Genomic DNA, 49,425 nt, shown 5'->3' with positions numbered 1-49,425 from the left:
CACCAGAAGATTTAATGGATAATTACTTGGCGGCACAAGCCGCATAAATGGTATGCGCTTCAAGGTTGAATCCGCGAGGTGAAAATACGCCTGATATCTATATTAGTTTTCGAAAGAAAGATGGTTCATGGGGGGAAGCAATTAACATGGGGAATACGATAAATACAGCACTCTATGAGCAGCGCCCGAAAGTGACACCCGATGGAAAATATTTATTTTTTTGGAAGGGAGATGTAAAGTTTAGAGAAGATGGAAGTAGATATGTGGTAGGAAACCCTTATTGGGTGGATGCGAAGATTATTGAAACACTCAGACCCAAACAATAAACTATATAACAAATAAGGATATGTTGCGCTTACCGCAGCATATCTGGTTGTTGAACAAGCCCGGCCAGCTCTATTAATGTAAATAAGTCGAGAGGGAATGGGTTTTGGAGGAAGGCCCTTACAGGCAAGCAAAATTCTCGTTCGGTAGGCGAAAAAATTCGTTGTTACATAGTGCACTCGCTCCTTTACGTAAGGTTCATTAATCCTCGCGGTGGTGGCGTCCGTTTTCTAACCATTTTTATCCAGGCTGGAATTTTCGAGGGTAAATGCCCGTCACCCGCATAGGACTGCGGCAGTGAGGGCAAGGCAGGCTCGCGGCTTTTTTCGTTGGTGGCGTTGACCTTCGTACCTTCAACACCCACTGCTTCAACACCCACTGTAGGAGTCGCACAGAAAGCAGTCGAGACAAAAAAGGCGCAAATCGGTGCTGGCAGCAAGGTCAATCACCCCGCCTATGTGGGCGATGCCATCGTGAGGGAGGCGGTGAATATTGGCGCCGGTGGAAGTGTGCAGAGATGCCACTGTGGGCGCATGCTCCACAATCACCAACATAGTGAGCGCGGATGAGTTGGCCGTGGTGCGGGGCAGACAACGCAATATCATCGGTTGGCAGCACCCGGCCCAAAAGCACCGGCAGTGACAGCTTTCTCCAAAAATTTTCCGGTGGCGTATTAAATTCCGGCGGGTATTCTCTCTTCGCGCGGGTTCAGTTCCCCCTTTTGTCCGTTAAACTTGCGTTTCGGGAACAAAAAGGAATAGCCCGATGCACAAGCCCAGAATGCAGCCACTTGCCAGTTTCGACATCGCCTCGCTGCAGTATCTGGATGAGCGGGGACAGACAACCCAGACACTGCCGGATTTCGCAACACCGGATGCCCTGGTTGCCCACTACCGGCAAATGACCCTGACCCGGATGGTGGATGGTCGCGCAGTGAAAATGCAGCGCACCGGGCAACTGGGCACCTATCCCTCGAGTCTCGGGCAGGAAGCGATAGGTGTGGGCGTGGGCGCCGCCATGGGAGGGGAGGATGTCTATTGTCCCAATTACCGGGAAACGGGCGCCCTTCTGGAGCGGGGTGTTGCTATTGAGGAGATATACGCCATATGGGGCGGGGATGAACGCGGCCAGAACTTTCGCCATGCCCGCGAGGACCTCCCCCTAAGCGTCCCCATTGCAACACAGATTCTGCATGGCGCGGGCGTTGCCTTTGCCCTCAAATATAAAAATGCACACCTGAACGAACCCGCGCGCGTAGCCGTTGCCAGTGGTGGTGACGGCGCCACCTCCCGGGGGGATTTCTACGAAGCGATCAACCTGGCTGGAGAGTGGAAACTGCCGCTGGTGGTTGTTATTAACAACAACCAGTGGGCCATATCCCTGCCCCGCTCCGAGCAGACCGCCTGTAAAACACTCGCACAAAAAGCCATTGCCGCGGGCATTCCCGGCTTGCAGGTGGATGGCAACGATGTGATCGCGGTGCGCCAGGCGGTGGCAGAAGCGGTCGGGTTGGCACGCAATGGTGGCGGCCCTTCGTTGATTGAGGCGGTCAGCTACCGGCTCTGCGATCACACCACTGCCGACGATGCCAGCCGCTACCAGTCCAAAGAGACTTTGCGTGACGCCTGGTCGCGGGAGCCGCTGGTACGTCTGCGAACCTATTTGGACAGTGCGGGCCTCTGGGGGGATAACCAGGAAGAGGAGCTGCAACGGGAGCTGACCCAGACACTGGAGAAGGGGGTACGCAACTATAAGGAAACCCCGAAAGATGCCGCAACGGCGATGTTCGACCATCTTTATGCGGCCCTGCCCGAGGCCTTCCTGGAGCAGTACCAGCAACTGCAGGGGGGTGGCTGATCATGGCGGAGATTACCTTGGTACAGGCGGTGACCCAGGCCCTTGCCCACGAGATGCAGGCTGATCCAAGGGTGATTGTCTACGGCGAGGATGTCGGGATTAATGGTGGCGTGTTTCGCGCTACTGAAGGCTTGCAGGAGAGGTTTGGCGGCGCCCGTGTGATAGACACACCGCTGGCGGAGACCATGATTGCCGGGATTGCTGTGGGCATGGCTGCGCAGGGGCTGCGCCCGGTGGCGGAGTTCCAGTTTATGGGGTTTATCTACCCCGCACTGGACCATATCCTCAGCCACGCGAGCCGCTTTCGCAACCGCACCCGCGGACGGCTGTCCTGCCCTATCGTTTACCGCGCGCCCTACGGTGGCGGTATTCACGCACCGGAGCACCACTCGGAAAGCACTGAAGCCCTGTTTGCCCATATTCCCGGCCTGCGCTTGGTGGTGCCCTCCTCCCCCGCCCGTGCCTATGGACTGCTGCTGGCGGCGATCCGGGATCCGGACCCGGTGATTTTTCTGGAACCCAAACGCATTTACCGGGCGGTGCGCCAGGAGGTGCCCGACTCCGGCCAGGCACTGCCGCTGGATCGCGCTTTCGTACTGCGCGAGGGGGGCGATATCACCCTGATTGCCTGGGGCGCAGCCCTCAAGGAAACCCTGGAGGCAGCGGAGCAGCTGGCAGCAGAAGGTATCCAGGCTGAGGTAATAGACCCGGCTACCCTCAAACCCCTGGATATACACACCGTTATCGACTCTCTGGAAAAGACGCACTGCTGCGTTGTGGTACACGAAGCGGCGCGTTTTTGCGGTCTGGGCGCCGAAGTGGTTGCGCAGGTCAATGAGTATGCTTTCGATTTGCTGAAGGCACCGGTACAGCGGGTCACCGGCTACGACACAGTGATGCCCTACTACCAGTTGGAGGACAAGTATCTGCCGGGTGTGACGCGTATTGTTACGGCTGTGAAGGAAGTGCGAGACTACGCCAAAGGAAGGGGATTATGAAGATATTCACCCTGCCCGATTTGGGCGAAGGACTGCCCGATGCCGTGGTGCGGGAATGGCACGTAAGCGAGGGAAGCAGCATTGCCGCACACGAGAGTCTGGTGACAGTAGAGACCGCCAAGGCACTGGTAGAGGTGCCCGCGCCCTGGGGCGGCAGGGTGGAAAAACTGTTTGCTGAAGTGGATGAAACCGTCAATGTCGGCGATCCACTGGTGGGGTTTACCGGCACCGACGAAGGGGAAGCGGAAGCGCAGCCGGGCCCCGGCGACAGTGAAGCGGTGCCAGAGCCTGTGCAAGCCGCCGCAGGGGAGGGTGCCCGCGGGGACAGCGGAACCGTGGTGGGCAGCCTGGAACGGGGTGAGGAGGTACTCGAAGCCGAGCCACAACAGGCGCAGGGTCCCCGGCGGCTTGCCACGCCCTCGGTGCGCGCCCTGGCCCGGCGTCTGGGAGTGGATTTACAGCGGCTTTCCAAAGATGGTGCCAGGGTGACTGCGGCACAGGTGTGTGATGCCGCCGGCTCCCAGCCCCAGGCACCCGCAGAAACCGCCGTGAAACCAGCCGCTGCCACTGCCGGCGAGTCAGCGACAGCCATGTCCCCGGCGCGGCGCGCCATGGGATTGTCCATGAGTCGTGCACGGGATCAGGTGGCACAGATAACCTTGTGCGATGATGCGGATATCTCCAACTGGTGGGGGAGCGCCCCTGCCCTGTTGCGCCTGATTCGGGCCCTGCAGGCGGCCTGTATCGCCGAGCCGAACCTCAATGCCCTCTACCGGGACGATCAGCTGATCCCCCAAGAGACTGTCAATATCGGATTGGCGGTGGATTCACCAAGAGGGCTGTTTGTCCCTGTGCTCAGGGATGTCGCCGCGCGCTCGGATGACGCGCTGTTGCAACAGGTGGCAGACTTCAAGCACCAGGCCAGGGAAACCGGCATCGCCCAGAGCGATTTACAGGGAGGCTCCATACTATTGTCCAATTTCGGCGCTATCGCCGGGCGCTACGCAACCCCGCTGGTGTTGCCACCGACCGTCGCAATTGTCGGGGCCGGGCGGGTCTGCCAGGGCGTGGTGGTGGTAGACCGCTGGCCCGCCATGCGCCCACTGCTACCTCTCTCTATCAGTGCCGATCACCGCGCCGTGACCGGGGGTGAGCTGGCGCGTTTTCTCCAGGCTATGTTGCAGGCGCTATCCGGTTGAACCGCGCTTTCAGCCCCACGAATCAGCCGCAATACCGCTTACCCACCCTGGAACCTGGCCTTGCAGAAAATTAAGCTGGGAACATATCTTTCGTTTTGCTATCTTTAAGTTTCGAAACGAAAGTTATCCATGCATGTCCAAGCGTAATACACAGCAGCGTCGCCACGGCATTTTGAACCTTCTCAATGAGATGGGAGAGGCCAGTGTTGAACTGCTGGCGCGACGCTTCGAAACCTCTGAGGTTACGATCCGAAAGGATCTGACCGCGATGGAAAACCACGGACTGCTATTGCGCCGCCGTGGCGGTGCAATCCCGCTGCCTCGGGAACTGGTGGTGGAGGGGGCGCCCTCTGAGGTTAAACGCGCCATTGGCCGCGCAGCAGCGGCACTCATTCCCGACCACCACCGCATAGTGATTGATTACGGTCGCACCACCGCGGCAATGATTCCCGAGCTGGAATGCAAACGCGGCCTGGTGGTGATGACCAACTCTCTGCATGTGGCCAATGCGTTGCGTGAATTGGAAAACGAACCCACCTTGCTCATGACCGGGGGCACCTGGGACCCCCACTTCGAGGCGTTCCAGGGCAGGGTGGCGGAACAGGTGCTGCGGGATTACGACTTTGACCGCGCCTTTATTGGTGCTGATGGAATAGATCTGGAACGTGGCACTTGCACATTCAATGAGCAGATTGGACTGTCGCGTGTGATGGCTGAAGTTGCCCGGGAGGTGGTGGTATTGGCGGAGTCCAGCAAGGTGGGTAGGCGCATTCCGAATCTGGAACTGTCCTGGGAACGGGTGGATACCCTGGTCACTGATGCAGGCTTGAATGACAGTGCCCAGCAACAACTTGAGGTGCTGGGGGTGCAGGTCATTCGTGCAGAGACGACCGGCGGAGCCTAGCCTGGCTTAGCCAAAGAACTGAACATGAGAAAGTGTTTTTTGAGGAGATCAACATGTGTGGAATTGTTGGCGCCCTTGCGCAACGCAATGTCACTGAAATTCTGCTGGAGGGATTGCGGCGCCTGGAATACCGGGGTTACGACTCGGCGGGTGTTTGCCTGCGCAATGGTGATGGCCGGCTGCAATTGCGCAAGAGCCTGGGTAAGGTTGCCGATCTGGAGGCCAAACTGCAGGAGGAGCCTGCCGAGGGCCATCAGGGCATTGCGCACACCCGCTGGGCCACCCACGGGGTTCCCTCCGATGAAAATGCCCATCCGCATATGTCCGGGCCTATCGCCCTGGTGCACAATGGTATTATTGAAAACCATCAGGCATTGCGCTCCGGGCTACAGGAGAAGGGGTATCAATTTGCCTCAGATACCGATACCGAGGTGGTGGCGCACTTGATTCACTCACTGAGCAAAGAGGGGCTCAGCCTGGTGGACGCCGTAGGTAAGGCAACAAAGATGCTGGAGGGCGCTTATGCCCTTGCCGTTATCAGCAGTGAGGACCCAGAGGTCCTGGCCTGTGCCCGCTACGGCAGTCCCCTGGTTTTGGGTGCCGGCATTGAGGAAAACTTTATTGCTTCGGACCCCATGGCTCTGCGCCAGGTGACCGATCGCTTTCTTTTCCTCGAAGAGGGCGATGTCGCGGAGGTACGTCGCAGCGGTATCTCTGTGCGCGACAAGCGGGGTGACGCGGTCAGCCGCCCGGTGCACAAACTGGATGGTGGCCATGATGTAGCCGACAAGGGCCATTATCGCCACTATATGCAGAAGGAAATTTTCGAACAGCCGCAAGTGGTGGCGGCGACCCTGGCAGGGCGTATTGGTGAACACTCGGTGTTGTCCCAGGCGCTGGGGACCCGCGCCCGGGAGATTCTGCCGCAAGTGGAGCAGGTGCAGATTGTCGCCTGTGGTACCAGCTACCATGCGGGTATGGTGGCCCGCTACTGGCTGGAGGATTGGGCCGGGGTGCCCTGTTCGGTGGAAGTGGCCAGCGAGCTGCGCTATCGCAAAACTGTAGTACGCCCCGGAACCCTGTTTGTCACCATCTCCCAGTCTGGGGAAACGGCGGATACCCTGGCAGCCCTGCGCCAGGCCAAGGCACTCGGCTATCTGGCCTCCATGACCATTTGCAACGTACCCAATAGTTCCCTGGTGCGTGAATCAGAATTATCCCTGATGACTGAGGCCGGCCCGGAAATTGGAGTGGCCTCCACCAAGGCCTTCACCACCCAGTTGGTGGCCCTGCAACTGTTCTGTATCGCGCTGGCCAGGGCCAATGGGCTTTCCAGCGAGCGCGAGGCCGAGCTGGTGGGTGCCCTGCACCAGCTACCGAAGCTGATGGCAGCATTCACCGGCCTGGACAAAATTGTGCGGCACACCAGTGAGGCTTTTGCGGAGAAAAACCATGCGCTCTTCCTAGGACGCGGGGTAGAGTTCCCCATCGCTCTGGAGGGGGCATTGAAGCTCAAGGAAATTTCCTATATCCACGCCGAGGCCTACCCGGCCGGTGAGCTCAAACACGGCCCCCTGGCCCTGGTGGATGCGGATATGCCGGTGATTGTTGTGGCACCCAATAATGAGTTATTGGAAAAGCTCAAGTCCAATCTGCAGGAAGTGCGCGCCCGGGGCGGGCAGCTGTTTGTCTTTGCGAGCCCCAAGGCCGGATTTGCCAGTGAGGAAGGGCTTACCCTGATCGAAGTGCCGGATGCCCCCGAGAGCCTGGCGCCAATTCTTTACACGGTGCCCCTGCAATTGCTCAGCTACCATGTGGCGTTACTGAAGGGGACCGATGTGGACCAGCCGAGGAATCTGGCCAAATCGGTTACTGTGGAATGAATCAGGCACTGCCTGTTTACCAGTTGTTGAATTACAAGGAAGCGTAATACTTTCAGCGTTTCTGAGCTTTGCTAGACACTTCCTAACAGAGCTCAGACGCTGATAATGAAAGATTTTCTTTGCCCTATCTCGACCAGACCGCGAACTTCTAGCTCATCAAACTGAGAAAGCTGCCCGCTATGTCGTTTTTCTATCCCTAACAGGTTGTTGAAAAAGGCACCCTGCCTTTTTCAAAACACGAAAAGCGAAAAATGTGATTTTCAATTTTCTCCCAAAATCAACGACTTAGATTTCGCCGATTTTGCCGAAATATCCATATTTCGGTACCAGGCGTAGAAATTCTTCGAATTTCAACAGTCTACTAATGGCTACCTTCCCCACAAAGGAGAGGGAATCAAAGGAGTATTTTCCAATCCAGAAATAGACCTGAAGTAAACATGCAGGCTATTGAAGTGATTAAAGCCGGGGCATACTGCTGGGGGATATGGCTATAACCATAGAGCTTGCGAACGACCGAGCCATTTTTATTTTCCACTGACGCATTATCGTTGCTTTGGCGTGACCGCGATTTGGTGAATTCAACCCGCAACTTATCGAGCAGTTCGGCAACGGTGTAATTGATGTTTTCACTGCCATTGTCGGCATGAAAGCCCTGTATTGTAAAGGGAAAGGCAGCAAAGATTTGTTTGATCGCTGGCCAGCAACTGGTTTAGTGCAACCTGCATAGGCAGGCCGTACAGCACATACAACCACCGGGTACCTCTTGAATATATACCGTGCCTTTCCATCAGGACTCAAACAGTGCGCCGCCAGCCCCCACCTCACCAAACTCATGCCCTAACACGGCTCAGCGCTCATCAGCGGGCTTATTGTCGAGAAGATAACGAATTGCCGTTGTTTTACCGACACCGAGAAAAGTCGGTAATCACATTTGCCGGTACTCCGCGTATCGGTTCTTTATCTGCCACTAAGCTGCATTCTGGCCGCACTCATCGCAGACACATTCCAGTTCCAGCTGTGACGTTTGAAAGTGATACCCGGCACGCTCAACCGTATCGCGCAATGCGGCGATGACTTCGGGCCTGATACCTATTTCCCGCACTTTGCTACAGCGATTGCAGATCAAAAATTGCGGGGTTTGATGACTGTGATCACAGGTGATATGAGCACATGCCAAATATTTGTTTTCTGAATTAAGCTTGTGGACCAAGTTCTCTTCAGCCAAAAAATCCAGCATTCGATAAACCGACATAGCCGGGATTGAACTGTCATAATCCCGTTTGTACTGCTCTGCAATCTCATAAGCAGAGAGTGGAGTTTTTGACCGCAGTAATATGGTAAGAATATTCCTGCGTTTCTCAGTCAGACTGGCCCCTGAATTACGGCAAGTCTGCTCTGCCACGCTCAAGGACCGTTTTATTTGGGATGCTTTCATAGCCTATTACATCTGTGGTTCATTGTCTTTTGCAGTGAGCAGGCTGGCGCCCAGACCATTGGGGCAAAGCCACTGCGCTGCAATCTTATGGATACCGGGAAAACTCGTAAACAGCGCCACGATGACACTTTTTGAATTACGCCGGATTCTAACCTTCAAATTTATAACCAGCGTGGAAACCGGTATGCGCCGCCGTTGTATCCACTCTCCCTTTCAGTATGAGGCGCCTCAACATTGGCGCTTGGCAACCGGCTCCAGTGCCGACAAATTTCAGTAAGGAATCAGGTTCGACCACTTTACGTACAACCTGCTCCTGTAGCTGCCTCCGGGCAAAACTACGCGGTGGATGTTCGAACCCCACCAGGTGCGCCGCCAGCGACTTCAGCGCACTGTGGCTCTTTTCTGCCTCGGCCGCAACTTTTGTCATCGCCTTGCTGTGCATATAACCACCGATATTACCAGATACCGTCTCGGTATTGCGCAAAACGAGAAGTATATGCTCCCTCGGTTTCACTGCCTCCCACCTAGTCAGCCGGTGCCATTCGTAGTATCAAGCGCCGGTTTATCCAGTGGGCCATGATCAACAGACCGGCCCCCACGATACTGACCAGTATCTCCCAGATACCCGTAAGGTAAAGCGCAACTATCAGCAACAGCGCCCCGGAAAACCCGACAACCATTATCGCATGACGCTGATGATGCCGGCAGGAGGTGGGGAAACTGGCCAGTGCCAGGATTAATGCCGGCACCAGCAGTGCCAGGTGGAGCAACCCTTCTTCCAAGAACCTGCCCAAAAACCCGAGGCCACCCAGGGCTGGCAACACTGGCGTCAACACACAGTGCACTAGGCATAGGCCGGAAGCGAAGATTCCTACAATATCTCTCACAACAATTCTTCTAATCCTTTCGCGCTCAACCCAGAAAGGCGCTTTATTCAACAGTATAAAGTAATGATACATCATATCATGAAGTAGTTTGCCAGAGTAACCCAGGGCAAGGTACTGGGGATCTTGCCTCGTAAACGGGCACACTCGGGCCTCGTACATTGTTTGCTACCTGAATTATTGCAGCAGGCATATGTCGCAATATTTACCGATACTAGGGCCTTTCTAACAACCTGGGTTCGGCCTTGAACTGCTGAACCGAACTCGTATTCACGCGTGCATTCGACAGACGGCTAGATATTGAGCGTCGAACAGGTAAGGACATCAGTAGCAGCAATCCCGCGCAAATACCCGGCAGACCCTCATAAATGGCAGAATGCCACCCCAGATATCGCCAGAAAAGTGCTACTGCCAGGCCGAAAACAACAGCAAGTATGCTCAACCGCTGACTGGGCTGATAACCGAGGCACAGAACAATGAGTAAGGGTGCAAACGCGCTGGCCAACGCCGACCAGGCCATAATCACCAGGCTGAAAACGCTTTGACTGTTGATAAGTGCCAAACCCAGAGCCCCGAGAGTAATCACTACAGTCACCAGTTTAACCAGCACGGTGCGTTTGATCCTGTGGGGGAACAGATCGTGGGTAATGGCTGCCGAACAGCTCAACACCAGAGAGTCGGCAGTGGACATGGTGGCGGCAAATATACCGGCCAAAATCAAGCCGACCAGTGCTGGTGGCAGCAGCTCTAGCGCCATTGTGGGTAAGGCCAACTCCGCATCGAAGCTACCCGTATCGGCCAGGTAAATGCGCGAAAGCATCCCGACACCAGTGGCCATGGAATAAAATGCCAAGAACCACAGGTAATACCAGATCCGCGCCCGACGCATTTTCGTATTGTCGTCTAACGCCATAAACCGGATCATAATGTGTGGCTGGCCTATGACGGAGAGCCCGGCAAACATCCAGCTGATCGCAAACAGCACGCCACCGGCCAGCCCCGGCAAGGCCAGATCCCGGGGAAACCAATCGAGTAAACCGGGCACCATTTGCATCTGAACAAGGGCACTATCCATCCCACCCAACGCCCCCACAGCCACGGCCAACAATAGCCCCATGGCGAAGATCATGATGATGGATTGCGCCGCATCCGTCCAGATTGATGCGCGAATGCCGCCGGCAAAGCAGTAGAGGGTCACCAGCACAGTGCCCATCGCTGCGCCCGCCCAAGCGGGCCAGTCAAAGAGCACATGCAGGGCTTTGCTCCCTGCAACCAGCTGCGCACTGGCGTAAGCCAACAGAAAAACAAGCGAAATAATCCCAATCAGGCGCTGTAGAGCACCATTATTGCCACCGTACCAATTGCTCAGCACTCCCGCATAACTGAATTCATCAGACCTCGATGTGGCGGCACGCAAGCGTGCGTGAACAAATGTGGAAGCCAGAAAATCGCCGCTGATCCAACCAAACATAAGCCAAATCGATGCCAACCCAGTAACATAGGTGTAACCGATAACGCCGATAAACATATACCCGCTGTTGTTGGTCGCAACCGCGGATAAACCCACAAGCCAAGGCTTGATCGCACCGCTGGCAATATAATAATCGTGGCGGGTACCGCGGCTTTTCCACATAGAGGATAATCCAATCAGGGTAAACGCCAACAAAAAGCCTATAAAGGAAACGATCATGTTTGCATCCTTAGATGGAGTACCTGCTCGATAATTCTGATCGGAAAAACGTTTTAAAAGCGGTACAAATTCCTGTGTAATTTTCGATGAAAGCAGATATCCACACCGATCAACCTATTAAGCGTGGCCAAATCCTGCTCACAGCGTTCGGCAAGGCCGCCGTGACTTTCGAACCAAACCGCTTTCGTGCAGTAACGAGAGCTAAACCTCAGTTTCACTCCAGTTCTATCACATGCAAGTTTTCAGACAACGCCAAAAGCGATAAATTTTGGATCAACAGGTAGCTTGACAACCCCCAAACTCTAGGTGCAAAACTGCTTCAACGGCCCATGTAGTGAGATCTTACTGCTCGCACCACGTTCCATCATGGTTCTTTCCATGGGCCTTTCCAAATGCGAAATCAGAAGGTACTAGGAGGCCAGAGATATTGCTCTGCCGTGATCATGCACTTCCACCAGACATCCGTGTAAACTCTTTATCGCCAATGGATAATCATCCTCATTAATAATAAATTGTATATCGACTTGACGCATGGACTGGTGGATAGCCAGTACGCTGATTGCCTGATTGGCAAGCGCGGATACGGCTTTGGCCAGAATACCGGTAATTTGCATATCGCTGCCAATGGCAGAAACGACCGCGACCTTTTGCAGATTGATATCCGCTTCCGGAAAGCGCTCCTCAAGGACGCGGCGAATTCGCTTGATTGTTTTCAGGTTAGTCGACAAATAGTGCGTAATGGTATTGGCATTGATATCTTTGGCAACGACACTCGTCCTAAACCGACCAATGACACCAAGAATCTCCCCGTCATAGCCAGACATATTGCCCGCCATATCCTGATCAAACAGCTCCAGCGCATAAACGCCCTTGCACCCGGCGATAATCTCGACCTGCGGGGTGTCGCTGATGTAATCAACCGAAATCAAGGTGCCCGAATGTTCCGGTTCGAAGGTATTTTTCACGCGCAGGGGGATATTGCTTTGACGCAAACCCTTGGCTGCTTTGGGATGTATGGCCTCCATCCCCAGGTTGGCCAGTTGATCAGCAACATCATAATTGGTTCGGCCTATGGGAACCGCATTTTGCTCGCCGACCATGCGGGGGTCGGCGCTACTCAAATGAAACTCCTTGTGAATAATCACTTCCCTGGCTTGGGTTAATACCGCAATACGGCTAAAGGTCATCTCACTGTAACCGCGATCAAAGGTCGACATCAGACCATCTTCGCTATGTGCATAGCCGGTGACAATGGGCAACTGATGCTTGAGGTCAAGATGCTCAAAAGCAGATTCAATGCGTTGATCCAACGGGATATGGTCCCCGCACTGCCAGCCAGTCAGATCCACAAAGTGAGCATTAACATCATCGCGCTTTAGCAGCATTGTCGTATTCCAGGCGCTGTGTGCCTCACCGATGCTGGCCAACATCTCCCGCACCGTTGCCAGATGCGAACCCAACGCAAAATGTCCGTGCTGACACAGCCGCTGCAGATCACTCAGGCATCGCTCGGCGTCATCGAGTCGTTGTCCTATGAATCGGTTGGCCTGCTCCAGCAGGTACCCTTCGCCAAACAGGCTTTCATTGATAGCGAAGATCTCAGCTTTTAAGTCTGCCAATGCCGATTGCCAGCTACTGTCATTGACGCTGCTGGCGAATAGGGCATAAATGCCCGGCTGGCCATTTTTTTTGTGCTCCAGCAGGCGATTAGTAATACCAGCGTAGGCAGAGACCACCAGTATCCGCTGATACAGAGCCTCACCTCCTGCCAGCTTAAAGATAATATTGTCGCGAACGGCGGCATACGCACTCATGGAAGTGCCACCTATCTTTTCTACGGTGTGTAGTGTCATAAGCGTTCTCGTCGTCTTCCTCTGCGCAATTGACGCATCGACGTACAACTAGCCGGTCCTGGGAAATATCACAGCACAGACCTAACAGCAACTGGCATTCTCACTGTCAAGCCATATCCGGTTCGGTATCGACTATTTGAGTTCATTCCGAGCGATCTGAACCAACCGCTCTTCAACTCCCAGGGAAATGGTCAAATCCAGGCTCACTGATTAAGCATCCGCTTGTTTTGGTTTGGCTGCCGGCTTCGACGTTCCGGGGATGCATTCCAGTTCTTTGATCTGTCTGTGAATTATATTGTTAACAGAGATAACTTTTCTGTCATTCATTCAGTTTCTCTGGTTTCAGAGGGGTGATGGGCTCAATACATGCTCTACTAGAAATATATTCAGGGCGCGGCGGCTTGTCACAAAAGGGAGCCCCCACCCGATTGCTCAGCGCGTTATAGACAATAAACACATTGGAGCGGGGATAGGGTGAAATATTGCCATTGGAACCGTGCAGGATATTGCAGTCGAATATGATCATGCTGCCCGGTTTTCCTTTTGCCACCACAATGCCTCCCGCCTTCGCCATCTGGCTGAGACAGTCATCACTGGGTACGCCGTACTCCTGCTTTTTCAGCGACGCTTTAAAGTGGTTTTCAGGGGTCTCACCCTCGCAAACCACATAATGCTTGTGTGACCTGGGGATCAGCATCAGCGGGCCGTTGTTGTCTGTGTTTTCTGTAAGTATGATCGACATGCTCAGCGCCCGCATCCGCGGCATTCCATCCTCCACATGCCAGGTTTCAAAATCCGAATGCCAGTAAAACTCCTTGCCGCGAAAGCCGGATTTGTAGTTAAGTCGCGATTGGTGAATATAGACTTGGTCGCCCAACAGGTATTGCGCCATGCCGGCCATACGGGTGTCACTTGCCAGTTTGGAGAATACAGGACTGATTGCGTGTACCTTGAACACCGAACGCACATCCCCACTACCAAGCTCTGTAATCCTTTCGCCGGAGGCCTGAATACCCGGATCACGCCTTAAACGATCTGACTCTGCCTGAAAAGCCGTGACTTCTTCGGCACTGAATACACCTTTCAGCAACAAAAAGCCCAGCTTTTTATATCGCCGCACAAGAGTAGGCGCTATGGGACTATCCTCGTCCTTTTTCGCGTAAACCACTGGATCCTGACGCTCTCGGATAGCGGCACTGCGACCTCCGCGGGACGGATAGCGATCCTCGGTGCGATCAGAAGTAGAGGTATAGGCCGTTCTCACCCTAATGTTTCCCTTTCTCAACCCGTCACTGGTTCAGCTTCCAGTTCGTAAGCACCGTCGGTATTGTGTACCTCCTTACCGTTCAGGGGCGGATTAAATACACATGCCATCTTCATCTGTTTAAATGCGCGCAATACGTGTTCGTCATGCTTGTCTAGGATGTAGACGGTACCCGGTTTTATGGGATAGCGTTTGCCATCAACCAGTGTTTCCACTTCCCCTTCGCCCGACATGCAGAACACGGATTCCAGATGATTTTGGTAATGCATCTGGAAGTCCGCCCCTTCATAAATGGTGGTAATGTGGAAGGAGAATCCCATATTGTCATCCTTGAGCAGCAAGCGGGTGCTTTCCCAGTTGCCGTCAGGTGAAACGATTCTGCGATTTGTTTTTTCCGCTTCCGCCAAATCTCTAACAATCATTAATTGCTTTCCTGCTCTTTGATAAATTTCATTGCAATCGCCCTATTGAACGATCCACGGACCGTGCTATTTCTCCGCCCGAGACGCACAATTTAAGATCTTTTTTGAGCAACAAGTGATTGGAGTGGGACATAATCCACAAATCACCGCACCCACTGAGACAGTGAATCAACTCCCGGGATGGCCCCTTAAACGTCATACTTGTAGTGAGCAACCTGTGTCCCTCCATCAAATACACGGCAGCATGGCTTTTCGCCCGCTGCCTACTGCGCGGCTAGCTTGCCAGACGGCCAAGCTCGAAGTAATTGATCTCTTCAGGGATGGAGCTTTCTTTAGCACACACTTCCATGATAGCCTGCTCAACGATATCGATCCCTTTATTCAGATTGTCGTCACTGATAATCAGCGGACACAGAAACTTGACTACGTGATCGTCGGCACCACTGGTTTCAATAATAAGTCCCAATTGAAACGCCCTTCGGGTGATTTTCCCGGCGATTTCTCCATTGACACAGTTTATTCCCTGGAACATGCCGCGACCACGGGTGGTAAATTGGCCCTCACCATACTTCGCCACAATGGCGCTCAGGCGTTGGGAGATATACTCGCCTTTGCGCTTGATTTCATTGGAAAAGGTATCGTCCGACCAATAGTGATCCAATGCGGCTTTAGCCGTTACGAACGCAAAATTATTACCACGAAAAGTGCCGTTATGTTCGCCGGGCTTCCACTGATCCAATTCGGGTTTGAACAGCACTACGGCAAAGGGCAGTCCATAACCGCCTAGCGATTTAGACAGTGTGACAATATCCGGCTTGATGCCAGCCTCTTCAAAGCTGAAATAAGCGCCTGTGCGACCACAGCCCGCCTGGATATCATCCACGATCAGCAATATGCCATGTCTTCTGCAAACCATCTCAAGGTTTTTCAGCCACTCAACACTGGCAACGTTGATACCGCCCTCGCCTTGAACCGTCTCGATAATCACAGCTGCCGGCTTGTCCACGCCACTGCTGGAGTCCGACAGCACCTTATCCAGATAAGCACTGGTATCAATCTCTTCGCCCAGATAGCCATCGTAGGGCATACGAACAGTACCGTTGAGACTGACTCCCGCCGCACCGCGATGGTGGGAGTTACCGGTCGCCGCAAGCGCACCTAGTGTCACTCCGTGAAAACCGTTGGTAAAAGCAATAATAGTTTCTCGACCCGTTACGTTGCGCGCCAGCTTGATAGCGGCCTCAACAGCGTTGGTACCTGTGGGGCCGGTAAATTGCATCACATAGTCCAGTCCACGTGGCTTCAAAATTTTTTCGTTGAAAGCCTCGAGAAACTCCCCCTTGGCCTTGGTGTGCAAATCCAGGCCATGGGTAATACCGGCACTGACAATGTATTCAAGCAGTTTTTCCTTGAAAAGCGCATTATTGTGGCCATAGTTAAGTGTGCCGGCGCCCGCCAGGAAATCCAGGTACTCATTTCCTTCTTCGTCGTAGATAAATTCGCCCTTGGCCCGGTTAAACACGCGCGGGAAAGCACGTGCATAACTCTGCACCTCCGACTCTATTTCCTCAAAAATTTTCATTATGATATTTCCTAATTTATATCAAGCGGAAGCCGAATTTAGTAATTCGGCTTCCGCTATTGGACCTATTCGAACCAGCATTTCTGTTTCATGCTCCCCGGCGAAATGACGGTCCCGGTCAAATTCCACGACTGACTCTATGCCTGCCTGTAGCCTGCCGGCCAAACCGGTAAACAGGGCCCAGGAAGCGGCATTGGCTTCGGTAATGGTGGTTTCAAGGTAGGTAATCTTGCGACATTGCGGACGATTTAAAATATGCATGAGCATCCGGGTTGCCAGCCCCTGGCCGCGTGCCTGCTCACTCGCAGCAACCTGCCAGATAAATAGGGTATCGACCCTCTCCGGCGGCATATAGCCGGAGATAAACCCAACTAGCTCGCCTCCTGAACTGGCGGCTACTGAAGTGCCGGCAAAGTGGCCACATTGCAGCAAATTGCAATAAATGGAGTTGGTATCTAGAGGCGGGCATTGTTGAATCAATTTGAAAACCGACATGCCATCTTCAGCAACCGGGCGACGTAACTCGATCTTTTTTATCAGGGTTTCAGGCATTTTTACATTCAATACTTTAATTTAGATCTCTATATATAAAATACACTATAAGCTACTTAAGTATTGAATTTAAAGATTTTTTAATGAGGCTAATTGACTTTTCCAGATAAAATTCTAGTTTTTTCTGAAATATTATTTAGATCTGTAAGTATCGTACACTAAACATACAAGATAAACAAGTCCGGTTTTTTTGGGATAGTTATTGGAATACTTCAGAATTAACAGCACAAAACCGGATCTATTTTGCATAATAGATGAACAGTCTGTTCAATCCGGGGGGCTGGTGAGAGAGATCATTTATTACTCGGCTCTGGCCCCTGTACCGGACTCTACGGAAGCATTTGAAGCCGCCCTGAAGTCCGCATTGAGGTTTTGGCGGTCGCCTCCGACCGGCGGCTGATTCTACTGGTATCGACGATCCCCAGCAAAGACTGGTGGATTATCACCCTGGAAGCTGAAATGAGGCCCTTTGGGCTGACGGTGGATCGGATTGTAGAAATAAAGTGTTTTCGGGTTTCTGATATTGACACCCTGGCACACAAACAGGAGAGTATTCTCATCAGGAGAATCATCCACCACCAGAAGAGCCTGTTAATTTGATACTGGTGGACTTCGCTGCCTGGCTGATTTCCCTGGCTTTGGAGGAATACCCCTATCGGCGCAAGGCGCTTTCTGGAATATAATCCTCCCCCTGTTCAACCTTAAAAGAAAGAGTCTAATTTGAATCGCATAGAAGAAGTACTGGTCGCACTGCGACGCGTCATCAGAGCTACCGACCTGCACTCAAAATTCCTGGCCAAAACCTGTGGTTTGACTGCCCCGCAGATTTTGTTATTACAGACGATCAGAGACAAAAATGAGGTCACGATCGGCAAACTGGCCAATGAGGTCAGCCTGAGCCAGGCAACAGTTACCACTATTCTCGATCGACTGGAAAAACGTAATCTGGTTTACCGTGAGCGTTCAGCCCAAGACAAACGAAAAGTTCACGCCCATCTGACGGATGATGCTCTGGAAGTACTAAAGAACGCCCCAATCCCCTTGCAGGAACATTTCACCCGACAATTTTCTGATCTGCAAGAGTGGGAACAAACAATGATCATCGCAGCGTTGCAACGTGTAGCGCATATGATGGACGCGCAACATATTGATGCTTCTCCGGTACTTGATGTTGGTACAATTGACAGGTTAACACCTTCGATAGAAAAAACAGGTGCCTACCCGGAATCAGCGAAGGAATCGGAATAAGCAATAGCTAAGGCCGTAGGTTATATCAACTTGCAAGCAATTTTTGGAGCAGCCTTTACCTGCAGCCAAAAAATATTTTATAGCTGCGGTGAACTTAAAGAACAAATGTTACTGCGTGACCAACAAAGCTGTGAAGCATAGAAAGAGCACCTCTAAAAATTAAATTTTCTCCGCTTTAATGGGCTAAAAGACCCGGACTATGGTTGAATTTAGCATTCAAAAAGTAATTTTTAGAGATGCCTTTATATCCAACCATTATCTAGTGCTTGCTTAAGAGCCTCCATTCGGCTATTAGCGTTTAATTTCCCCAACGCAATTGATAGGTAGTTTCTTACGGTGCCAGTAGAAAGATGTAGCTCATTTGCAATATCTTTATTATTTAAACCAAAAGAAATAAGTCGTAATATATCCTTTTCACGCTCGGTTAACGGGTTAGGATTAAGTTGTACTCCTAAATTTAAATTTTTTGAAATAATTGTTTTTCCTTGATATATGGCAATCATTGATTCAATTAATTTATTGATTGGCATGTCTTTGGTTAGATAGCCGTTAACTCCAATATCGAGAGCTTTTTCCAAATAACCAATTTTGGCAAATGTAGTCAACATAATTATTTTTGTTTCAGGTTTAACTTTTGTTATTTCTTCAGCCATTTCTAATCCTGAAAAATTCGGTATTTCTACATCAGAAAGCACCATGTCAACAGTGTGCTCTTTAATCCAGTTTAATGCTTTGTGTGCGTCAGTAAATGTTGCTATTACTTCGAATTCTTGTACGGCATCTAACAATAGCTCGAAAGCATCAAGTATTGTTCTTTGATCCTCAATAATTATTATTTTTATAGTCATGCTTAAGAGGAAACGTGGTTGATATGTTAAAACCATCATCATTGGTAATGGTATAATTACCAGACAAATTTTCAACTCTGGATTTGATATTATTCAATCCATTCGATTTATTCCAATCAATTAGTGAATATCCATTATTTTTTATGATTAATCTAGCCTCATTATTTTCTTTAGTAAATTGGATTTCACATTCATTTGCATTGGAATGCTTAATGATATTGGCTGTGGATTCATTGATAATATACAACACCTGTTGTTTTTGGCTTTCATTTAATTGTATTTCAGCGTCAATGGTAATGTTAGTTTTGATTTGAGCCAGGTTTAAGGTTTCTTGAATCTCAGCTATTTGCTTTGAAAAGTCACAAGTATGAGAGTTAGTGATTACACGCCGAATGCTTTCTAGGGATTGCCTCATTAAAATTTCAAGTTGTTCAAATTTTTGTTTAGAATCCAAGGTTAATTTTTTGTCTTTATAGGCTGCAACTTGTGCGAGTAAAACTCCTTTTGATAATAAAATGCCCAATGAGTCGTGTAAGTCCTGGCTTAGTCGCTCACGTTCTTTATAAGTAGCATACCAAATTTTTTGATATGACAATGTTTTATTTTTTTCATCTCTATATTTTTCTATTCTTTTATTGACAACAACAATAACAGAAACCAAGCCAGCTACTAACCAAAAGTAAGCGGGTAAAGAAAATATGATGGTGATGGATACTATAGAAATAGCAATAGCCGATAACCATAAAACAGCAGTTTTATCGCTTTTAAAACTCTCGGCGGCAACACTACAAAATATAAATAATACACTGGCGCTATAATTATAAATTGAAGTAATTATAGCGATAACCAATATTAAAGCTAAGTAAAAATTTTTTGCTTTTTCATATTTAAAACTATTTAAAAATAGGTAGGCAAAGGACGTCAAGATAAATAGATCTAAAATAAATTCTGACAAGATAAATGGTTTGAAGCCATATTTTAAGAAATAGACAGACAGGTAGAGCAAAAAAATATAATTATTATTTTTTAGTGCGTTTATTTTAATTGAATTAAATGTCATGTAGTACATCATATATTGTTAGTTGGCGATCCGAGCTTTAATCCATAAATGCAATAAGCGCCGATGCAGCATACTAGTGTAGAAGCAACTACCGTGGCTAACCAAAAGTACTCTATCGGAAATATATTTTCTAATCTAGGCCATATCGAAGGTAATCTAGTGCCTACTTCAGAAAACGCCGCAGCAACTAAGCCAATATATGACCAAAGCATATACTGATAGTGATTATTTAACCACTTCTTTTTTGGCTTCTTCATTATAACAGGAATAAATCCGGACAATAATGAAAAAGACCCTACAAGCGCAGCCCAATGAAATATGCCCCATGAGCCGAATAGATCATAAATTGAAAAAGCAGATGCCAGGGTAAATACCATGGAAACAATGTAAGTGTAGCCAAGTATTTTGTGATGTGAACTACCTTTCTTTTTAAATAGTATCACGGTACCTGAGAGTAAAGCGGCTAAGGCAGCTAAGGTATGTGCAAAGCCTAATGAGTGATAGAAAATCATGCTAATAGCCCCTTTATGCCGAGAATTTCACAAGGAGTTCTTTAGCCCATGAAAAATTTTCATTATATCTAAGTGCTTGTTTAAGATCATTAATTGCCTCTTCTGTCTGTTTGTTTTTCTTATGTAGTATGGCTCGCCAAACTAGAGTTTCTTCAAGCCCCCAGTAAATACTTCTATCTATATCATGAGAGTATAAGGAAATAGCTTTGCTAAAAAACTGCATTGCTTTTTTATTACTGCCACCGAATATTTTTGGTGTGTGGTGCGCATTAAGTCCTTTTACTAACCAAATTTGCGGATTATTACTGTCAATATTTTGAGCCTTTCTAATAGCGTCTGTTGATTTTTTACCATTAATAGCACCACTAAACGCGTTTAAACCAGCTTTAAGTGCATACACTGAAGCTAGTAAACTATAATTAAGAGAGCTGCTCTCTATCGATTGATTAGTGAGAATGGATTCTGCTTCATCTAACAATAGTTCAGCGTCATTTTTTTTGTCATTAAACATCAATAACAGTCCTAATCGATAATTCATATAAGCCATTTCATAAGATGAAGCGGAGGTTGATTGTGCTTTTATTGTATTCAGTGCCACTAAGTTTCTAGTTAAGTAAGCGTCAGTTATGTCACTAACTTTATTGTTTGTTGCACTTACTGGTATGGTAATAAAAATGGCATATAATAGGCTAATTTTTACCAGTCTTTTTAGTGTTGATTCCATATAAATAACCAAGTTAACTGAAATTCACTATATCATCTAATAAGTTATCGTTTGAAGTAAGTGACAAATGTCATGAATAAATGAAGCCCAAATTCAACTTCTAAGTGCATATCTTTAGCAGTAGAAAAAGCGGTCAGTTGCCAGTAGGCTTCGCACTTTTTCTCCGCAAAGAGATAAACGATATAGCACTACAGGCAACTGACTCAGTAAATAGACACCGGCGAAGCCGGTGGCTTTAAACGTGAAACGTTCAAGGCGGTCTGTACGGAACTAACGTTCCTTGGGCCCCCAAAGGGGGCTGCCTGTCTACGATACTTTTGTGATAAAAGTTATATGGTACTTACACTCCCATTTCGTGTGACTTAAACTGTCCACTTGTCTCATGGAGACTCCTTTGTGTGTTGCTTGGCGGCTCACACACTGGAGTTGCTGTGCCTCCCCGGCAAAGCCAGGGGTCTCTCTTTTGGACTAGTTCAAGATAATGACACTATTTTCCGGGACCACAAAATGGGGTAGAAAGGGGCAAATCTGTCATGTCACGCCAAAAATGCAAAGCGGTTGTGCTTAGCCGCTTACTACTACCTACAAATTGGTAAATAAGTATCTAGACATTGGCATAATATTCAAGGATTTTCCAAAGGTCCAAATCTATCTCATATCACAGCTTAGCCCACACCCTGTCTGGATACTTTTGATCTTATTAGTACGCTGGTCGATGCGGGGTGTATTGAGGATGAACGCTACCGGCGCGGTGAGACTATTTGCCAGCAGTTGGCGGTGGCCGATCTGGTGGTGGCAAACAAGTCTGACCTCTATGGCCCCCAAGATTTGGGAAATCTACGCTGTTTTCTCTTATTTTGGGGCAACGGCAAAGAAAAACTACCTCAAATGATAAAACAAGGTCGCATCGGGAGCGATTGACTTCCAGATTGCCTCTGGTCACCAGCATGAACAGCCAACTCTACCGCGCCGGCGAATAAACAGGAACCGCTTCCTGAGTGTGGTTATATCCGCTTGGAGAACAGTGGCGAGGGTTATCACAGCTGCAATTGGCACTTTGCTTCCAGGTATGCTCCTGATTATGAAAGGATTTTTTCTCTGATCCGTGGTGCTGGAGTTGGAAGAAGGCAGGGAATTTTTATCAGCGAGCAGGGTGTATTCGGGTTTAACAAGGCGGACAAGGTCTTGACCGTTCTGGAACTTGATGACACGATGAAAAGCCGGATAGAGGTAATAGATTGGAAGAAGCGGGACTGGGATAGGATGGAGTCTTCCTGGATCGGTGCACTGGGGGATGGCTGATAGAGCAGGCCCCTATGCTTTTTGCCAACAAGCTGAAAAGCAACAATTTTTAAAATATTGGCGGGTTAGAAGCATCACTATTTGGTCTCCTGAGACGGAATCACCTGCGGTAAATTTGACAATAACTTTCTCAAAGACAGTGCATACCTAAACTGCGCTTAGTTGCAACCTGAAGTAAATCAATGAACAGACATCTACTCGGCCGCCTGGGAGCGGCACTACTTGTCATGTCCGGCATTGCCGAGAGCTTTGCCGCGGACCCCCTGAATATCACCGGAGACAAGTTTCGTCAGCTGGAAGCGCTTTTGCCCACGCCAAATGCCTATCGAGCAGCTTCGGGTGCGCCAGGGCACGCCTATTGGCAGCAGCAGGCGGATTACGATATCAAGGTTTCCCTGGATGATGATAAGCAACTGATCATCGCTTCTGAGACAGTGACTTACACCAATAATTCTCCGGATACCCTGCGCTATTTGTGGCTGCAGCTGGACCAAAACCGCTTCAAACCGGATTCTGCCGGTAATTTGGCGGCAGCGGTGAATCTGGAATCCATTGCGCCAGATACTATCCCTTTCGGAAGCTTTCGCCGGGCAGTCGTATCTAGTGAGTTTCCTGGAGGATACCAGATTACCAAGGTGGCTGATAATAGGGGCCGCGACCTTCCCTACACAATTGTCGATACAGGTATGCGAATTGACCTGCCGCAACCACTGGCTTCGGGCGCTAATGTGCGCTTTCAGGTTGACTGGGCGTACAACGTGATTGAGCAGAAAGCACTTGGGGGCCGTTCTGGCTATGAGTACTTTGAGCGCGATGATAATTACCTGTACGAAATAGCCCAGTGGTTCCCCCGTATGGCCGCCTATAACGATGTAAGTGGCTGGCAGAATAAGCAGTTTCTCGGACGCGGGGAGTTCGCTTTGGAGTTCGGTAATTATCGCGTAGCCATCGACGTACCGAACGATCACATTGTTGCTGCCACTGGCGTTCTGCAGAATCCAAAGGATGTGCTCACCACGCAACAACGTGAACGCCTGAGGAAGGCGCACACCGCTTCGAAGCCGGTGATGATCGTCACTAAGGAAGAGGCGCTGGAGAACGAAAAGCGCCGTTCTAGCAAGCGTAAGACCTGGGTTTTTGAGGCAGAAAATGTCCGCGACTTTTCCTGGGCGTCCTCGCGCAAATTCTTGTGGGATGCGCAAGGTTATAAGAAGGGTGGCACCGACACCATAGCGATGTCTTTTTATCCCGAAGAGGGCACGCCGCTGTGGGACAAGTATTCCACCGAGTCCATTATACATACAATCGATGTGTACAATCGCTACAGCTTTGACTATCCCTATCCGGTATCTATTTCAGTCAACGGTCCTGTGGGTGGGATGGAATACCCGATGATCACCTTCAATGGTCCGCGCCCGGAAATCGATGAGGAGGATCGCAGCAAGCGCACCTATTCCCGCCGCACAAAGTATGGACTTATCTCGGTCATCATTCACGAGGTGGGACACAACTACTATCCGATGATCATCAACTCGGATGAGCGCCAGTGGACCTGGATGGATGAAGGGCTCAACACCTTCGTGCAATTTTTGGCTGAGCAGGAATGGGAAGAGAAATATCCGTCCCGTCGTGGTGATGCGAGAAAAATTGTTGAATATATGAAAAGCGAGAATCAGGTTCCGATTATGACCAATTCGGAATCGATTCTTCAATTTGGCAATAACGCCTACGGCAAGCCCGCAACGGCACTGAATATTTTGCGTGAATCCATCATGGGGCGCGAGCTGTTCGATTTTGCATTCCGTGAATATGCCCAGCGCTGGAAATTCAAGCGACCAATGCCAGCAGATTTCTTTCGCACCATGGAGGATGCCTCGGGTATGGATCTGGACTGGTTCTGGCGCGGCTGGTTTTATACCACTGACAATGTGGATATCAGCCTCGACGCGGTGCACCACTACACCGTAGGCACCAAGAATCCTGAAGTAGAAGGACCGTGGAAGCGGGCTCAGCGTGAACGTGAGCCGAAGACAGTGACGGCTATTGAAAACCGTGCGAGAAAATTACCTCGTATTGTTGACGCCAAACCCGAGCTCGAAGACTTCTATAACAAGCACGACGAATTTGATGTTTCCAATGCCGACCGCAATAGTTATCAGGGCAAGCTCGAAGGGTTGGAGGACTGGGAAAAGGACTTACTTAAGGTAGAGAGTAATGTCTATGTGCTGGATTTCAGCAATATCGGTGGCTTGGTGATGCCCTTATTCTTACGCCTGGAGTACGAAGATGGGAGTGTTGAAGACCTGCGCATACCAGCCGAGATCTGGGCGCGCAATGCTAAAAAGACTTCCAAGCTGCTGGTACGCGACAAAAGCAAGAGGCTCAAGCAGGTGATACTGGACCCCTATTGGGAAACCGCGGATGTAAACGTGGAGAATAATTTTTACCCGCGCCGTATTATCAAGTCGCGCCTGGAACTGTTTAAGGATGAAAAGAAGCGCAACCTGATGAAAGACTGGGATGTCGAGTTAAAAGAGGCGGGCTAAGCCCATTAAGAGGGGCGCAGTTTGCCACTATTTTGTGTCGACCCGCCCCCTTTTGACTTTCAAATTTGGATTGGCCACAGTCTACCAAACCCCGGTGATTAACATGAAAAACCCTTTATCCCTGATATTGATTATGGGGATGCTGATGTTTGCGCTGCACACAAAAGCCCACCGCTATCACTTCGGCTTGACTGAAATTTCACTGAATGAACGTGCGCAAACATTAGAGATTTCCCATCGTTTTTTTGTTGCCGATATCGAGAAGGCGCTGTCGCTCAGTGCCAGTAAAACGTTAAAGGACGCACAAAAACAGATGGAGGGCTATGTAAATGCCCGTTTTCAGGTTAGCGATGGCAATGGTGATGTGCTGCACCCACAGTGGGTGGGTATGGAAGCGGATGTACATGATATCTGGATTTATCAGGAAGTCCCCCTGGCTGGTGTCCGCCCTGGAAAATTCGAGTTACGGCAATCCATGCTAATGGAAATAGAGCAGGATCAAATCAATACGATTAATGTAAACTACAATGGAAAAATGCAAAGCTATACCTTAAAGCCGGGGAGTAGCTGGGTTGAAATAACTTTATAAGCAAAGCAATTCTTCCTGGGATATGTGCTTATTCCTGATTTACTTGTGGCAGATGATTACTAATCCAATATTGCCGAAGTGGGATTGTTCAATTGACCGGGCGCCGGAAGGGGCTGCAGGTGAATCATAAGAAGGCCTGCCTCCTATACAGTGAGGTGACCCGGGATTTGCAGACGGCGTTGTCACGAGGGTATGCTGGTCGAGTGCCAGCTTCTGATGCCGCCAGAGGCCCAGAGCCACAATTATCCACAGGCTTCCATAGAATAGGCAGCTCTTGTGTCGGCTGAGATGGCTTATAGGCTTAATGTCAATTATGACAGGTTGGCTGACCCTGTTTATCCCTGGCAGCTTTTGCACCAGGTAGTCAGGTTGGAAGTGGCGCTGATTCCGCTCCGCTTCTGCTGCTTGTCGCATTAATCTTTCCGGTTATCGATGCATGTTTCTCCTTCAGAGGATCTATCCGGTGGGCGAGGGTACAATGGCATTTTGATACAATGTATCCTAATGCTGTTTTAGCGGATGGCCTGCCGGAATATTGAGTAAGCTCTCAGTCAAAGTCTCCCTTAATTTAGGAATTTCAGAGTAATTATGAAAATAAAAACTTCTATCGTTTTCAGCGTCATGACCACTGCATTGCTTGCCGGTGCCAGCCATGCCAATGCTGCCGGGCCGGAAGACAGTATTTCCACCGAGGGTATGTGGCAACCACACCAGTTGCCGGAATTGTCGCAGGAACTTCGCGGCCATGGTCTCAAGTTAAATCCGGACAGCATGACCAAACTCACCGAGTTCCCAATGAATGCGGTCATCAGCTTGGGAGGGTGTTCCGCCTCCTTTGTTTCTCCTACGGGGCTTGTGATTACAAATCATCACTGTGCCTATGGTTCAATTTCGTATAACTCTACCGAATCCCGGGATTTACTGGCGGAAGGTTTCCTTGCCAAGGATCTGGCCGAAGAGTTGCCTGCCGCGCCCGGGTCACGCGTCTATGTGACCGTATCAATGAGTGAAGTCACTGATAAGGTAAATGCGCGTCTGGACGATAAGATGGATGGCGCTGCACACTTTGCAGCGATTGAAGAAGCGGAGAAGTCGCTGGTTTCTGAATGTGAGGAAGATCCGGGGCATCGTTGTGAGGTATACAGCTATTACGGTGGGCTTAACTACTACCTGATAAAACAACTGGAAATTCGTGATGTGCGCCTGGTTCATGCGCCTGCGTCCTCAATTGGCAAGTTCGGTGGTGATATCGACAACTGGATGTGGCCGCGTCACACCGGGGATTACGCTTTTTACCGCGCCTATGTTGGTAAAGATGGCAAGCCCGCCGATTACTCTAAGGACAACGTGCCCTACAAGCCCAAGCACTTCCTGCCTGTGGCGGCGAAGGGGCCTATGGAGGGTGACTTTGTGATGGTAGCCGGATATCCCGGACGTACCAATCGCTATCGAACCGCACAGGAGGTACAGAGTAATTTCAGCTGGTACTATCCGACCATGCAGCGGATATTGGAGGAGTGGTCGGAAACTATTGCTGAGGCCACAGCCGATAATAAAGATGCTGAGTTGAAGTATGCCAGCCGGGTCGCGGGACTGAATAATTATTCTAAAAACTTCACCGGCATGATGGAGGGATACCAGCGCAGTGATCTGTTGCAGCGGAAACGCAAGCTGGAAAAAGCGTTACAGGCTTGGGTGGAGTCAGACGAGGCCCGCCAGAAAAAATACCAGTCTACGCTCGATGATCTGAAGGCATTGGTCGTTGAAAAACAATCAGCCCGGGAACAAGACCTGGCTCTCAATTCTATGGGCCGCTCCGCTATGCTGGGTGCAGCGGGACAATTGTACCGTTTGGCAAAAGAAGGGGAAAAGCCTGATTCTGAGCGCAAACCGGGCTATCAGGAACGGGATCTGACACGGTTTACTGAGCGTATGCGGCGTATCGAGCGCAGTTACGACGCATCTGTAGACAAGCAGGTCTGGCTCTATTTTCTGCAACGCTATCAGGCGCTTCCAAAAGAGCAGCGTATTGCCAGCTTTGATCAGTTCCTGAAGATAGGTACTGGAAGTGGTGACTTGAGCGCGACACTCGATAAAATGTACAAGGATACAAAACTGTCTGACGTACAGGCGCGCGAGGCCTGGATCGGCAAAAAGCCAGGGGATTTCGCTGATAGCAAAGACCCGTTTATCCAGTTGGCAGTGGCGACGTACGATGACATGCTTGCCCGGGAGAGGCAGGAGGAGGCCATGCAGGGGCGCTTCGCGCAATTGCGCCCCCAATATATGGCGTTACTGATCGATTATTACCATTCCCTGGGTAAGCCGGTTTACCCCGATGCCAATAGTTCTCTGCGTGTAACTTATGGTCTGGTTAAAGGATACCAGCCTCCCGCTGGTACCATCGAAAAGGCTGCGGACGGTAATGATGGAAAGCAGGGATTTGTGCCCTTTACAACATTGCGTGGGATCAAAGCGAAGTACACCGGCGAGACTCCATTTGATGCTCCAAAAGCCTTAATGGAAGCTATCGACGATAAAAAATTCGGCCGTTACTACAAAAAGCAGCTTGACTCAGTCCCGGTCAATTTCCTCAGTACTGTGGATATTACCGGCGGAAATTCCGGATCTCCTACCATGAATGGGCGCGGAGAGTTGGTGGGTGTGGTGTTCGATGGGACCTACGACAGCATCAATGGAGACTGGGATTTTACCGATAACACCCGGGCTATTCATGTGGATATCGCTTATATACTGTGGGTGATGGAGAATATTGATGGTGCTGGTTACCTGGTGCGAGAGATGGGCCAATAATCTTGAGTAGTTAGTCCGTGACACTGCCAGGGAAGGCGAAAAGACGGTAATGGCTTGTAAAGCAGCGCGATATACTGCCGGATCGGAAGGAAAGAATACCCCTCCCCCAGGATGCGCTGTGAATACATCCCTGTACGCTCGTAATCGGCATCTATGCCTCATAAGATTTTTGAAGAGGGGTATGCTCCCCTCTTGCCTTAAAGGTGCCAGAACGAGGCAGAACAACCATTTCGGGGCACATTTCACAGTCCCTCAATACGTCGTCCTATTTAAGAAGTGTAATTTCTGAACCTGCGCCCACAACTATCGAATTCAAGAATATCGCAATCAGCAACGATAGTATTCTCGAATTACTCCCCAAGAATGACTTGCCACACCTCTAGCGTATTTGTGACCAGGCAGAAAGAGAGGGTTGAAGCCGCTCCAAAAACCTATATCAACTGCAAATTTCAACCCATCTAATCTACAAAATCTATTCTTCGATACGCTGATAATATGAAGTTGCACTCGGCACTGTCAGTGACATTTCTTTGGTTTGACGCCTTGCATTTCGATGAAATGTGAGTTCGACCATGCCGATCCGCTGCGCAAAGGCAGGGAACATAAAGCGGTTTGGCCCTGTCGGGATAAGCTGCTGCCAGCGATCGCTGCCCCGACGGCTAATTTGAAGGCCGCCGTCTTTCAAGGCGATCTGAACTGTTGCATCGAAGAACCTGCCAACCATTTGCTCTCGCATCGAAAGAGGAAAACTATCACTTGGCCTGTATGCGCCCTCGAAACTGGCCAATTGTTCCGCACCAATTTCAAGCCTTGAGATATATACTGGCCGATTATGCGACCAATCAAACACATCTGCTGCTGAATTTCTGATTTCAATAATTAGATCATTACCCCGCGCACCATTGGTTAAAATAACAAGTCCATCACCAGTTGCCAGATTGCCTTCGATCCATGCTCTATAGCTATTATTTGCACCGCCGTGATGAAAGATCAGGTCTTGTGAGCTACCATCAATCATTGGCCCCATTCCATGTTTGCTAGGCGTAACCTTAGTCATCATGTCTACAGCCAGGTCTCGCGGTAGAAAACCATGCTTTGTGCGAAAGCTATTGATCAGGGCCGCGGTTAATGTCCCTAAATCATGTGCACTGGTCCATAGGCCTGATGCCGCCATTTCGGGCATCGCTTCATATCCGCGTGGCAGGGCCACAGGATTACCGTCCCCATTATGCGCTTTAGCCACATTTTGGGTGTCCATGGGCAGCGGGTTGGTGAAATTGCTCCGGGTCATACCCATTGGAGTAAATAGCATTTTCTTCGCGGTAGCCGGATAGCTTTCACCGGTAATATCTGTCGCGACCAATTGCGCTAACGTATACCCGCCGCCAGAATATTTATACCGATTACCAGGTCTATACAAAAACTCTAGGGGGCCATGTTGGGCAGGGCTAACCCCGTTCAGTGTTTCTATTACCGTTGGCAGTTCTTCACCTGGAAGGAAATCAGCAAAACCATGAATATTAAATCCCGCAGTATGGGACAAGATCATGCGCAGCGATACGCCATCATCGGTCAGTCTATCTGACTTTGGTAGCTGCCATGACTTCAGGTACTGGGTAATATTCCCGTCAATATCAAGCAACCCGGCCGCATCCATTTTCAGCAATATCGTTGCCGTTGCAATCTTGCTAACTGAGCCGGCGGAGAAAAGCGTATGGCCGTCTATCTTTTCCCCTGAACCACGTTGCAGAACACCAAATCCTTCTGCGTGAATAAGCTTGCCATCTTTGATAATACCGATAGCCACGCCCGGTACGCCATAATACTCCATACGGTCCGCCAGCGTATAACGTGGCATAACATCACCAACCACATAGCGTGGGCGCAAATTGTCGATTAAGCCATTTAAGGTATTATGACTTTCTGCTGCATGTAAAGGCATAGCCAAAAAGGTTGCCATGGCACCTATGATGCCCACCCATTGTTTTAAAATATCGAGCGTGTAGTGCATTGTAATTCTCTTTCAAAGATTGCCGTGCATGGCGCCCATTAATGGGAAATTCCACTTTTTTGATTGCGACGCTTTCGTATGGCAACCAGCTCTTATTGCTTGACCTGGTTAGCTAAACCTCGGGAAAAGGTGTTTAGTCTTCGTGATCCAGAATGCTCTTGGCACCATTTTTTTTCAAAAGTGCGACCATTGCACGCCCGCCTTTCAATTCTGCCTGGCCGAGAGGAGACCGGTACTGCGCAAGTGGTTCAGGGTTATCTGTTTTAACTTTCAGATTAACGTCAGCACCACGATCAATAAGATACTGCGCGACTGCAAGCTTTCCATTGCGCGCAGCACCGATCAGGGGCGTTTCATCACCGAGGACAAATCCATCGACTTCTGCACCAGCCTCGACCAGCATCCTGACCATCGTCAGATCACCGTTGCGTGCAGCCATAATCAATGGATTGCCATCTCCTGGTACAGGTTGATTTACGTTGGCACCATGATTAATCAGGTAGCGGGCAAGCTGTGTATGTCCACGACGTGCAGCAACCACAAGCGGCGAACCGTCACCACGGACATAGCTATTGATGTTGGCGCCATGACGAACGAGCAGATTGACCATAGCTAGATCATTTTTCTGAGCAGCGATGATCAGTGGATTACGAACTCCACGCACAGGTTTATTGACATCGGCCCCGGCATCCAAAAGCGCCTTGGCTATCGTGACATTGTTTCTGTAAGCAGCGGCAACCAGCGGGGTTCCGTCTCCACGGAGCACATAATTGACGTCTGTCCCTGCTTTGATATAAGTGCGAGCCACATCATCCTGGCGTCTTAGGATTGCATTCACCAGTGCCCGGCCTTTTTCCTCTTCGGGTAAGGAAGCAATAACGTTTTGGTTCTGTTCAACTACTTCTGAATCCTCTCGGTCAATTGTGACCACATGGCTGGAAAGAGAAGCCCATGCAACAGTCCCAGAGGTTGCGGCAACAGCAATGACTGCAATTACTCCCAAGGTACGACGCGTGGCTGACATTTCTCTACCTGCAAGGCTGGCAATGCGTTGTTTCAGAGGGTGAATACTGTGAAGCATCCATGTGCACCCAAGGGGTGCGGATTGCGACATCAATTGGGACTTTAGAAGTGTTTCTGCATACGTTTGACGGTGACGGCCATGCCTGCGCATAACCCGTTCATCACATGCAAGTTCCTGGTCAACCCGCATCAAGGCAAAAGCAATATGAGCAAGCGGGTTAAACCAGTTAAGCGACTTCAGCATCAATGCGAAGGCGTTAACGCGCATGTCTCCGGCTTGAATATGGGACTGTTCATGCGCCAAAATAAGCTGCTGTTCGAGCGCAGAATATCGTTGATCGAAGTTTGAGGGCACAATAATACGGGGCGTAAAAAAGCCGATCACAGCAGGGCCAACATATTCATGTTCTGCCACAAAAACATCACCATCACCCTTGCGGGACAGCTTGTTGTCTTTCACATAGCGGAAATGCCGGTAAACGAGGACGCCTGCATTAAAAGCAAAGCCCAAAATCCACATGGGCAAAATCAGCGATGTCAAAAATGCCGGGATTGAGGACCCAGCCTCTACAATAAAACCTTTAGTAGTTGTCGGAAAGGCCTGCTTATCCTGAACGGGTGTAACAAGTGTCTCATTGGCAGCTTGCTTAATCTCAGTTGAGGGCACCAAGTTCAGTGCAGTCGGAACCCCGATTTGGATACCTGCCGGTATCAGGCAAGCAAACATGGCAATAGGAACGATTGTCCAAAAAGCATAAGCAACGCGCGCATCAAAAAGCGTTCTTAGCTTCTTACGAAAAGCCATCACGATTAATATTGCGCCGGTGCTGCCCACCACCATTTGCAGGAGAAGCGCCAGGCCATCAAAGGCCAAAAGATCAATTGTCATTTTCAAGCTCCCTAATCGCCTTTTTCAAATCCGCAATATCCTCAGCGCACAAATTTTCATGTTTGGAAAAATGGGCAAACAACGAGGACACCCGACCTTCAAACAAGCGATCCAACACCCCTCGGCCCTCTGCGCTCATGTAATCTTCACGGGTAAGGTTTGGACTATACAGATACTTACGACCATGCTTTTCTGCGGATATTGCCTCTTTGGACATTAGCCTGTTCAAAAGTGATTTGATCGTACCAACGCTCCAGCTTTGCTCTTCGGCAATTTCCGCTGTTATGTCCTCGGCGCTTAAGGGCTGGGTGCGCCATAACGCCTCCATTACCTTGCTTTCAGCTACGCTGATAGTTTTTTTCTCGTCTGTCATGATCCTTATGTTTACATCCGTAATCACATAAAGCAAGCATTTTGTTTACATCTGTAATCTTTATGTATCAGTTGCGGTAATTAAGGCAAACGCTCAACAAAAGGGCCGCCAACGGCAGCCCTTATTACAAGGTCCATTGCGAGCAGCGGCAGAAAGTGGCGAGGGGCAGAGTGCGCGCTCGCATCCTTAGGTTTCCTATACTGGCTGTACTTATTGGCCTGGGTAGGCTCTTGCGCTACAAGCCATGCCAAGTGGCTGGCCAGTATTTCAAGAGCGGCAGTCTAATAAGGCTACGGAGAACTGTTGATGGCTGGGCAACAGCCGCTGCACAGTGGTCTCCCATAGGGATTATGAGTAAGCAATGCACGATCTTGTTCTGGCACTGGTGCTGTTGCTGGTTGTGGCTCTCAGCCTGATTGTTGCGCGCATATTGCCCCTGCCGATTCCCCTGCCCCTGGTCCAGATTGCGGGTGGGTTTCTACTCGGCGCCGTATTCGGTGTAAAAATACCTTTAGACCCGGAACTCTTTTTCCTGCTTTTTATTCCGCCGCTGTTATTTCTGGCGGGTTGGCGCATTCCCAAGGGTGCCTTTTTCAGGGATCTGGGCCCGATCGTCACCCTGGCTGTAGGGCTGGTGGTATTCACGGTGGTGGGAGTGGGGTTTTTTCTCTCCTGGCTGGTGCCCGTCATGCCCGTCGCCATAGCGTTTGCAGTGGCGGCGATCCTCGCGCCCACCGACCCGGTGGCAGTATCGGCGGTACATGGCGGCAGTGCCATGCCACCGCGGCTGGAGCATATTCTCGCCGGGGAATCCCTGTTTAATGACGCCTCGGGGTTGGATATTTTCCGCTTTGCAGTGGCGGCGGTGATGACCGGCAGCTTTTCCTTTTCACAGGCGCTGAGCGGTTTTTTCTGGGTTGCCGTGGGCGGGATTGGGATTGGCGTTGGAGTTGCCTTTGTGTGCGGCTATCTGTTGCGCTGGCTGGTGCGCCTGGGGGGGGAGGATTCGGCAATACAGATACTGGTGAGTTTGTTGGTGCCCTTCGCCGCCTATATGGTGGGGCAGAGCCTGCAGGTGTCAGGTATCCTGGCTGCGGCGACCGCGGGTATCGCCACCCATTACACCAATCTGCACGGATCGGAAATGTCCACCACGCGCATGGACCGTCGCGCGGTGTGGAATACGGTACAGACAGTTCTGGATGGCGTCATCTTTGTATTGCTGGGCGAACAGCTGGTGCGTCTGGCGGGGGCGGATTTGGCCGGTGCGCGTTTTGCTGGTGCCTGGATGATCCCGCTGTATATCCTGGTGATATCCCTGGCCCTGCTGCTTTTGCGCTTTGCCTGGGTTTGGGTGTCTCTGTACCTGTCGCGCTTTCGTCGCAGTATTCACAGCCTCTCTGCGCATTTTATCCTGGTAAGTGTATTGACTGTGGCGGGCGTGCGCGGTGCCATTACCCTGGCTGGGGCCTTTTCTTTGCCTTTGTTGCTGCCGAACGGTGCCCCGCTGCCGGGTCGGGATCTGGCCCTGGTAATCGCCATGGGTGTGATTCTGGTATCGCTGTTGCTGGCCGGTTTTGCCTTGCCCCCCCTGCTGAGACGGCTGCCTTATACGCCGCAGCTGGCTGCGATTGGGGATGAAAAAGACGCAAGACTGTCCGCTGCCAATGCCGCTGTACAACGGCTGGCCGCCCTGCGACAGGAGGTGGATGGAGACTGGGAGGATAAGGATATCGCCTATGAGGCCATCGACCACCTGTTGGCCCTCTACCGCCGCCGGATGACCACCCGTGACGACGAAAGCGAGGAGAGTGTATGGATACGCGCTCGGGTGGAGCGCAACTTCCGTCTGGCTGCGCTTGCTGCGGAGCGCGAACAGCTCTTTGAGCTGCGCCTGCGCAAAGAAATCGACGATGAGTTGCACCGCAAGCTGGTGCTGGAGGTCGACTTGGTCGAGGCCAGCCTGATATCAAAGGGCTCGTCTGCGGGTCCCTTATAGCGTTGCAGGTTACAGGGTGGCCCGCAAAGCCAAACCATTGCAATATTGTATTGCGTCTTTGAGGGAAGGCTACTGCTTTTTCTCCTGGGGTTGCGCCTCCTCCCAGTAGTGGTCCAGGTGCAGGTCTTTGTCGCGTCTGTCCTCCTGTAGTGCTTGCAGTAGCTGCTCCCGGTAGATGCGGGTCTGGGCGATATGCTGGGACTCATTGCGCCAGTAGGGAAACAGGGATTCCAGCATACGCTGGTCGTGCTGTTTGAACCTGCGTGCGGCGCGGCGCGCGCGCAGGGGGCTGAGGCCGAGTAGCTCCAGGGCTTTTTGGCCGATGGACAGGGCCGAGTCCACAGTCTCGCGAAAAATATACTGTACCCCGGCCTCCATCAGCGCATATTGGTGCATGCGGTTGCGCGCCCTGGCGAGAATCGTCAGGTGGGGGAAATATTTCTGCAGCTGTGCGACGATTTCCAGGGAGGCGGCCTGATCACTGAGGGTGAGTATCACCAGGCGCGCATTCCCGGCCCCGGCAGCGCGCAGCAGGTCCTCCCGCGAGGCGTCCCCGTAATAGGCTTCAATGCCGTAGCGGCGCACCAAATCCAGTTGTTCGGCGTTGCGCTCCAACAGCGTGGTGCCAAATCCGCAGGCGTTGAGCAGGCGCCCCACAATCTGGCCGAAGCGGCCGTAGCCGATGATGATCACTGGTGAGCCCGAGTCCACCGGGGCACCGTGGTCTGTTACCAGCGGGCTGTCCGGACCACCGATAAAGCGCGGTTGGATATATTGTTCGTAAATAAGCAGCAGTATCGGCGTCAGCGCCATGGTCAGGGCGATCAGTGCCACCAGCAGACTGCCCGCTGCGGCGTCGAGTACCTGAATTTGGGTGGAAAAGGAGACCAGCACAAAACCGAATTCACCCGCTTGGGCCAAAGACAGGGCAAACAGCCAGTCCTCCCCTTTCGACATGCGCAGAACACGGGCCAGGGCGAACAAAACTCCGAACTTTACCAACACCAAACCCATCACCAGCCCCAGCAATAGCAGCGGGTACTCGGCGATCAGGGCGAAGTTCAGGCTCGCGCCCACAGCGATAAAAAAGAGCCCCAGCAGCAGTCCTTTGAAAGGCTGTATATCGGCTTCCAGCTCGTGCCGGAACTCGCTCTCGGCGAGCAGAACCCCCGCGAGGAAGGTGCCCAACGCGGGGGATAAATCCAGCCAGCTCATGACCGCGGCGGCGGCAAATACGATCAAAAGCGCAGTGACGGTAAACATCTCGCGCACCTGGCTGCCCGCAATCAGGCGCAACAGCGGGCCGAGCAGGTAACGCCCCGCTATGGCGAAGGCGGCAATGGTACCGATCACCGCAACGCCATAGCGCCAACCACTCAGGCCCCCTTCCTGGGCCTCTGCCGGGATACCCGCAAGCAATGGCAGTAGGGCGAGTATGGGGATAACAGCGATATCCTGGAAAAGCAATACTCCAAAGGCGCTGCGCCCACCCTGGGTTTTGAGTAGGCCCTTTTCACTCAAAGATTGCAGCACAATGGCCGTGGAGGAAAGGGCGAGAATCAGGCCAATGGCGATGGCCGAGCGCCAGCCCGGCTCAAACAAAGCCAGCACCAGGCCGGCTATCGCTGCGGCAGACAAAAGCAGTTGGGCGCTGCCCGTGCCGAAGATGGCCCCGCGCAGTTGCCAGAGCTTTCTGGGCTGCAGTTCCAGGCCGATCAGGAACAGCATCAGCGCCACGCCGAACTCGGCCACGTGCATTTCGTCGCTGGCATCGCCCACCAATCCCAACGCACTCGGGCCTATGGCCACGCCCGCGAGTAGATAGCCCAGTACAGACCCCAATCCCAGGCGGGTGGCGATGGGGACCGCGATAACCGCGGCGCCCAAAAAGATGACTGCGTGTGCAAGGAAACTGGTGTTTTCCATCGATTGTCTGTCGCTGTCTGGCGGTTTGCCGTCAGGAGGGTTTCACGGTGCTTTCCGGCTCGGCAAACTCCCGGCTGCGGCGTATCAAGGGGGCTATGGTAGAGCCCTGTACCACGATAGAAAAGAGTACCACGCCGTAGGTCATCACCACCCACAGATAGCGCAGGTCCTGTCCCTGCACAAAGGCACTGCCGGCCGGCAGGGACATGGCCAGCGCCAGTGCCAGGCCCCCGCGCAGTCCGCCCCAGATCAGTATCCGGCCGGTATAGGGGTGGTAGTTGCGCCGGCTTTTCAGGTAGAGGAACGGGACCCCCACTGCCAACACCCGTGCCAGTAGCACGATAATGATTCCCGCTGCCATCAGCAGATAATCCAATGGGCGCAGGTTGATTGTGATCAGGAACAGTCCTACCAGCAGGAACAGTAAACCGTTGAGAAAATCCTCGGTGATATTCCAGAAGTTATCCAGTTCGTGCTGACTTACCCGGGAGAAGCCCCGTTCGCGGGTGAAATTGCCGATGATAATACCGCTGACCACCATCGCCAGGGCGCCGGAGACACCGAGTATATTGGCCAGGGAGAATCCCGCCGAAGGGATTGCCAGGGTGAGTAGCAATTCCAGGCTGTGGTCGTCAGTGCTGCAGATCAGCCAGTGGAAGATACCGCCGATGATCAGACCCAGCAGGATCCCGCCCAGGGCTTCGGTGGCAAACAGCTCCGCGACAGCTGATACCGTGGGCTGGCTGCCTTCAAAAGCCAGTGCGTAGATGACGGTGAATAGCACAATACCAAAGCCGTCGTTAAATAGGGACTCCCCTTCCACCTGGATGGATACCTGCTCCGGCGCTTTCAGGTTTTTCATAATCGCCAGTACCGCAATGGGGTCGGTGGGGGAGATCAATGCGCCGAACAACAGGCAGTAAACGAAGGCTACCGGCATATTGATGAGCAGCAGGAGCCAGTACAGGAGCGCGCCCACGACAAAGGTGGAGATCAGGGTACCGACGATGACCAGCAGGCTGATTTCCAGTCTCTGGTTACGCAGTTCTAGCAAATCGATATGCAAACTGCCGGCGAAAAGCAGGAAGCCCAGCATCCCCTTCAAAAGGATATCCTGCAGGTTGAGCAGCGGCAGCAACTGGTCCACCCAGGTGCGCAGCTCCACCAATCCCAGTTTCCCCAGGCCGGTAACAACAAGTGACAGCGCCAGGGCACCGGTAGTAATGGCAATGGTGGTCTGCGCGCGCAACACCCGCTGGTTCAGAAAAGCGAGAAAAACCGACACAGCGCCGAGAAAACAAAAGGTGTAATAAACTTCCATGCCGTGCCTGGACTCCGGGGCGGGGCCGCTCTGGGGTCTCCCCAACCCTCAATGGGGCAGCGGCGCCTGCCCGCTCGACGGACAAATTAATCAGTGTGTAAGGGTGCCGTTATTGTAGTCGTGCAGGGGGTGGCCGATTTTTCGCGAGCGCGGTAGGGGGTACTGCCGTGCAATGGCCTCGCCCTGCGGGTACATCTGGGCTGCACCCCGATGCAATAGGGCGCGCAATTGTAACCGTTCATCGGGTAGACACAACCCATTTACCCGCTTCACACCCGACAGGAAGCGGGGGTTTGGATTGGACATGCCCCGATGATGATTGCCCCAGGGAAACCCTATGCCTTTACAGTCTTCCTCCAGCTGCCGCATTTCCGCTGTTCCGGGCTACACTGTTGGCATCCCTTTATCGATTGGCGTGCAACCGCGAGAGAGAAAGCCATGGCTAACCATCCTGTGCTGTGCGATACCTCCAAATTGATTGGCCGGGTTTTGTTGTCCCTGCTGTTTATTATTGCTGGCTGGGGCAAGCTGGGCGAGTATGCGATGACAGAGGAATTTATGGTATCGATGGGATTGCCGGCTTTGTTATTGCCGCTGGTGATTCTGGTGGAGCTGGCCGGAGGGTTATCGGTGCTGCTCGGTTTCTTTACCCGCTTTTCTGCAATCCTTCTCTTCCTGTTTTGCCTGGTCAGTGCCGGCATGGTGCATTTTGTTCCCGATGATTCCGGTGAGATGACCAGCTTTATGAAGAACCTCTCTATTGCTGGCGGTTTTCTGCTACTTGCCTGTGCTGGCGCGGGCCGCTTCAGCCTGGATCACTGGATAAGAGGCAAGTAGCGCCGCACCCCGGCGAAAACGGGAGGCCGTCAATAACCGGCGGCCTGAGGAGAAGGCGATGGGTCAGCTTGTCGATGGCCGCTGGCGGAACCAAAGGCGCGACACGGGAAAAACCGGTGGCGAATACGTGCGGGAAGCGGCGCAATTGCGCAACTGGATCACCGCCGACGGCAGTCCCGGAATCAGTGGTGAGGGTGGCTTTGATGCCGAGGCCGGCCGCTATCACCTGTATGTCTCCCTGGCCTGCCCCTGGGCCCACCGCACCCTGATATTGCGCAAATTAAAAGGGCTGGAGCCCTATATCGACGTGTCAGTGGTTAGCCCTTTTATGCGCGAGCACGGCTGGTCTTTCAATACGGAGGAGGGCAGTAGTGGCGATCCGCTCTATCATTCGGATTACCTGTACCAATTATATCTGCGCAACCGCGACGATTATACCGGCCATGTCAGCGTGCCTCTACTCTGGGACAAGCGGCGGGCGTGTGTGGTCAATAATGAATCGTCGGAAATTGTCCGTATGTTCAACAGTGCTTTCGATCACCTCACCGGCAATCCGGAGGATTTCTATCCAGAAGACCTGCGCGGCGACATCGACGCCACCAATGCGGTGGTGTATGAAACGGTGAACAACGGTGTGTACCGCGCTGGCTTTGCCACCGTTCAGAAAGCCTACGAGCAGGCCTACGAAGCGTTATTTCGCACGCTCGACCAGTTGGAGCAGCGCTTACACAATAACCGCTATCTGACGGGCGACAGAATTACCGAGGCGGACTGGCGCCTGTTTACCACGCTGATCCGATTCGATGCGGTCTACCACGGCCACTTCAAATGTAACAAACAGCGCCTGGCGGATTACAAAAATCTGTGGGGGTTTACCCGTGAACTGTATCAGCAGCCGGGTGTAGCGGAGACGGTGAATTTTTTCCATATCAAGCACCACTATTACGATAGTCACCGCAATATCAACCCCACCGGCATAGTCCCCAAGGGACCCGAACTTGATTACGCAGCGCCCCACGGCCGGGGATAGTATGGGGCGTGGAAAAATACACCGGTATTAAAGACATCCCGGAAAGCGCTTCTATACTGCTGCTAGCAACACAACTGCCAACCGAGGAATACCCGTGAAGCTCTTCTACTCACCCGGTGCATGCTCCCTGTCCCCACATATTGTCGCCCGCGAAGCGGATATCGATCTGGACTTGTGTAAAGTGGATTTGGAAACCCACACCCTGGAAAACGGCGATGACTTCAGAAAGATCAACCCCAAGGGCTATGTTCCGGCACTGCAGCTGGATGGGGGGGAGATACTCACTGAGGGCGCTGCCATTGTGCAGTTTTTGGCCGAACAAAAGCCCGATGCCAATCTGGTGCCACCGGTGGGCACCCTCGCCCACTACCGCTTGCTCGAGTGGCTCAATTTCCTCAGTGCGGAAGTGCATGAATTGTTTAAACCTCTGTTCGCGAACGGTCCCGAGGAGGAACAGCAGCATGCGCGCGAAAACCTGATCCGGCGTTTTGACTATATCGAAAGGCACCTGGAAAAGGGTTACCTGATGGGGGAGGATTTTACCGTGCCGGATGCCTACCTGTATGTCTTGTCTACCTGGTTGGAGTCCATGCAGTTCGATATGTCACGCTGGCCACGATTGCAGGCTTTCAAAAAGCGCATGGCGGAGCGGCCGGAGGTGCAGCGGGCCCTTGAGGAGGAAAACGGCAAAAGTGCCTGACGGGCCACCTCAGCGCGGTGTGAGTCGCTGGGTTGGTTCAATGGGCTTGCGCGCTTTGGCGACAACAACGGCACTGAACAATGCCACCAGTGCCGAGGCAAACATCGACCCGGCGATAGGGGTTAGTGTACCGGTGTGCAGGCTGCTCACAAGCCCGCCCAGCACACCGCCGGTAATAAAGATCGCAGCGCCGTAAAGGGCATTGGCGCTGCCGCTAATCTTCGGGAAAAACTCCAGGTAACAGGCGGTGGCGTTTGGCGCGATGATGCCGATACAGCTTATCACCAGTACCAAAGGTACCATCCACAGGATTAATTCCCGGATACCGGTCAGGGTGCACAGCAGCAGCAGGCCGCAGCCGAGCAGCTGAAGTATAATACCCGCCAGCAATATCATGTGCGGCTGAAACAGGTTGAGCAGGCGGATGTTCACCTGCACCATCAAGATCAACCCAAGGATGCAGGCGCCGAAAAACAGCGGAAACTGGCTGGCGCTAACACCGAAATACTGCATAAAAACGAAGGGCGCTGTGGTGATGTAAATAAACATCGAGCCACTGACACAGGCCTGGGCGGCGAGAAACCCAAGGGCGCGGCGGTTGCGCAGCACCACGGTATAGCTGGCGATCAGGGAACCCAGGGGCATCCGCTGGCGCCGGGCTCGGGTGAAGCGCGGCACGGTTTCCGGTAGTAGCCGGTATACCAGCAGCAGCATGGCCATGGCGTACAGCAGCAGAAAAACAAAAATACTCTGCCAGCCGCCAATTTCCAGTAAGAGCGAGCCGATCAAAGGCGCGATCAAAGGCGCGGTCAACATCATGGTGCTGATGATTGAGATAATCTTGGCGGCCTCGCGACCGCTGTGCAGATCGCGCACGATGGCGGCACAGATCACCGTGGCAAAACCACCGCCGATAGCCTGCAGAAAGCGCAGGGAAATCAGTTGGTTCACATGGTCTGCAAACAGTACCAGGAGCGATGTGACGATATAGATGATGAGGCCGATGGTGCCCACCAGTCGCCGTCCCCAGCGGTCCGACAGTGGGCCGCCACACAGTTGCCCCAGGGCAAAGCCGAGCAAAAAGCTGGAAACCGAGTACTGAACCCGCGCCACTTCGGATTCCAGCGCTGCGGCCATGGCGGGAATTGCCGGCAGGTAGCTGTCGATGGAGAAAGGGGTCAGTGAAACGAGCGCTGCCAGCCACACCGCCAGCCAGCGTGGGGCTTTTTGTTCAGCGGTTGATGGGGTGGTCATTGGTTGTGCTCTGGTACGGCTTGGTGTGGATAGTTCCCAACAGGGGCAGTCCTGGGTGAAAGTTGCCCTAAACACGGTCGCGGGGTGCATGTCAGGAGGTGTGCGCCTATTATCCCCTGCGAAGGCGCGGCAATACACCCAAAATCAGTGTTTGTCTTCGCGCAGGGTGTAAAGGCCCTGCTTCAGTTTCAAAAGGTGGTTTTGCAACTGCGGCCCCTTGCGCTGTGCTACGCCGATGGCGAGTACATCGATCACCACCAGATGGGCAATGCGCGAGGACAGCGGCGTGTAGATCTCGATATCCTCTTCCACATCCACTTCCAGCGGGATACTGGCCTCTTGCACTACCGGTGAGCCGCTGGGTGCCAGACCCACGACCAGGGCCCCCTGTTTTTTCGCCATACCCATGGAGCGCAGCAGCGCCTTGGTGCGACCGCTCTGGGAGATCGCCACTACCACATCGCCGGGCTCCATGGACATGGCCGACATATTCTGGATATGGTGATCAGAATGTGCGGCCGTGGCCAGTTGCAGGCGAAAGAATTTGTGCTGGGCATCGGCGGCGACGGCGCCGGAGGCTCCAAAGCCAAAAAATTCAACGCGCCTGGTTGCGGCCATGGCGGTTACCGCGGCTTCCAGCGCGCGGTTGTCTATTTTGTCCCGAACCATAAGCAGTGTATCCACGGTGGAGTCGAACACTTTGCGCTTGTATTCGGCAATGGTGTCCGTCTCGGTCACCGCGATCTGGCCAAAGCTGGGACTGGAGGCCAGCTGCTGGGCCAGGTTCAGCTTGAACTCCTGAAAGCCCGAGCAGCCCACCGCGCGGCAGAAACGCACCACGGTGGGCTCACTGACCTGCGCCTCGGTGGCCAGGTCGACAATACGCATATGGATAATTTCGCCGGGATTGGCGAGAATATACTCCGCTACCTTGCGCTCGGATTTGCGCATGGAGGAGAGCTGTTCGCTGATTTTTTGCGTGACTTCCGCCGGTTTCACAGGACTTCCTTCGCAATCTCAGATGGCGCAGTGTAGCCCCTGCGCGCATCGCTGGCGAGCGGCTTTGTGTGGTCAGTCTGGGCATGATCCTGTGTATTTACACAGGCCTTGCACACAAGCTCTGGTACAATTTTCGCCTATGGACGTATCTCAGATTCTAGACCCCCTCAATGACGCACAGCGTGAGGCGGTATCCGCAGCACCGGGCAATCAATTGGTCCTGGCCGGAGCCGGCTCGGGCAAAACCCGTGTATTGGTACACCGCATCGCCTGGCTGATGCGGGTGGAGGGCGCTTCGCCCTATGCCATTATGGCGGTGACGTTCACCAATAAAGCGGCTAAGGAGATGCGTGCGCGTATTGAAACGCTGCTGGGGGTGAATACCTTCGGTATGTGGGTGGGCACTTTCCACGGTCTTGCCCACCGCCTTCTCAAGGCGCACTGGCAGGAGGCCAAGCTGCCGCAAAACTTCCAAATACTCGACGCCGATGACCAGCTGCGTCTGCTCAAGCGGGTGCAGGCGGATCTGGGCCTGGACGAGAAAAAGTGGCCGGCGCGCGAAACCCAGTGGTGGATCGGCGCGCAAAAGGACGAGGGGCTGCGCCCTCAATATATCAATGCCGGTGCCGACCCCTGGCTGCAGACCATGGTGCGCATTTATGCTGCCTACGAGGTGGCCTGCCAACGTGGCGGCCTGGTAGACTTTGGCGAATTGCTGCTGCGCGCCCACGAATTGTGGCTCAACAACGACAGTGTCCTCGCCCATTACCGCCAGCGCTTCCCCTTTATCCTGGTGGACGAGTTTCAGGATACCAACGCGATTCAATACGCCTGGCTGCGTCTGCTAGCCGGTGAAGAGAGCCATATCACCGCGGTTGGTGACGACGACCAGTCCATCTATGGTTGGCGCGGCGCCAGGATCGAGAATATCCAACACTTTTCCACAGACCTGCGCGGTGTGCAGACAGTGCGCCTGGAGCAGAATTACCGTTCCACCTCCCGCATCCTCGACGCCGCCAACGCAGTCATCACCCACAACCGCGGCCGCCTCGGCAAGGCGCTGTGGACCAAGGGCGAGGAAGGCGAGCCCATTTCTGTCTACGCCGCCTACAACGAGCAGGATGAGGCGCGTTTTATTGTCGAGCGCATCAAAGATTGGGTCGGCAACGACAGCCGGCGGGACAGTATTGCCATTTTGTACCGCTCCAACGCCCAGTCGCGGGTGCTTGAAGAAGGGCTCCTGCGCGAACAGGTCCCCTATCGTATCTACGGCGGTCAGCGTTTCTACGAACGCCTGGAAATCAAAAATGCGTTGTCTTACCTGCGCCTGATTGCCAACCGCAACGACGATACCGCCTTCGAGCGGGTGGTGAACACACCCACCCGCGGTATCGGTGCGCGCACGGTGGAAATGGTGCGTTCCTATGCCCGCGAGCAGGGCTGCTCCCTGTGGCAGGCGGCCAAGATGATGCTGCAACAGCGGGTGCTCGCCGCCCGTGCGGGCAATGCCCTGCAGGGGTTTCTGGATTTAATCAACCGGCTGGCCGCCAATGCCGAAGACAAAGAGCTGGAGGCAATCGCCGGAGATGTGATTGAAACCAGTGGCCTGCTGGCATTCCACGGCAAGGAAAAAGGCGAGAAAGGCCAGACCCGGGTGGAGAACCTGCAGGAACTGGTCAGCGCTTGTCGCGCTTTTACCGGCGTGGACCTGCCGGAGGGCGGGGATCAGGAGGGGGCGATTCCGCTGCTCAACCAATTCCTCGACAGTGCTGCACTGGATGCCGGCGAAGGGCAGGCAGATGAGTTTGAGGACGCGGTGCAGCTGATGACCCTGCACTCCGCCAAGGGCCTGGAGTTCCCCCTGGTGTTTATGGCCGGTGTGGAAGAAAATCTGTTTCCCCACAAAATGTCCGCCCAGGAGCCGGGCCGTATGGAGGAGGAGCGCCGCCTTTGCTATGTGGGTATTACCCGCGCGATGCGCAAGCTGTATATCACCTATGCGGAAAACCGCCGCCTGTTTGGCAGCGAAACCTACAACAGTCCCTCCCGCTTTATCGGTGAAATACCGGCCAGCCTGGTGCAGGAGGTGCGGCTGAAAACCGAGATATCGCGACCGCTGTACCAAGCCGATTATGGCAGGGTGGGAGAGTTTTCCGACCCGCCGCCGGATTTCGACGACCTGCCACCACTGGCTTTGGGGGGGCGCGTCGATCACCCCAAATTCGGCGAGGGCACCGTACTGCAGTTTGAAGGCAGTGGCCCCCGCGCCCGTGTGCAGGTCAACTTTGACGATGCCGGTAGCAAGTGGTTGGTGGTGGCTATGGCAAAGTTACAGCCCATGTAGCGGTGATTCCCGCGCAAGCCGGAATGTGTGAACAAAATGGGAACCGACCACTGGCCTTTGTCAGCGTGAGAAAACGAAGACGGCTTGCACCGAGCCAAAGAAAGAAAACGATCAATGGTAGCGATGAAGAAAATTAACTGGTACCCCGCCGTTATCCTCGGTCTCCTGGCTTTGCTCGTGATTACCTTTGCTGTATTGGTGGCATCCCGTGCATCGCTGGGGCCGAAACAACAATACACCGAGGCGGGTGCTCAAGAGCGGTATCACTGGAAGCTGGTTACCACCTGGCCGAAGAACTTTCCCGGCCTCGGTCGCGCGCCGGAGCATTTTGCCAAGGAGGTGGCGGTTATGTCGGGCGGGCGCCTGAAGATCAAGGTTTATGGCGCCGGCGAACTGGTGCCCGCGCTGGGGGTTTTCAGTGCGGTTTCCGAGGGCGCCGCGCAAATGGGGCACGGTGCCGCCTATTACTGGAAGGGAAAGATACCGGCGGCCCAGTTTTTCACCGCAGTGCCCTTCGGCCTGAATGCCCAGGAAATGAATGGCTGGCTGCATCACGGCGGTGGTCTGGAACTCTGGCAGGCACTCTACGAGCCGCTTAACCTGATTCCCCTGGCCGGGGGTTCCACGGGTGTGCAGATGGCCGGCTGGTTCAACAAATCCATCCATTCCGTTGAGGATTTAAAGGGACTGAAGATGCGTATTCCCGGTATCGGCGGAGAGGTACTTAGCCGGGCGGGCGGAACGGCAGTTACCATCCCCGGCGGCGAGCTGTATACCGCATTGCAGACCGGTGTGATCGATGCCACCGAATGGGTCGGCCCCTACAATGATCTGGCTTTTGGTTTCCACCGGGTGGCCGAGTACTATTATTACCCCGGCTGGCATGAACCCGGCTCCATGATGGAATTTATCATCAACAAGAAGGCCTTCGAGCAACTGCCGAAAGATCTGCAGGAAATCGTGCGTGTCGCGGCCCGCGCAGCCAACCAGGATATGCTGGACGAGTACACTGCGCGCAATAACCGGGCCTTGAAAGAGCTGGTGGAAGAGCACGGCGTGAAGGTCAGGCGCCTGCCGGATGAGGTACTGTCCCACCTGAAGACAATTAATGCGGAAATCCTGCGGGAGACTGCAACGCAGGATCCGGAATTTGACCGCGTTTACCAGGCATTCAAGGCGTTCGAGCAGGATGTGAAAGCCTATCATCAAATCAGTGAAGAAGCTTATTATCAGGCGCGTGAACTGAAGGAAGATGAATAGTCTATTCAACAAACCTGATTGAGCCAAAAAATAGCTCGGTGCCTATCTATTCAGTAGCAGAGAAAGCTTGAAAGTACAGGAGAATTGCACCAGATCATCGTATAGTGACATGTTTTCGGCGAAGATTACCCTATAAAGTTATAAAAAATGATCTGATAAGCGATTCTTCTCATTGGGTCGTTTGGATAACGATAACGCAGTTCAAGGCATTAGTGGAGTCAATACGGGATCGGGGCTGCTATTACAGCTTGAAAATCGTAGTGCAACTGCCCTGCATGAAAGTAATCGGCTTAGAACATTCTATATGGTTTGCAGTTAACCCAGAATACGCAGTTCTGATTGGCCGGTTTTTACCAGTAATTACTTGAATGGAAGAGCGTTTCGCAAAGTTAATCCAACTTCTCAGAGTTGTTGGCGGAGATAAGGTGAAGAAATTACAGAATACAGGTGTTCGCGGCTGGTGGAGTACAACATTGAAGAAATTCCAGACGCCGAATGGTGAATTTATGCTTAAAAGCGCATAAAGAACAAGAAAATAGATATTTTTAAATTAAAGCAAAGGGTTGAACTGGATATCTGGCGTTAAAAAAGGCCACTGGATGGCCAACGCATCCTAAACTCTAATTCTAACAAAGTGACACAGCGATAAGAATAATGATGGTTTTGACTCGATGGATTCTCCTGTTTAGTTTGTTAACGTCACCATTACTGATGGCGAAAGAAACACAGTTCACCATTTTGCATACGAATGACTGGCAATCCCGCCTGTTAGGATTTGGGCCAAATTCTGAATATACACCGAATTCGATCAACGATGATCAGACCATTGGCGGCGTAGCTCGCCTGGCGACACTGATCGATGATCGTCAAAAGGCACTGGGGGAACAGCCGGTTCTATTGCTGGATGGAGGTGATATAAGTCAAGGCACGCTATTTCATACCCTGTACCGGAAACATGCCCCAGAGCTGAGATTGATGAAAAATCTGGGCTATGACGCCGTTACTCTGGGCAACCATGAATTTGATTTTCGTTCAGACGGTCTTTCAAAAATGCTGGAAGCCGCTAAAGAGCACCTTCAGGATTTGCCCCCCATTATTACTTCCAACCTGAAGCTGCCTCCAGCGCAACAGCATCTGCAAAAAGACGGTACGATCCTGAAGTGGAAAGTGATTGAGAAAAACAATATTCGCTTTGGATTGTTCGGTTTGATCGGTAATGAAGCCGCCGAAGTTCTTGCGCCCGATGATAACCCAGCGGTTTTTGCAGATCAGGTGGCCACAGCAAAAACCATGGTTAAGCTGTTAAGAGAAGAGCAAAATGCAGATGTCGTTATTTTGATGTCTCACAGTGGTGTCAGGATAATGGAGGATGGCAGCTGGGGTGGTGAGGAAGTTAAGTATGCCCGACAGGTTCCCGGTATTGATGTGATTGTTGGCGGTCATAGCCATACGCTTCTGATGGAGCCGATTATGGTTGGAGAGACCGCGATTGTTCAGGCCGGCTCGGACACGCGCTATCTTGGGGAGTTGAACCTTGGTATTGATGAGTCTGGAAAGGTCCGTGTTAAACACTATCAGCTGCACAGAATTGATGACCGCACTCTGGGCAAGTCAGATGTTACACTACAAGTGGAAAATTTTAAGACCCTGATCAATAAGGAAGTGATGACCGACGACTTTTCCTTTTATCAACCTCTGGTGCAAACACCGAAAACCTTAACCAGAGATTACTCGGACAATGCCCTAGGGAATCTGGTGGCCGATGGGATTCGCTTCGCCAGCGGCAGTGACATCGCCCTGACCACGAACAGCCTGATCCGGGATGATTTAATAGCCGGTGAATCCGGTGTTCAGTCTGTATCGGATATATTCCGGTTGCAGCCACTGGGGATAGGGCCTGATGATCAGCCCGGCTATCCATTAATGAAAATCTGGATGACGGCGAAGGAGATCAGGGGCCTGATGGAAGTGATGTCGTTTGCCTACATCATTAAAGGAAATGACTATTATCCGCGCTTTTCGGGCCTGCGCTTCAGCTATAACACACTGCGTCCACCACTGGATCGAATTACCTCTATTGAACTTGGCTCCGACGACCTGGGATATGTCCCACTGGATCTATCAGACGACAGCATACTATACAGCTTTTCCGCATCCAGTTATGTCGGTGGCTTTGCCAGGACTATCTCCGAACTGAGTTATGGGCTGGTCAGTATAGTTCCTAAAGATCGCCATGGTCAGCCAGTGACCGATCTGAATGACAGTATCATTGATAGAGACCCAGAAATACCGGGAATTCAAGAGTATAAAAACTGGCAGGCGCAAATAAACTATTTTGCACAGTTGCCGGATATGGATGGTAATGGGATCGGGGATATTGTGCTTGATAAGCATATTACATCTCCTAGAATGCAGGCTATCAGCAGTCTGAAGTCATCAGATTTGGTTGCCAATGCAACGCTAATTGTATGGGCATGTGGGTTGGTACTGCTCTTGCTTGCCGTCTTGCTGATCATGTTGATGATCCGCATCACTAAACGGTTTCGCAATGCTGTATAAGCGCTAAAGCCCTGGCAGTTGATTAGCAGGCTGTTGAAAACTGGAAATATTATTTGGAAAAATTTTCTAGCAAGCCAAAAGGCTCAGGGAAAAGCTGCTTTTTTCTATTTTGATGGATTTTTAATCGACTTTTGGCTGAATACACGCCCCTTAACGTTATTTTTACTGCTTCTCCGGCCATTAAGCGGATCCCCTTTGTAAATTGCTTATTCGGGTTAGATTCCAGCCGATAAAGGTGAGGGTAAGTATCTCCTTGACCCGCGCTAACCCGCGGACTTTTACTTGGCGAATCAGGCCAACGGTTTTGCCCCAACCGAAACCCTCCTCAATTCTCTTGCGTACCTTCATGCTCGCTTGATACCCGCTGTGCCGAGTGGTGCGCTCGTCAATGGCGGAGCCACCGCGGCGCT

45 protein-coding genes are annotated in these 49,425 nt (G+C 52.0%); 20 read left to right on the top strand and 25 right to left on the bottom strand.

Features of this window, described 5'->3' with window-relative positions; translation table 11 throughout:
• The first annotated feature begins 146 nt into the window (after positions 1-146).
• A complete protein-coding gene (locus Q1A48_RS13025; protein WP_299945538.1) occupies positions 147-326 on the top strand; it encodes a hypothetical protein in 180 nt (59 codons plus the stop codon).
• A 366-nt stretch (positions 327-692) separates the two neighbouring features.
• On the opposite strand, the gene Q1A48_RS13020 is transcribed toward Q1A48_RS13025, so the two are convergent.
• The gene (locus Q1A48_RS13020) at positions 693-929 is read right to left on the bottom strand and encodes a hypothetical protein (RefSeq protein WP_299945537.1); all 237 of its coding nucleotides are present in this window, start codon (positions 927-929) and stop codon (positions 693-695) included.
• Between the two features lie 160 nt (positions 930-1,089).
• On the opposite strand from Q1A48_RS13020, the gene pdhA reads away from it, so the two are divergent.
• From pdhA to glmS, 5 genes are all read left to right on the top strand, one after another.
• Positions 1,090-2,181: a pyruvate dehydrogenase (acetyl-transferring) E1 component subunit alpha gene (gene pdhA, locus Q1A48_RS13015; protein WP_299945534.1), complete on the top strand. Its 1,092-nt coding sequence runs from the start codon at positions 1,090-1,092 to the stop codon at positions 2,179-2,181.
• Positions 2,182-2,183: 2 nt separating this feature from the next.
• On the top strand, positions 2,184-3,179 hold the full coding sequence (locus Q1A48_RS13010) for an alpha-ketoacid dehydrogenase subunit beta (protein ID WP_299945532.1): 996 nt from the start codon (positions 2,184-2,186) through the stop codon (positions 3,177-3,179).
• Entirely contained in the window at positions 3,176-4,378 is a 1,203-nt protein-coding gene (locus tag Q1A48_RS13005) for a dihydrolipoamide acetyltransferase family protein (protein ID WP_299945530.1), read from the top strand. The genes Q1A48_RS13010 and Q1A48_RS13005 overlap by 4 nt, the downstream gene beginning before the upstream one ends.
• Before the next feature lie 133 nt (positions 4,379-4,511).
• Entirely contained in the window at positions 4,512-5,282 is a 771-nt protein-coding gene (locus Q1A48_RS13000) for a DeoR family transcriptional regulator (RefSeq protein ID WP_299945528.1), read from the top strand.
• 53 nt (positions 5,283-5,335) lie between these two features.
• On the top strand, positions 5,336-7,165 hold the full coding sequence (gene glmS, locus Q1A48_RS12995; protein WP_299945526.1) for a glutamine--fructose-6-phosphate transaminase (isomerizing): 1,830 nt from the start codon (positions 5,336-5,338) through the stop codon (positions 7,163-7,165).
• 967 nt (positions 7,166-8,132) lie between these two features.
• Here glmS and Q1A48_RS12990 read toward each other — a convergent pair.
• The 10 genes from Q1A48_RS12990 to ectA form a co-directional block, all read right to left on the bottom strand.
• The gene (locus Q1A48_RS12990) at positions 8,133-8,600 is read right to left on the bottom strand and encodes a Fur family transcriptional regulator (protein WP_299945523.1); all 468 of its coding nucleotides are present in this window, start codon (positions 8,598-8,600) and stop codon (positions 8,133-8,135) included.
• 6 nt (positions 8,601-8,606) lie between these two features.
• Entirely contained in the window at positions 8,607-8,759 is a 153-nt protein-coding gene (locus tag Q1A48_RS12985; protein WP_299945522.1) for a hypothetical protein, read from the bottom strand.
• Positions 8,749-9,114, bottom strand: coding sequence for a DUF2796 domain-containing protein (locus Q1A48_RS12980; protein WP_299945519.1), 366 nt, complete (start codon positions 9,112-9,114; stop codon positions 8,749-8,751). Before Q1A48_RS12980 ends, Q1A48_RS12985 begins: the two co-directional genes overlap by 11 nt.
• 10 nt (positions 9,115-9,124) lie before the next feature.
• Positions 9,125-9,487, bottom strand: coding sequence for a MerC domain-containing protein (locus tag Q1A48_RS12975; protein ID WP_299945516.1), 363 nt, complete (start codon positions 9,485-9,487; stop codon positions 9,125-9,127).
• Between the two features lie 211 nt (positions 9,488-9,698).
• Positions 9,699-11,174 (bottom strand): sodium/proline symporter, encoded by a 1,476-nt coding sequence (locus Q1A48_RS12970; RefSeq protein ID WP_299945513.1) that lies wholly within the window; start codon positions 11,172-11,174, stop codon positions 9,699-9,701.
• A 410-nt stretch (positions 11,175-11,584) separates the two neighbouring features.
• Complete coding sequence (locus Q1A48_RS12965; protein ID WP_299945511.1) at positions 11,585-13,027, bottom strand: aspartate kinase; 1,443 nt, start codon at positions 13,025-13,027, stop codon at positions 11,585-11,587.
• 319 nt (positions 13,028-13,346) lie between these two features.
• The gene (gene thpD, locus Q1A48_RS12960) at positions 13,347-14,291 is read right to left on the bottom strand and encodes an ectoine hydroxylase (RefSeq protein WP_299945508.1); all 945 of its coding nucleotides are present in this window, start codon (positions 14,289-14,291) and stop codon (positions 13,347-13,349) included.
• Between the two features lie 17 nt (positions 14,292-14,308).
• On the bottom strand, positions 14,309-14,713 hold the full coding sequence (locus Q1A48_RS12955) for an ectoine synthase (protein WP_299945505.1): 405 nt from the start codon (positions 14,711-14,713) through the stop codon (positions 14,309-14,311).
• 274 nt (positions 14,714-14,987) lie between these two features.
• Positions 14,988-16,295 carry a diaminobutyrate--2-oxoglutarate transaminase gene (gene ectB, locus Q1A48_RS12950; protein WP_299945502.1) on the bottom strand — a complete coding sequence of 436 codons (1,308 nt, stop codon included), beginning with the start codon at positions 16,293-16,295 and terminating at the stop codon, positions 14,988-14,990.
• Positions 16,296-16,316: 21 nt separating this feature from the next.
• Positions 16,317-16,847: a diaminobutyrate acetyltransferase gene (gene ectA / locus Q1A48_RS12945; protein ID WP_299945499.1), complete on the bottom strand. Its 531-nt coding sequence runs from the start codon at positions 16,845-16,847 to the stop codon at positions 16,317-16,319.
• A gap of 720 nt (positions 16,848-17,567) precedes the next feature.
• On the opposite strand from ectA, the gene Q1A48_RS12940 reads away from it, so the two are divergent.
• The gene (locus Q1A48_RS12940; RefSeq protein ID WP_299945496.1) at positions 17,568-18,095 is read left to right on the top strand and encodes a MarR family transcriptional regulator; all 528 of its coding nucleotides are present in this window, start codon (positions 17,568-17,570) and stop codon (positions 18,093-18,095) included.
• Between the two features lie 242 nt (positions 18,096-18,337).
• Here the strand turns inward: Q1A48_RS12940 and Q1A48_RS12935 are convergent, their stop codons facing one another.
• The 4 genes from Q1A48_RS12935 to Q1A48_RS12920 are packed head-to-tail and all read right to left on the bottom strand — an operon-like array spanning position 18,338 to position 21,239.
• Positions 18,338-18,943 carry a response regulator transcription factor gene (locus Q1A48_RS12935; RefSeq protein WP_299945493.1) on the bottom strand — a complete coding sequence of 202 codons (606 nt, stop codon included), beginning with the start codon at positions 18,941-18,943 and terminating at the stop codon, positions 18,338-18,340.
• Positions 18,918-20,003 carry a histidine kinase gene (locus Q1A48_RS12930; RefSeq protein WP_299945490.1) on the bottom strand — a complete coding sequence of 362 codons (1,086 nt, stop codon included), beginning with the start codon at positions 20,001-20,003 and terminating at the stop codon, positions 18,918-18,920. The genes Q1A48_RS12935 and Q1A48_RS12930 overlap by 26 nt, the downstream gene beginning before the upstream one ends.
• 8 nt (positions 20,004-20,011) lie before the next feature.
• A complete protein-coding gene (locus Q1A48_RS12925) occupies positions 20,012-20,515 on the bottom strand; it encodes a DUF2306 domain-containing protein (protein WP_299945487.1) in 504 nt (167 codons plus the stop codon).
• A 13-nt stretch (positions 20,516-20,528) separates the two neighbouring features.
• The gene (locus tag Q1A48_RS12920) at positions 20,529-21,239 is read right to left on the bottom strand and encodes a hypothetical protein (RefSeq protein ID WP_299945484.1); all 711 of its coding nucleotides are present in this window, start codon (positions 21,237-21,239) and stop codon (positions 20,529-20,531) included.
• Between the two features lie 681 nt (positions 21,240-21,920).
• Between Q1A48_RS12920 and Q1A48_RS21855 the strand changes: the two genes are divergently transcribed.
• The 5 genes from Q1A48_RS21855 (at position 21,921) to Q1A48_RS12900 (ending at position 28,490) form a co-directional block, all read left to right on the top strand.
• On the top strand, positions 21,921-22,160 hold the full coding sequence (locus Q1A48_RS21855; RefSeq protein WP_366523413.1) for a GTP-binding protein: 240 nt from the start codon (positions 21,921-21,923) through the stop codon (positions 22,158-22,160).
• Positions 22,161-22,253: 93 nt separating this feature from the next.
• Entirely contained in the window at positions 22,254-22,541 is a 288-nt protein-coding gene (locus Q1A48_RS12915) for a hypothetical protein (protein WP_299945481.1), read from the top strand.
• A 182-nt stretch (positions 22,542-22,723) separates the two neighbouring features.
• Positions 22,724-25,087, top strand: coding sequence for a M1 family metallopeptidase (locus Q1A48_RS12910; protein WP_299945478.1), 2,364 nt, complete (start codon positions 22,724-22,726; stop codon positions 25,085-25,087).
• Between the two features lie 103 nt (positions 25,088-25,190).
• The gene (locus Q1A48_RS12905; RefSeq protein ID WP_299945475.1) at positions 25,191-25,676 is read left to right on the top strand and encodes a DUF6702 family protein; all 486 of its coding nucleotides are present in this window, start codon (positions 25,191-25,193) and stop codon (positions 25,674-25,676) included.
• A gap of 588 nt (positions 25,677-26,264) precedes the next feature.
• Positions 26,265-28,490 (top strand): S46 family peptidase, encoded by a 2,226-nt coding sequence (locus tag Q1A48_RS12900; RefSeq protein WP_299945472.1) that lies wholly within the window; start codon positions 26,265-26,267, stop codon positions 28,488-28,490.
• A gap of 472 nt (positions 28,491-28,962) precedes the next feature.
• Here Q1A48_RS12900 and Q1A48_RS12895 read toward each other — a convergent pair whose 3' ends face one another.
• The 3 genes from Q1A48_RS12895 to Q1A48_RS12885 form a co-directional block, all read right to left on the bottom strand.
• On the bottom strand, positions 28,963-30,501 hold the full coding sequence (locus Q1A48_RS12895) for a serine hydrolase domain-containing protein (RefSeq protein WP_299945469.1): 1,539 nt from the start codon (positions 30,499-30,501) through the stop codon (positions 28,963-28,965).
• Between the two features lie 133 nt (positions 30,502-30,634).
• Positions 30,635-32,413: a M56 family metallopeptidase gene (locus Q1A48_RS12890; protein WP_299945467.1), complete on the bottom strand. Its 1,779-nt coding sequence runs from the start codon at positions 32,411-32,413 to the stop codon at positions 30,635-30,637.
• Complete coding sequence (locus Q1A48_RS12885) at positions 32,403-32,786, bottom strand: BlaI/MecI/CopY family transcriptional regulator (RefSeq protein ID WP_299945464.1); 384 nt, start codon at positions 32,784-32,786, stop codon at positions 32,403-32,405. Before Q1A48_RS12885 ends, Q1A48_RS12890 begins: the two co-directional genes overlap by 11 nt.
• Before the next feature lie 361 nt (positions 32,787-33,147).
• Between Q1A48_RS12885 and Q1A48_RS12880 the strand changes: the two genes are divergently transcribed.
• Positions 33,148-34,785 (top strand): Na+/H+ antiporter, encoded by a 1,638-nt coding sequence (locus tag Q1A48_RS12880; RefSeq protein WP_299945461.1) that lies wholly within the window; start codon positions 33,148-33,150, stop codon positions 34,783-34,785.
• A gap of 69 nt (positions 34,786-34,854) precedes the next feature.
• Here the strand turns inward: Q1A48_RS12880 and Q1A48_RS12875 are convergent, their stop codons facing one another.
• From Q1A48_RS12875 to Q1A48_RS12865, 3 genes are all read right to left on the bottom strand, one after another.
• The gene (locus Q1A48_RS12875; RefSeq protein ID WP_299945460.1) at positions 34,855-36,711 is read right to left on the bottom strand and encodes a monovalent cation:proton antiporter-2 (CPA2) family protein; all 1,857 of its coding nucleotides are present in this window, start codon (positions 36,709-36,711) and stop codon (positions 34,855-34,857) included.
• A gap of 31 nt (positions 36,712-36,742) precedes the next feature.
• Entirely contained in the window at positions 36,743-38,032 is a 1,290-nt protein-coding gene (locus tag Q1A48_RS12870) for a sodium:proton antiporter (RefSeq protein WP_299945459.1), read from the bottom strand.
• A gap of 90 nt (positions 38,033-38,122) precedes the next feature.
• A complete protein-coding gene (locus Q1A48_RS12865) occupies positions 38,123-38,401 on the bottom strand; it encodes a hypothetical protein (RefSeq protein ID WP_299945458.1) in 279 nt (92 codons plus the stop codon).
• A 69-nt stretch (positions 38,402-38,470) separates the two neighbouring features.
• Here Q1A48_RS12865 and Q1A48_RS12860 point away from each other — a divergent pair, with 69 nt between their 5' ends.
• The 3 genes from Q1A48_RS12860 (at position 38,471) to gstA (ending at position 40,599) form a co-directional block, all read left to right on the top strand.
• Positions 38,471-38,869 (top strand): DoxX family protein, encoded by a 399-nt coding sequence (locus Q1A48_RS12860; protein WP_299945456.1) that lies wholly within the window; start codon positions 38,471-38,473, stop codon positions 38,867-38,869.
• A gap of 58 nt (positions 38,870-38,927) precedes the next feature.
• On the top strand, positions 38,928-39,899 hold the full coding sequence (locus Q1A48_RS12855; RefSeq protein ID WP_299945454.1) for a glutathione S-transferase family protein: 972 nt from the start codon (positions 38,928-38,930) through the stop codon (positions 39,897-39,899).
• Positions 39,900-39,993: 94 nt separating this feature from the next.
• Positions 39,994-40,599 (top strand): glutathione transferase GstA, encoded by a 606-nt coding sequence (gene gstA, locus Q1A48_RS12850; protein WP_299945452.1) that lies wholly within the window; start codon positions 39,994-39,996, stop codon positions 40,597-40,599.
• Between the two features lie 9 nt (positions 40,600-40,608).
• On the opposite strand, the gene Q1A48_RS12845 is transcribed toward gstA, so the two are convergent.
• Both Q1A48_RS12845 and hexR read right to left on the bottom strand, forming a co-directional pair.
• Positions 40,609-41,853, bottom strand: a complete 1,245-nt coding sequence (locus Q1A48_RS12845) for a multidrug effflux MFS transporter (RefSeq protein ID WP_299945450.1) — start codon at positions 41,851-41,853, stop codon at positions 40,609-40,611.
• A 144-nt stretch (positions 41,854-41,997) separates the two neighbouring features.
• A complete protein-coding gene (gene hexR, locus Q1A48_RS12840; RefSeq protein WP_299945448.1) occupies positions 41,998-42,852 on the bottom strand; it encodes a transcriptional regulator HexR in 855 nt (284 codons plus the stop codon).
• A 139-nt stretch (positions 42,853-42,991) separates the two neighbouring features.
• Here hexR and uvrD point away from each other — a divergent pair, with 139 nt between their 5' ends.
• The 4 genes from uvrD to Q1A48_RS12820 all read left to right on the top strand — a co-directional run bounded on the left by uvrD (position 42,992) and on the right by Q1A48_RS12820 (position 49,015).
• Positions 42,992-45,196 (top strand): DNA helicase II, encoded by a 2,205-nt coding sequence (uvrD, locus tag Q1A48_RS12835; RefSeq protein WP_299945446.1) that lies wholly within the window; start codon positions 42,992-42,994, stop codon positions 45,194-45,196.
• A 123-nt stretch (positions 45,197-45,319) separates the two neighbouring features.
• Positions 45,320-46,456, top strand: coding sequence for a TRAP transporter substrate-binding protein (locus tag Q1A48_RS12830; RefSeq protein ID WP_299945540.1), 1,137 nt, complete (start codon positions 45,320-45,322; stop codon positions 46,454-46,456).
• A 368-nt stretch (positions 46,457-46,824) separates the two neighbouring features.
• Positions 46,825-46,980: a hypothetical protein gene (locus tag Q1A48_RS12825; protein ID WP_299945444.1), complete on the top strand. Its 156-nt coding sequence runs from the start codon at positions 46,825-46,827 to the stop codon at positions 46,978-46,980.
• 130 nt (positions 46,981-47,110) lie between these two features.
• Positions 47,111-49,015 carry a bifunctional UDP-sugar hydrolase/5'-nucleotidase gene (locus Q1A48_RS12820; RefSeq protein ID WP_299945442.1) on the top strand — a complete coding sequence of 635 codons (1,905 nt, stop codon included), beginning with the start codon at positions 47,111-47,113 and terminating at the stop codon, positions 49,013-49,015.
• Positions 49,016-49,064: 49 nt separating this feature from the next.
• Here Q1A48_RS12820 and Q1A48_RS12815 read toward each other — a convergent pair whose 3' ends face one another.
• Both Q1A48_RS12815 and Q1A48_RS12810 read right to left on the bottom strand, forming a co-directional pair.
• Positions 49,065-49,196 (bottom strand): hypothetical protein, encoded by a 132-nt coding sequence (locus Q1A48_RS12815; RefSeq protein WP_299945440.1) that lies wholly within the window; start codon positions 49,194-49,196, stop codon positions 49,065-49,067.
• Positions 49,196-49,425: transposase (locus Q1A48_RS12810; RefSeq protein ID WP_299945438.1), on the bottom strand; the 230-nt coding region annotated here is incomplete at its 5' end. The genes Q1A48_RS12810 and Q1A48_RS12815, both read right to left, overlap by 1 nt.

Origin of the sequence: uncultured Microbulbifer sp. (genome assembly GCF_947489355.1) — a bacterium.
GTDB lineage: Bacteria > Pseudomonadota > Gammaproteobacteria > Pseudomonadales > Cellvibrionaceae > Microbulbifer.
The sequence above is the reverse complement of the archived record's forward strand: the minus strand, read 5'-3'. Positions and strand labels throughout refer to the sequence as shown.

Excerpts from the sequence above, each read along its gene's own strand:
- Q1A48_RS13000 (WP_299945528.1), top strand. The coding sequence starts at position 4,512 with ATGTCCAAGCGTAATACACAGCAGCGTCGCCACGGCATTTTGAACCTT.
- Q1A48_RS12920 (WP_299945484.1), bottom strand. The coding sequence starts at position 21,239 with ATGGAATCAACACTAAAAAGACTGGTAAAAATTAGCCTATTATATGCC.
- ectA (WP_299945499.1), bottom strand. The coding sequence starts at position 16,847 with ATGCCTGAAACCCTGATAAAAAAGATCGAGTTACGTCGCCCGGTTGCT.
- Q1A48_RS12895 (WP_299945469.1), bottom strand. The coding sequence starts at position 30,501 with ATGCACTACACGCTCGATATTTTAAAACAATGGGTGGGCATCATAGGT.
- Q1A48_RS12990 (WP_299945523.1), bottom strand. The coding sequence starts at position 8,600 with ATGAAAGCATCCCAAATAAAACGGTCCTTGAGCGTGGCAGAGCAGACT.
- Q1A48_RS12955 (WP_299945505.1), bottom strand. The coding sequence starts at position 14,713 with ATGATTGTTAGAGATTTGGCGGAAGCGGAAAAAACAAATCGCAGAATC.
- Q1A48_RS12820 (WP_299945442.1), top strand. The coding sequence starts at position 47,111 with ATGATGGTTTTGACTCGATGGATTCTCCTGTTTAGTTTGTTAACGTCA.
- Q1A48_RS12900 (WP_299945472.1), top strand. The coding sequence starts at position 26,265 with ATGAAAATAAAAACTTCTATCGTTTTCAGCGTCATGACCACTGCATTG.
- Q1A48_RS12965 (WP_299945511.1), bottom strand. The coding sequence starts at position 13,027 with ATGACACTACACACCGTAGAAAAGATAGGTGGCACTTCCATGAGTGCG.
- ectB (WP_299945502.1), bottom strand. The coding sequence starts at position 16,295 with ATGAAAATTTTTGAGGAAATAGAGTCGGAGGTGCAGAGTTATGCACGT.
- Q1A48_RS12870 (WP_299945459.1), bottom strand. The coding sequence starts at position 38,032 with ATGGAAGTTTATTACACCTTTTGTTTTCTCGGCGCTGTGTCGGTTTTT.
- glmS (WP_299945526.1), top strand. The coding sequence starts at position 5,336 with ATGTGTGGAATTGTTGGCGCCCTTGCGCAACGCAATGTCACTGAAATT.
- Q1A48_RS12930 (WP_299945490.1), bottom strand. The coding sequence starts at position 20,003 with ATGACATTTAATTCAATTAAAATAAACGCACTAAAAAATAATAATTAT.
- Q1A48_RS13025 (WP_299945538.1), top strand. The coding sequence starts at position 147 with ATGGGGAATACGATAAATACAGCACTCTATGAGCAGCGCCCGAAAGTG.
- Q1A48_RS12905 (WP_299945475.1), top strand. The coding sequence starts at position 25,191 with ATGAAAAACCCTTTATCCCTGATATTGATTATGGGGATGCTGATGTTT.
- Q1A48_RS12925 (WP_299945487.1), bottom strand. The coding sequence starts at position 20,515 with ATGATTTTCTATCACTCATTAGGCTTTGCACATACCTTAGCTGCCTTA.
- Q1A48_RS13005 (WP_299945530.1), top strand. The coding sequence starts at position 3,176 with ATGAAGATATTCACCCTGCCCGATTTGGGCGAAGGACTGCCCGATGCC.
- uvrD (WP_299945446.1), top strand. The coding sequence starts at position 42,992 with ATGGACGTATCTCAGATTCTAGACCCCCTCAATGACGCACAGCGTGAG.
- Q1A48_RS12880 (WP_299945461.1), top strand. The coding sequence starts at position 33,148 with ATGCACGATCTTGTTCTGGCACTGGTGCTGTTGCTGGTTGTGGCTCTC.
- Q1A48_RS12825 (WP_299945444.1), top strand. The coding sequence starts at position 46,825 with ATGGAAGAGCGTTTCGCAAAGTTAATCCAACTTCTCAGAGTTGTTGGC.
- Q1A48_RS12885 (WP_299945464.1), bottom strand. The coding sequence starts at position 32,786 with ATGACAGACGAGAAAAAAACTATCAGCGTAGCTGAAAGCAAGGTAATG.
- Q1A48_RS12875 (WP_299945460.1), bottom strand. The coding sequence starts at position 36,711 with ATGGAAAACACCAGTTTCCTTGCACACGCAGTCATCTTTTTGGGCGCC.
- Q1A48_RS12845 (WP_299945450.1), bottom strand. The coding sequence starts at position 41,853 with ATGACCACCCCATCAACCGCTGAACAAAAAGCCCCACGCTGGCTGGCG.
- Q1A48_RS12855 (WP_299945454.1), top strand. The coding sequence starts at position 38,928 with ATGGGTCAGCTTGTCGATGGCCGCTGGCGGAACCAAAGGCGCGACACG.
- pdhA (WP_299945534.1), top strand. The coding sequence starts at position 1,090 with ATGCACAAGCCCAGAATGCAGCCACTTGCCAGTTTCGACATCGCCTCG.
- Q1A48_RS13020 (WP_299945537.1), bottom strand. The coding sequence starts at position 929 with ATGATATTGCGTTGTCTGCCCCGCACCACGGCCAACTCATCCGCGCTC.
- Q1A48_RS12860 (WP_299945456.1), top strand. The coding sequence starts at position 38,471 with ATGGCTAACCATCCTGTGCTGTGCGATACCTCCAAATTGATTGGCCGG.
- Q1A48_RS12815 (WP_299945440.1), bottom strand. The coding sequence starts at position 49,196 with ATGGCCGGAGAAGCAGTAAAAATAACGTTAAGGGGCGTGTATTCAGCC.
- Q1A48_RS12935 (WP_299945493.1), bottom strand. The coding sequence starts at position 18,943 with ATGACTATAAAAATAATAATTATTGAGGATCAAAGAACAATACTTGAT.
- Q1A48_RS13010 (WP_299945532.1), top strand. The coding sequence starts at position 2,184 with ATGGCGGAGATTACCTTGGTACAGGCGGTGACCCAGGCCCTTGCCCAC.
- Q1A48_RS12970 (WP_299945513.1), bottom strand. The coding sequence starts at position 11,174 with ATGATCGTTTCCTTTATAGGCTTTTTGTTGGCGTTTACCCTGATTGGA.
- Q1A48_RS12910 (WP_299945478.1), top strand. The coding sequence starts at position 22,724 with ATGAACAGACATCTACTCGGCCGCCTGGGAGCGGCACTACTTGTCATG.
- Q1A48_RS12865 (WP_299945458.1), bottom strand. The coding sequence starts at position 38,401 with ATGCGGCAGCTGGAGGAAGACTGTAAAGGCATAGGGTTTCCCTGGGGC.
- Q1A48_RS12890 (WP_299945467.1), bottom strand. The coding sequence starts at position 32,413 with ATGACAATTGATCTTTTGGCCTTTGATGGCCTGGCGCTTCTCCTGCAA.
- Q1A48_RS12830 (WP_299945540.1), top strand. The coding sequence starts at position 45,320 with ATGAAGAAAATTAACTGGTACCCCGCCGTTATCCTCGGTCTCCTGGCT.